Source organism: Nonomuraea sp. NPDC050022, assembly GCF_044460705.1.
Taxonomy (GTDB): Bacteria; Actinomycetota; Actinomycetes; order Streptosporangiales; family Streptosporangiaceae; genus Nonomuraea.
This window is the reverse complement of the sequence record NZ_JBITKE010000006.1, coordinates 453,437-509,861: the sequence shown is the minus strand read 5'-3', so window position 1 is coordinate 509,861 and position 56,425 is coordinate 453,437. Positions and strand designations below refer to the sequence as shown.

At 70.1% G+C, this 56,425-nt stretch carries 52 protein-coding genes (2 of these 52 cut by a window edge); 28 read left to right on the top strand and 24 right to left on the bottom strand.

The window, feature by feature from the left end; translation table 11 throughout:
- Positions 1-543: the 3' portion of a carbohydrate ABC transporter permease gene (locus ACIBO2_RS28140; RefSeq protein WP_225294860.1), read on the top strand. The gene continues 270 nt to the left of window position 1, outside the view; only the last 543 of its 813 coding nucleotides appear in the window; its start codon lies off the left edge, out of view; the stop codon is at positions 541-543.
- A 7-nt stretch (positions 544-550) separates the two neighbouring features.
- Here ACIBO2_RS28140 and ACIBO2_RS28135 read toward each other — a convergent pair whose 3' ends face one another.
- The 3 genes from ACIBO2_RS28135 to ACIBO2_RS28125 are packed head-to-tail and all read right to left on the bottom strand — an operon-like array spanning position 551 to position 3,638.
- A complete protein-coding gene (locus ACIBO2_RS28135; RefSeq protein ID WP_397300824.1) occupies positions 551-1,735 on the bottom strand; it encodes an amidohydrolase family protein in 1,185 nt (394 codons plus the stop codon).
- Between the two features lie 59 nt (positions 1,736-1,794).
- Positions 1,795-2,250, bottom strand: a complete 456-nt coding sequence (locus ACIBO2_RS28130) for a GAF domain-containing protein (RefSeq protein ID WP_358553576.1) — start codon at positions 2,248-2,250, stop codon at positions 1,795-1,797.
- On the bottom strand, positions 2,247-3,638 hold the full coding sequence (locus ACIBO2_RS28125) for an MFS transporter (protein WP_358553574.1): 1,392 nt from the start codon (positions 3,636-3,638) through the stop codon (positions 2,247-2,249). Before ACIBO2_RS28125 ends, ACIBO2_RS28130 begins: the two co-directional genes overlap by 4 nt.
- Before the next feature lie 145 nt (positions 3,639-3,783).
- Here ACIBO2_RS28125 and ACIBO2_RS28120 point away from each other — a divergent pair, with 145 nt between their 5' ends.
- Positions 3,784-4,713: a MurR/RpiR family transcriptional regulator gene (locus ACIBO2_RS28120; protein ID WP_358553572.1), complete on the top strand. Its 930-nt coding sequence runs from the start codon at positions 3,784-3,786 to the stop codon at positions 4,711-4,713.
- A 15-nt stretch (positions 4,714-4,728) separates the two neighbouring features.
- On the opposite strand, the gene ACIBO2_RS28115 is transcribed toward ACIBO2_RS28120, so the two are convergent.
- Positions 4,729-6,768 (bottom strand): spermidine synthase, encoded by a 2,040-nt coding sequence (locus ACIBO2_RS28115; protein WP_358553570.1) that lies wholly within the window; start codon positions 6,766-6,768, stop codon positions 4,729-4,731.
- 182 nt (positions 6,769-6,950) lie between these two features.
- Here ACIBO2_RS28115 and ACIBO2_RS28110 point away from each other — a divergent pair, with 182 nt between their 5' ends.
- Complete coding sequence (locus ACIBO2_RS28110) at positions 6,951-8,309, top strand: S8 family serine peptidase (protein ID WP_358553568.1); 1,359 nt, start codon at positions 6,951-6,953, stop codon at positions 8,307-8,309.
- 49 nt (positions 8,310-8,358) lie between these two features.
- Here ACIBO2_RS28110 and ACIBO2_RS28105 read toward each other — a convergent pair whose 3' ends face one another.
- Together ACIBO2_RS28105 and ACIBO2_RS28100 are read right to left on the bottom strand one after the other, a co-directional pair.
- Positions 8,359-9,084, bottom strand: coding sequence for an ABC transporter permease (locus tag ACIBO2_RS28105; RefSeq protein WP_358553566.1), 726 nt, complete (start codon positions 9,082-9,084; stop codon positions 8,359-8,361).
- Complete coding sequence (locus ACIBO2_RS28100) at positions 9,084-9,824, bottom strand: ATP-binding cassette domain-containing protein (protein WP_358553564.1); 741 nt, start codon at positions 9,822-9,824, stop codon at positions 9,084-9,086. Before ACIBO2_RS28100 ends, ACIBO2_RS28105 begins: the two co-directional genes overlap by 1 nt.
- A 67-nt stretch (positions 9,825-9,891) precedes the next feature.
- Between ACIBO2_RS28100 and ACIBO2_RS28095 the strand changes: the two genes are divergently transcribed.
- Complete coding sequence (locus ACIBO2_RS28095; RefSeq protein ID WP_358553562.1) at positions 9,892-10,602, top strand: TetR/AcrR family transcriptional regulator; 711 nt, start codon at positions 9,892-9,894, stop codon at positions 10,600-10,602.
- Here the strand turns inward: ACIBO2_RS28095 and ACIBO2_RS28090 are convergent.
- A complete protein-coding gene (locus tag ACIBO2_RS28090; protein ID WP_358553560.1) occupies positions 10,525-10,842 on the bottom strand; it encodes a DUF4190 domain-containing protein in 318 nt (105 codons plus the stop codon). The two genes, ACIBO2_RS28095 and ACIBO2_RS28090, sit on opposite strands and share 78 nt — an antisense overlap.
- Before the next feature lie 91 nt (positions 10,843-10,933).
- On the opposite strand from ACIBO2_RS28090, the gene ACIBO2_RS28085 reads away from it, so the two are divergent.
- The gene (locus ACIBO2_RS28085; protein WP_358553558.1) at positions 10,934-11,407 is read left to right on the top strand and encodes a nitroreductase family deazaflavin-dependent oxidoreductase; all 474 of its coding nucleotides are present in this window, start codon (positions 10,934-10,936) and stop codon (positions 11,405-11,407) included.
- A gap of 56 nt (positions 11,408-11,463) precedes the next feature.
- Positions 11,464-12,390, top strand: coding sequence for an ion transporter (locus tag ACIBO2_RS28080; RefSeq protein WP_397300564.1), 927 nt, complete (start codon positions 11,464-11,466; stop codon positions 12,388-12,390).
- Here the strand turns inward: ACIBO2_RS28080 and ACIBO2_RS28075 are convergent.
- Together ACIBO2_RS28075 and rpsD are read right to left on the bottom strand one after the other, a co-directional pair.
- A complete protein-coding gene (locus ACIBO2_RS28075) occupies positions 12,371-13,627 on the bottom strand; it encodes a low temperature requirement protein A (RefSeq protein WP_358553554.1) in 1,257 nt (418 codons plus the stop codon). The two genes, ACIBO2_RS28080 and ACIBO2_RS28075, sit on opposite strands and share 20 nt — an antisense overlap.
- A gap of 2 nt (positions 13,628-13,629) precedes the next feature.
- The gene (gene rpsD / locus ACIBO2_RS28070) at positions 13,630-14,244 is read right to left on the bottom strand and encodes a 30S ribosomal protein S4 (protein WP_358184842.1); all 615 of its coding nucleotides are present in this window, start codon (positions 14,242-14,244) and stop codon (positions 13,630-13,632) included.
- A gap of 76 nt (positions 14,245-14,320) precedes the next feature.
- Between rpsD and ACIBO2_RS28065 the strand changes: the two genes are divergently transcribed.
- Together ACIBO2_RS28065 and ACIBO2_RS28060 are read left to right on the top strand one after the other, a co-directional pair.
- Positions 14,321-15,022 (top strand): DUF2470 domain-containing protein, encoded by a 702-nt coding sequence (locus tag ACIBO2_RS28065; RefSeq protein ID WP_358553552.1) that lies wholly within the window; start codon positions 14,321-14,323, stop codon positions 15,020-15,022.
- A gap of 73 nt (positions 15,023-15,095) precedes the next feature.
- Positions 15,096-15,614 (top strand): hypothetical protein, encoded by a 519-nt coding sequence (locus ACIBO2_RS28060; protein WP_358553550.1) that lies wholly within the window; start codon positions 15,096-15,098, stop codon positions 15,612-15,614.
- Between the two features lie 84 nt (positions 15,615-15,698).
- Here ACIBO2_RS28060 and ACIBO2_RS28055 read toward each other — a convergent pair whose 3' ends face one another.
- Entirely contained in the window at positions 15,699-16,889 is a 1,191-nt protein-coding gene (locus tag ACIBO2_RS28055) for an ROK family transcriptional regulator (RefSeq protein ID WP_358553548.1), read from the bottom strand.
- Between the two features lie 142 nt (positions 16,890-17,031).
- Between ACIBO2_RS28055 and zwf the strand changes: the two genes are divergently transcribed.
- The 7 genes from zwf to ACIBO2_RS28020 all read left to right on the top strand — a co-directional run bounded on the left by zwf (position 17,032) and on the right by ACIBO2_RS28020 (position 26,075).
- Positions 17,032-18,507, top strand: a complete 1,476-nt coding sequence (gene zwf / locus ACIBO2_RS28050) for a glucose-6-phosphate dehydrogenase (RefSeq protein WP_358553546.1) — start codon at positions 17,032-17,034, stop codon at positions 18,505-18,507.
- Between the two features lie 41 nt (positions 18,508-18,548).
- Positions 18,549-20,489, top strand: coding sequence for a phosphogluconate dehydratase (gene edd, locus ACIBO2_RS28045; RefSeq protein ID WP_358553544.1), 1,941 nt, complete (start codon positions 18,549-18,551; stop codon positions 20,487-20,489).
- 93 nt (positions 20,490-20,582) lie between these two features.
- Entirely contained in the window at positions 20,583-21,587 is a 1,005-nt protein-coding gene (gene glk, locus ACIBO2_RS28040) for a glucokinase (RefSeq protein ID WP_358553542.1), read from the top strand.
- Positions 21,584-22,195, top strand: coding sequence for a bifunctional 4-hydroxy-2-oxoglutarate aldolase/2-dehydro-3-deoxy-phosphogluconate aldolase (eda, locus tag ACIBO2_RS28035; RefSeq protein WP_358553540.1), 612 nt, complete (start codon positions 21,584-21,586; stop codon positions 22,193-22,195). Before glk ends, eda begins: the two co-directional genes overlap by 4 nt.
- Before the next feature lie 93 nt (positions 22,196-22,288).
- Positions 22,289-22,411 (top strand): hypothetical protein, encoded by a 123-nt coding sequence (locus ACIBO2_RS28030; RefSeq protein ID WP_358553538.1) that lies wholly within the window; start codon positions 22,289-22,291, stop codon positions 22,409-22,411.
- A gap of 212 nt (positions 22,412-22,623) precedes the next feature.
- Positions 22,624-25,614: an AfsR/SARP family transcriptional regulator gene (locus ACIBO2_RS28025; RefSeq protein ID WP_397300556.1), complete on the top strand. Its 2,991-nt coding sequence runs from the start codon at positions 22,624-22,626 to the stop codon at positions 25,612-25,614.
- An 80-nt stretch (positions 25,615-25,694) separates the two neighbouring features.
- The gene (locus tag ACIBO2_RS28020) at positions 25,695-26,075 is read left to right on the top strand and encodes a hypothetical protein (RefSeq protein ID WP_397300554.1); all 381 of its coding nucleotides are present in this window, start codon (positions 25,695-25,697) and stop codon (positions 26,073-26,075) included.
- A gap of 1 nt (position 26,076) precedes the next feature.
- Here the strand turns inward: ACIBO2_RS28020 and ACIBO2_RS28015 are convergent, their stop codons facing one another.
- From ACIBO2_RS28015 to ACIBO2_RS28005, 3 genes are all read right to left on the bottom strand, one after another.
- On the bottom strand, positions 26,077-27,231 hold the full coding sequence (locus ACIBO2_RS28015; RefSeq protein WP_358553532.1) for an RtcB family protein: 1,155 nt from the start codon (positions 27,229-27,231) through the stop codon (positions 26,077-26,079).
- A gap of 146 nt (positions 27,232-27,377) precedes the next feature.
- On the bottom strand, positions 27,378-29,096 hold the full coding sequence (locus tag ACIBO2_RS28010) for a beta-galactosidase (protein ID WP_358553530.1): 1,719 nt from the start codon (positions 29,094-29,096) through the stop codon (positions 27,378-27,380).
- A 33-nt stretch (positions 29,097-29,129) separates the two neighbouring features.
- Positions 29,130-30,272: an ROK family protein gene (locus tag ACIBO2_RS28005; protein ID WP_397300551.1), complete on the bottom strand. Its 1,143-nt coding sequence runs from the start codon at positions 30,270-30,272 to the stop codon at positions 29,130-29,132.
- 201 nt (positions 30,273-30,473) lie between these two features.
- On the opposite strand from ACIBO2_RS28005, the gene ACIBO2_RS28000 reads away from it, so the two are divergent.
- The 6 genes from ACIBO2_RS28000 to ACIBO2_RS27975 all read left to right on the top strand — a co-directional run bounded on the left by ACIBO2_RS28000 (position 30,474) and on the right by ACIBO2_RS27975 (position 39,956).
- A complete protein-coding gene (locus ACIBO2_RS28000) occupies positions 30,474-31,784 on the top strand; it encodes a sugar ABC transporter substrate-binding protein (protein WP_358553526.1) in 1,311 nt (436 codons plus the stop codon).
- Entirely contained in the window at positions 31,781-32,695 is a 915-nt protein-coding gene (locus ACIBO2_RS27995; protein WP_358553524.1) for a sugar ABC transporter permease, read from the top strand. Before ACIBO2_RS28000 ends, ACIBO2_RS27995 begins: the two co-directional genes overlap by 4 nt.
- Positions 32,692-33,543 (top strand): carbohydrate ABC transporter permease, encoded by an 852-nt coding sequence (locus tag ACIBO2_RS27990; RefSeq protein ID WP_397300546.1) that lies wholly within the window; start codon positions 32,692-32,694, stop codon positions 33,541-33,543. Before ACIBO2_RS27995 ends, ACIBO2_RS27990 begins: the two co-directional genes overlap by 4 nt.
- Before the next feature lie 11 nt (positions 33,544-33,554).
- On the top strand, positions 33,555-35,666 hold the full coding sequence (locus ACIBO2_RS27985) for an alpha-galactosidase (protein WP_358553520.1): 2,112 nt from the start codon (positions 33,555-33,557) through the stop codon (positions 35,664-35,666).
- A gap of 182 nt (positions 35,667-35,848) precedes the next feature.
- Positions 35,849-37,678 (top strand): protein kinase, encoded by a 1,830-nt coding sequence (locus tag ACIBO2_RS27980; RefSeq protein ID WP_358553518.1) that lies wholly within the window; start codon positions 35,849-35,851, stop codon positions 37,676-37,678.
- 289 nt (positions 37,679-37,967) lie between these two features.
- A complete protein-coding gene (locus tag ACIBO2_RS27975) occupies positions 37,968-39,956 on the top strand; it encodes a zinc ribbon domain-containing protein (RefSeq protein ID WP_358556957.1) in 1,989 nt (662 codons plus the stop codon).
- A 24-nt stretch (positions 39,957-39,980) separates the two neighbouring features.
- Here ACIBO2_RS27975 and ACIBO2_RS27970 read toward each other — a convergent pair whose 3' ends face one another.
- The 5 genes from ACIBO2_RS27970 to ACIBO2_RS27950 form a co-directional block, all read right to left on the bottom strand.
- The gene (locus ACIBO2_RS27970; RefSeq protein ID WP_358556954.1) at positions 39,981-41,267 is read right to left on the bottom strand and encodes an MFS transporter; all 1,287 of its coding nucleotides are present in this window, start codon (positions 41,265-41,267) and stop codon (positions 39,981-39,983) included.
- 455 nt (positions 41,268-41,722) lie between these two features.
- Positions 41,723-42,346, bottom strand: coding sequence for a response regulator (locus ACIBO2_RS27965; RefSeq protein ID WP_397300540.1), 624 nt, complete (start codon positions 42,344-42,346; stop codon positions 41,723-41,725).
- A gap of 301 nt (positions 42,347-42,647) precedes the next feature.
- Positions 42,648-43,223: a histidine kinase dimerization/phosphoacceptor domain-containing protein gene (locus ACIBO2_RS27960; RefSeq protein WP_397300537.1), complete on the bottom strand. Its 576-nt coding sequence runs from the start codon at positions 43,221-43,223 to the stop codon at positions 42,648-42,650.
- Between the two features lie 47 nt (positions 43,224-43,270).
- Complete coding sequence (locus tag ACIBO2_RS27955; RefSeq protein ID WP_397300534.1) at positions 43,271-43,939, bottom strand: histidine phosphatase family protein; 669 nt, start codon at positions 43,937-43,939, stop codon at positions 43,271-43,273.
- A 143-nt stretch (positions 43,940-44,082) separates the two neighbouring features.
- The gene (locus ACIBO2_RS27950; protein ID WP_358556942.1) at positions 44,083-45,399 is read right to left on the bottom strand and encodes a PEP/pyruvate-binding domain-containing protein; all 1,317 of its coding nucleotides are present in this window, start codon (positions 45,397-45,399) and stop codon (positions 44,083-44,085) included.
- Positions 45,400-45,458: 59 nt separating this feature from the next.
- Here ACIBO2_RS27950 and ACIBO2_RS27945 point away from each other — a divergent pair, with 59 nt between their 5' ends.
- From ACIBO2_RS27945 to ACIBO2_RS27935, 3 genes are all read left to right on the top strand, one after another.
- Positions 45,459-45,854, top strand: coding sequence for a DNA-binding protein (locus tag ACIBO2_RS27945; protein ID WP_397300531.1), 396 nt, complete (start codon positions 45,459-45,461; stop codon positions 45,852-45,854).
- Positions 45,851-46,486, top strand: a complete 636-nt coding sequence (locus ACIBO2_RS27940) for a transcriptional regulator (RefSeq protein ID WP_358556937.1) — start codon at positions 45,851-45,853, stop codon at positions 46,484-46,486. The genes ACIBO2_RS27945 and ACIBO2_RS27940 overlap by 4 nt, the downstream gene beginning before the upstream one ends.
- Before the next feature lie 320 nt (positions 46,487-46,806).
- Positions 46,807-47,802, top strand: a complete 996-nt coding sequence (locus ACIBO2_RS27935; protein ID WP_397300528.1) for a hypothetical protein — start codon at positions 46,807-46,809, stop codon at positions 47,800-47,802.
- Here the strand turns inward: ACIBO2_RS27935 and ACIBO2_RS27930 are convergent.
- Together ACIBO2_RS27930 and ACIBO2_RS27925 are read right to left on the bottom strand one after the other, a co-directional pair.
- On the bottom strand, positions 47,786-48,718 hold the full coding sequence (locus ACIBO2_RS27930; RefSeq protein ID WP_397300526.1) for a PfkB family carbohydrate kinase: 933 nt from the start codon (positions 48,716-48,718) through the stop codon (positions 47,786-47,788). The two genes, ACIBO2_RS27935 and ACIBO2_RS27930, sit on opposite strands and share 17 nt — an antisense overlap.
- A 14-nt stretch (positions 48,719-48,732) precedes the next feature.
- Positions 48,733-49,758, bottom strand: a complete 1,026-nt coding sequence (locus ACIBO2_RS27925; protein ID WP_358556928.1) for a LacI family DNA-binding transcriptional regulator — start codon at positions 49,756-49,758, stop codon at positions 48,733-48,735.
- Positions 49,759-50,110: 352 nt separating this feature from the next.
- Between ACIBO2_RS27925 and ACIBO2_RS27920 the strand changes: the two genes are divergently transcribed.
- Together ACIBO2_RS27920 and ACIBO2_RS27915 are read left to right on the top strand one after the other, a co-directional pair.
- The gene (locus ACIBO2_RS27920; RefSeq protein WP_358556925.1) at positions 50,111-51,391 is read left to right on the top strand and encodes an ATP-binding cassette domain-containing protein; all 1,281 of its coding nucleotides are present in this window, start codon (positions 50,111-50,113) and stop codon (positions 51,389-51,391) included.
- A 352-nt stretch (positions 51,392-51,743) separates the two neighbouring features.
- The gene (locus ACIBO2_RS27915) at positions 51,744-51,881 is read left to right on the top strand and encodes a hypothetical protein (RefSeq protein WP_358556922.1); all 138 of its coding nucleotides are present in this window, start codon (positions 51,744-51,746) and stop codon (positions 51,879-51,881) included.
- Positions 51,882-51,947: 66 nt separating this feature from the next.
- Here ACIBO2_RS27915 and ACIBO2_RS27910 read toward each other — a convergent pair whose 3' ends face one another.
- The 3 genes from ACIBO2_RS27910 to ACIBO2_RS27900 all read right to left on the bottom strand — a co-directional run bounded on the left by ACIBO2_RS27910 (position 51,948) and on the right by ACIBO2_RS27900 (position 53,872).
- Positions 51,948-52,448, bottom strand: a complete 501-nt coding sequence (locus ACIBO2_RS27910) for a hypothetical protein (protein ID WP_358556920.1) — start codon at positions 52,446-52,448, stop codon at positions 51,948-51,950.
- A 585-nt stretch (positions 52,449-53,033) separates the two neighbouring features.
- Positions 53,034-53,534: a hypothetical protein gene (locus ACIBO2_RS27905; RefSeq protein ID WP_358556917.1), complete on the bottom strand. Its 501-nt coding sequence runs from the start codon at positions 53,532-53,534 to the stop codon at positions 53,034-53,036.
- 65 nt (positions 53,535-53,599) lie between these two features.
- Entirely contained in the window at positions 53,600-53,872 is a 273-nt protein-coding gene (locus ACIBO2_RS27900; RefSeq protein ID WP_358556914.1) for a hypothetical protein, read from the bottom strand.
- A gap of 235 nt (positions 53,873-54,107) precedes the next feature.
- Here ACIBO2_RS27900 and ACIBO2_RS27895 point away from each other — a divergent pair, with 235 nt between their 5' ends.
- Both ACIBO2_RS27895 and ACIBO2_RS27890 read left to right on the top strand, forming a co-directional pair.
- Positions 54,108-54,731 carry an FMN-dependent NADH-azoreductase gene (locus ACIBO2_RS27895; RefSeq protein WP_397300520.1) on the top strand — a complete coding sequence of 208 codons (624 nt, stop codon included), beginning with the start codon at positions 54,108-54,110 and terminating at the stop codon, positions 54,729-54,731.
- 436 nt (positions 54,732-55,167) lie between these two features.
- Positions 55,168-55,698 (top strand): NTF2-like N-terminal transpeptidase domain-containing protein, encoded by a 531-nt coding sequence (locus ACIBO2_RS27890; protein WP_397300517.1) that lies wholly within the window; start codon positions 55,168-55,170, stop codon positions 55,696-55,698.
- 203 nt (positions 55,699-55,901) lie between these two features.
- Here ACIBO2_RS27890 and ACIBO2_RS27885 read toward each other — a convergent pair whose 3' ends face one another.
- A protein-coding gene (locus ACIBO2_RS27885) for a sulfatase-like hydrolase/transferase (RefSeq protein WP_397300515.1) crosses the window boundary here: on the bottom strand, positions 55,902-56,425 show its end. The gene runs 1,018 nt beyond the window's last position; the window shows 524 of its 1,542 coding nt (coding positions 1,019-1,542); its start codon lies beyond the right edge, outside the window; it ends in the stop codon at positions 55,902-55,904.

Sequence of the window (56,425 nt, the reverse complement as noted above, 5' to 3'; positions counted from 1 at the left end):
GCCAGGGCCAAGAGCCACCTGGGCTACGGGCTGTACGTGCTGTTCCTGCTGGGCATCGTGCTGCCCTTCCAGCTCGGGATGATCCCGCTCTACCAACTGGTGACCGACCTGGGGCTGATCGGCACGCACGCGGGAATGATCCTGTTCTACACGGGGATCCAGTTGCCGTTCACGGTGTTCCTCTACACCGGGTTCATCCGCGCGCTGCCCCGCGAGTACGCCAGCGCCGCCCAGATCGACGGCGCCTCGCATCTGACCGCGTTCACCAGGGTCGTCTTCCCGCTGCTGCGGCCGATCACCGGCACGGTGCTGATCCTCAACGCCGTCTTCATCTGGAACGACTTCTTCACTCCCCTGCTCTACCTGGGCGGCTCGGGGTTCGAGACGGTGCCGGTGAGCGTCTTCGCCTTCGTCGGCCAGTACGTCTCCGACCACGGCCTCGTCTTCGCCGGGCTGGTGCTCGGGGCGCTGCCGATCGTGGTGATCTTCCTCCTCCTGCAGCGCTACGTGATCAAGGGCTTCTCCAGCGGGCTCAAGGGCTGAGGCAAGCTCACCCGGAGACCACCTGACCGCCCTGCACGACGTGGCGGATGTGCTTGGGCTCGGCGAGCACCCCGAGGTCCCGCAGGGGGTCGCCGTCGAGCACGAGCAGGTCCGCCCGCGCGCCCACCGCGAGCGTGCCGATCTCGCCGGCCAGCCCGACGAGGTCGGCCGCGTTGACCGTGGCGGCGCGCAGCACGTCGATCGGCTGCTGCACCTCGCCACGCAGCCGGAACTCGTGGTTCTGGTGCCGGTGCATGCCGCCCAGCAGGTCGCTGCCGTAGGCCAGCCGCACGCCCGCGCGGGCGGCGCGCTCCAGCGCCCGGAGCCCGGCGCCGAGCACCTCGTCGACCTTGCGCCAGCTGGACTCCGGCAGGCCGAAGGCCATGCCCTCCTCCTTGAGCGCCCAGTACGTCACGAGCGTGGGCACCAGGTAGGCGTCGTGCCGCAGGAACAGCTCCACGCTGTGGTCGTCGAGCAGGTTGCCGTGCTCGATCGAGCGCACCCCCGCCTCCAGGGCGCGGTTGACCGCGCGGGCCGTGTAGGCGTGCGCGGCGACATAGCGGTTGGCGGCCTCGGCCTCCTCGACGATCGCGCGCAGCTCGTCCATGGAGTACTGGGTCGAGTCGATGCGGTCGGTGGGCGAGGCGACACCGCCGGAGGCCATGACCTTGATGTGGTGGGCGCCCTTGCGCAGCTCGTCGCGCGCGGCGGTGCGCACGGCGTCCACCCCGTCGGCGACCCGGCCGAGACCGGCGCAGCAGGACTGGTCGACGCCCCCGTTCTGGCCCCGGCCGCGCTGGTCGCCGTGGCCGCCGGTCTGGCTCAGCCCCTTGCCGCAGAACAGCAGCCGCGGCCCGCGGATCAGGCCCTCCTCCTGGGCGTCGCACAGCCCGTAGTCGGCTCCCGAGGCGTCCCGGACCGTGGTGAAGCCGCGGTCGAGCATCTGCCCCATCAGGCGGGCGCTGTGCGCGGCGACGTAGGAGGGCGACATGGCGGGCAGCCCGCCCAGGTCGGCGGTCGCGGCGGTCACGTGCACGTGCGCGTCGATCAGCCCGGGTACGACCACACCGCCGGCCACGTCGATCACCCGCGTGCCCGCGGTGCCGACCAGTCCCGGGCCCGCCTCGACGATGCGGCCCTCCTCCAGGCGCAGGTCACCTTCGGCGTAGTCACCGGCGACCACGTCGAGCATGAGGGCGTTACGCAGCAGCAGACTCACTTCATACCTCTCAGATTCTCTCGGTTGCAGCCTCACTCGGCGGTTCCATGCACGGCGGCGCGCAGGGCGGGCACCGCGAGCGGCGCCAGGGACGCGGCCACGGCGACCGACTCCTCGTCGTAGCTGCCCTCGGCGTCCAGGATGTTCAGCACCCCGAGCACCTCGTCGCCGTCCATCACGGGCACGTTGACGATGGCCCCGCAGCCCAGGCTCTCGATCAGCTCGTGGTCGGCGAACACCTCCCGCACGGCGGCCCGGTCCGGGCCGAAGTACGGCTCCCCCGCCTCGATGCACCGGGCCAGCCAGCCCCGGGCCACCTCGCCGGTCTTTTCCCTGACGGTCTTCTCCCCGCCCACGGGATAGCGCTCGGGGTCGCTGCTGTGGACGCGCCGCAGCGCCTGCCGTTCGGGGATCCAGGCCAGGACCGTGAACAGCCGCACCCCCACTGACTCCCGGACTTTGTCCTCCACATCCCTCAGGTCGGTCATTTCGCCATCTCCCCCGCTGTGTCGGCGGGATCGCCCCGCTCGGTCAGGTCTTCGAGTGACCGTCCGGCCGTGGACAGGCCGAAGACGATCACGCAGATCACCCCGGCCACCAGCACGGCCGTGGTGAGGCCGAACACGCCGGCGAAGCCCAGGCTCGCGGCCGACAGGCCGATGATCGTGGGCGCGAGAATGCTGCCGACGCGGCCGAACGCGCTGGACAAGCCGGTGCCGGTGGCCCGGATCCAGGTCGGGAACACCTCGGGCGTGTAGGAGTAGACGCCCGCGTACGTCCCGTTGAGGAAGAAGGACAGCACCGCGCCCGCGATCGTGATGGCGACCGGCGAGTCCATCTGGGACAGCCAGAACGCGCTGATCGCCGAGCCCGCGAGGTAGAGCGCGATGGTGTTCTTGCGGTCCAGCCGCTCCGAGAGCCAGGCGGCGGAGAAGTAGCCGGGGATCTGCGCCAGATAGATGATGATCGAGAATTCGAAGCTCTTGGTCACCGTGATGCCGCGCCCCACGAGCAGGGTCGGGATCCAGGAGAAGAACCCGTAGTAGGAGAAGGTGATCACGAACCAGATCAGCCAGATGACGGCGGTCCGCTTGGCCATGGCCGGGCTCCACAGGAACCGCAGCGCGCTGATCAGGTTCACCTTCGGCGTCACGGTCGCGACCTGGGCGGTGGTGGCGGGCACGGGCGGGAGAACCTGCCCGGTGGCTCGCTCGACGCGGCGTTCGAGGTCGACGACCACCGCCTCGGCCTCCGCGTGGCGGCCCTGCTGGAGCAGGAAGCGCGGCGATTCGGGCAGCGAGCGCCGCCACCACAGCAGCATCACGATCGGCACCGCGGTGATCAGCTGCGCGACGCGCCAGCCGTCGTCCATCGTGGGGACCACGAAGCGGCCGATCAGCGCGGCCATGACGAAGCCGAAGGAGAAGAACCCGGCCAGCGCGCCGATGAACCAGCCGCGCCGCTTGGCCGGGACGAACTCCGACAGGAACGGCGCGATGATCGCGCTCTCGGCGCCGGCTCCCGCCCCGGCGAGGATCCTGGAGCCCAGGAATGCCTCGTAGTTGGGGGCGAACGCGGCGACCACGGAGAAGACCGCGTAGAACGCCAGCGCGTACATCATGACCTTCTTGCGGCCGATGCGGTCGCCGAGCAGGCCCGCGATGGCCGCTCCGAACAGGAACCCGAACGGGCTCGCGGACCCGATCAGCCCGAGCTGGCCGTCGTCGAGCCCCCATTCCGCGCGGGCGCTGGGCAGCAGGAAGGCGACCACGGCGGAGTCCATGCCGTCGAAGGTGTAGCCGAGTCCGCCTATGAGCAGAAGGAGATAGTGCGGACGGCTCAGTGGGAGCCGGTCCAGACGGGCCAACAAGGTCATGCCAACGCACCTTCCCAAGGTCACAGCCCTGTAGAACGATTGCCTGGCAACGTATAGTGCAAATAGCGGCAATTGCAATGTTCTTTGCGCATTGTCCATGTTGCGAACGCGTAGCATGGCTCCTCACCCCACGGGAGAGGATCAGTTGGCAGAGCACGTCACGGACAGCTTTCAGGACTGGCTGCGCGACCGGGTGCCCGAGCGCGGGCTGCGCCCCAAGGCGGCCGCGCTGCTGGAGGTGCTCCTCTCGCAGCCGCGCCGGGCCTCCTTCGGCGCGGCCGTCGAGCTGGCCCAGCTCGCGGGCGTGAACGTGGCGACCGTGACCCGCACCGCGCAGGCGCTCGGCTTCGCCGGATGGCCCGCGCTCCAGCAGGAGTTGCGTGCCCGCTACCTGTCCTCGCTCAGCGCGCCCCAGGTCGCGGCCGAGCACAGCGGCGCCGGCTCGCCCAGCTCCCGCTCACTCCGGCGCGACCTGGACAGCCTCGCGCTGCTCAACAGGCGCCTGGACGAAGGCGTGCTGCGTACCATCGCCGAGGCCGTCGCCGCCGCGGGCCGCACGGTGATCGTCGCGGACGGCAGCTACGCGGCGGTCGGCATGGCGCTCGCGCACAACGCCCGGCTGGCCGGCTACCCGGTCGCGGCTGTGACGAGCGGGGACGCCGAGCTGGCCAACTCCGTCGCTGCTATCGGCCCGGGTGACGTGCTGATCGCCATCAGCTTCTGGCGGCTGTACGAGAGCACCGTGCTGGCCGCCAACGAGGCGCGCGCCCGTGGCGTCCGCGTCTTCGCCTTGACGGACGCGGCCAGCCCCGCCCTGGCCAACGCCGCCGAGGAGGTGGTGATGGTCCCGGCCGAGGGGGTGGCGTTCTTCCCGTCGCTGACCGCGGGTATGGCCGTCGCGCAGGCGCTGGTCACGCAGCTGGCCACCGTGGACCCGGCCCGGACGGCCGCCTCGATCGAGACGGCCGAGGGCATGTGGTCGAAGTTCGGCCTCCTGCACCGACGCCCTGCACCACCCGCCCCCGTCGACCAGCACAACGACGAACCCGGCGACCAGCCTGGCGCGGGCCCGTAGCGGGCCCGGCCCGTACTAAGAGGCCGCCACCGACTTGCGCGGCAGCAGGATGAAGGCGCCCAGGTAGAGGACGGCGGCCACGATGAGCAGGCCCTTGTAGCCGATCACCAGCGCCAGGTATTCCAGGCAGCCGCCCACCATGGCCCCCAGGAGGTTCGCGCCGAAGGACGTCGTGGCGTCCGCCGAGTCGGAGAAGCGCTTGGCGAAGACCACGTTCGCCGCGAAGATCGGCAGGAACGCCACCGTCACCGCCGCCACCGCCCGCAGGGGCAGTGGCAGCGACAGCAGCCACGTGTTCGGCACCAGCCAGGCCAGTAGCAGGCCGCCGAACAGCACCCCGTACATGACCGGCAGTGGCGGTGTGCGGAAGCGGCGGGTGATCTCCACGGCGGCCAGCACGGCGACGAGCACCCCGGCGAACACGATCGCGTTGACCACCCACGTCGTGCCGAACAGCAGCGCGAAGCCCGTCACGCTCTTGGTCTCCAGCAGCAGGAACGCCACTCCGAGCAGGAACAGGTCGGCGTAGGGGCGCATCCGCCGGTAGGGCCCGGCGACGACGCGGACGGCGATCAGGCTGACCGCGAGGATCAGGCCGAGCGTGATGAGGTAGAGGGACGGGATGTCGCCGTCCTTCAGGTAGAGGAACGGCCGGTCGTCACCGGTGGGCGGCGGGGTGCCCGCGGCGGCGCCCGCCCACTCCCCCGCGCACCGCTGCGCCGACGCCGTCGCGCCCGCCGTGATCACGGCCTGCTGGCCCGCCGTGCTGACCACGTCGACGCACGGCTTGTGGCCGAAGGCGTTCTGCACGGTCGAGGCGAGCCGGTCGACGAGCCAGCTCTCGCGGTAGTAGTTGTACATCGAGAAGGTCCCGGTGGGCTTGAGGTGCGCCCGGGCGGCCTGCATGGCCTCCTCGGTGAACAGGTAGCTCTCCAGCCGCAGCGAGCTGGCCCCCGACACGAGCGTGAGCGAGTCGGGCAGGGCGAACAGGATCAGGTCGTACTTGTCGCCGGTCCGCTCCAGGAAGGCGCGGCCGTCGGTGACGTGGGTGGTCACCCGGGGATCGTCGTAGGGCTTGTCGGGGTGCAGGGAACCGCCGAGTTCGCGAAGCTTGGGGTCGATCTCGACGGCGTCGACGTGGGTGGCGCCCTTGGCCAGGGCGATCGCCACGTCCGTGCCGCTGCCCGCGCCGACGATGAGCACGTTCTTGGGCGGGGTGCTCGCCCGCTCGTACGGCAGGCCGTACTGGCGCTCCCACTGCAGCCGGGCGGCGGCGGGCACCGCCTGCTGGTGCGGGATGCCGTTCACGGAGATGTCGGTGACGGGCACGCCGAGCTGCTGGAACTGCTTGTAGGTGACCTTGTAGTACGGCGACCAGAACGCCCCGGCCGTCAGCGTCTCGGCCAGCAGCAGCCCCACGACCGCCAGCGACGGCACGGTGACGAGCCCCAGGTAGATGATCCGCGGCCGGGGCACCAGCAGCACGCCGTAGGCGGCGGCCGCGATCAGTCCCCAGAACACCGGCGGCGCGCTCAGGAACGACAACGCGGTGAAGACCGCGATCCCCGACAGGCTGCCGATCAGGTCGTAGCGGTAGGCCTCCAGGCGGGGCAGCTCGGGAAAGCAGCGCCCGACCAGCTCGGCCGGGCCCATCAGCACGAGCGCCGCCGCGCAGAAGATCACCGGCAGGATCAGCCACGCGGGCGGCCCCGTGGTCTGCAGGCTGGTCCAGTAGAGGACGCCCTCGGTGTTGCGGTCGACGGTCACCGGAAAGGTCAGCACGACGAAGACCAGGCCGAACAGGATGACCGGCGAATAGTACGGCTGCCGCCGCGCCCGCCCAACGCGCAGGAACCCCAGCCCGATGCCGAGGAACGACCCGAGAAGCACGAAATTGGTGAAATAGCTGAGATGCACGATGTTCGATCCGGTCCACCGGATCAGCGCCAGCTCCAGGAAGAGCATGAACGCACTGGCGAGAATGAGCCTCGGCCGCACCGCCAGCCAGTGATCGCCGTCCTCGCCCGCAACCGTCTTTTGTGCCTGGAGCGTCATGCCGCCTCACGCTAGTGAACGGACCGAGAACAAGGAAGCCTGACAGCGGGAATGAATATCGTCCCCTTGGCGGCTTTTACGGCATTTCAGCAGGTCAAAGCCCATGAGATGTGCTGGACACGCCCGAACAGATGAAGGAATCTTGGGAGGTTCATTTCCCTCCGAACATTCCGGTGGTGCCCATGCGCGTTCTGATCCAGCTGCGCCCCTCCCTCGATCTGGTCGCGGCGGTCGCCGATCCCGGCCAGACCGCCACCACGGCCGATGTCGCGGACGGTCTGCCCGGAGTCGAGCTCGACAACGCCTTCACGCCCGTGCCCCTCCCCCGGCCCGTCCCGCCGCCCGGCGGCGACCCGCTGTCACTCAACCAGCCGCTGGACTTCTCCCTGGCGGCCGAGGACGCCTCGGTGCTGGTTCGCGGCACGATCTCCGACGACGAACTCCTGACCCGCGTGACCCTCCTGCCCACCCTCCGGCCCGACGTCGTGGGCGTCTACGCCGATCCGGTCGTCGAGTCCTCGCTCACCTGCGGCGGCGACGCGCCGTTCGGCGACTGGCACGACGTCGAACGACTGCTCAACGTCCCCGGACTGCACGCCGAGGGGCTGGACGGCTCCGGGGTGACCCTGGCCGTGCTCGACACCGGCATCAACGCCGCCCACGTCGCCAGGCAGCTCGGCCGGGGCGTCACGCTCGACGCCCAGCGGAGCTGGAACCCCACGGGCGTCGACGGCCGGGCGGGCGAGTTCGAGGTCGCTCATGGCACGATGTGCGCCTTCGACACGCTCATCGGCGCGCCGCAGGCGTCGCTGATCGACATCCCGGTGCTTCGCTCCACCCGTCCGGGCGGCTCGGCGCTCGACGGGCTGCTGTCGGACGCCGTGGCCGCGTTCGCGCACCTGCGCATGGTGCTCGAGGCGCAGCCCGAGGCGTCGAGGGCGCTGGTGATCAGCAACTCGTGGGGGTCGTTCTCCCCTGAGTGGGATTTCCCCGTCGGCCATCCGGGCAACTACTCCGACAACGCGGCGCATCCGTTCAACCTGATGATCTCCAGCCTCGACAGCGCGGGCGCCGACGTGCTGTTCGCGGCCGGCAACTGCGGGCGCGAGTGCCGCGACGGCCGGTGCGCCTACCCGAACCGGCCGATCACCGGCGCGAACTCCCATCCCAGGGCCCTGTCGATCGGCGGCGTCGACGTGAGCGGCACCCGGGTCGGCTACTCCTCGCAGGGGCCGGGGCGGCTGACCGCCCGCAAGCCCGACATCTGCGCTTACACCCATTTCTCCGGGTCCAAGGCGTTCGGCGATGCCGAGCCCGATTCGGGTACCTCGGCCGCGACTCCGGTCGCCGCCGGGCTGGTCGCGGCGATCCGTACGCGCTGGCCTGCCTCGCGGCTGCGGCCCGCGCAGTTGCGCGCGCTGCTCCGCCGTACGGGCGAGGACCGCAGCGAGGTGGGCTTCGACTACGACTACGGCTACGGGATCGTCGACACCGCCGGGATCATCGCCGCGCTCCAGCGCCGGGCCAGAAGCATGTCCTGACGGGTGCCGTGATGGCGGCGACCGCGCCCGCCGCCAGCTCAGGCTCGGCTCAGGCGTTCTCCTGGTTGAACACCCGCGTCCCGATCGTGACGCTGACCAGGGCGAAGACCACGGTCACCGCCACCCCGACGCCGACCGTGCCGGTGGCGTAATGTCCGGCGAACAGCTCACGCAGCGCCTCCAGGACATACCGGAACGGGCTGATGTGCGAGAGCGCGTCCAGCCAGCCGGGCGCCATCGACATGGGCAGGAACGCGCCCGACAGCAGGACCAGCGGCAGCACCGCGGTGCTCATCACCGGCGCGAAGAGCTGGTCATTGAGCGTCAGCGCGACCGCGTACGACAGCGCGGCCAGGCTGAGCCCGAGCACGACCACCAGCACGAGCCCGGCCACCACTCCCGCGGCCGGGGCGCGCAGGCCGAAGGCGTAGCCGACCGCGACCAGCAGCACGGCCTGGATGATGAGTGTGACCGCGTTGTTGAGCACCCGGCCGAGCAGCAGGGCCAGGCGGCTGGCCGGGGTGACGCGCATGCGCTCCAGCACGCCCGAACGTTTCTCGAAGACCACGCCGAACCCGGCCATGCCGGTGCTCATCAGGCCGAGCTGGATGATCAGGCCCGGCACCAGCGTCTCCCAGGTGCCGATCGTGGCGAAGATGGGCCCGAACAGCACGAGGAAGACCAGCGGTTGGATGACGCCGAAGACGATGGCGATCTTCTGCCGCAGCGTGGCGCGCAGGTTGTGACGGAACAGCAGATAGGTCTCGCGCAGCATCAGACGCCCGCCTCCTCGCGCAGGGACCTGCCGGTGATGTCCAGGAACACGTCGTCGAGCGTGCGCCCGCCGGTCTTGAGCTCGGCCGGCGCGCCCTCGGCCACGATGCGGCCGTGGTCGATGATCAGCAGCCGGTCGCACAGGGCGTCGGCCTCGTCGAGGTAGTGCGTGGTCAGGAAGACCGTCACGCCCTGCTCGGCGCGCAGCGCCCGGATGTGCTCCCACAGGTTGGCCCGGCTCTGCGGGTCGAGCCCGGTCGTCGGCTCGTCCAGGAACAGCAGCACGGGCCGGTGCAGCAGGCCGAACGCTATGTCGAAGCGGCGCCGCTGGCCGCCGGACAGGGCGCCGCCGGGTCTGGACTCCAGGCCGGTCAGGTCGAGCCGGGCCAGCACCTCGCGCACCCGGGGCCCGGCTTCGTCGCGGGACAGGCCGTACAGCATGGCCTGGAGTTCGAGCTCCTCCCCGAGCGGGGCGGCCGGGTTGACCCCTCCGCCCTGCGACACGTAACCGATGCGGCGGCGCACCTCGCGGGCGTCGCCCAGCAGGTCGTGGCCCGCCACCGTGGCGGTGCCCGACGTGGGCTGGAGCAGCGTGGTCAGCATGCGCATGGTCGTGGTCTTTCCGGCGCCGTTGGGCCCGAGGAAGCCGACGATCTCGCCTGGCTCCACCGATATGTCCACACCCTTGACGGCTTCGACGCCGCCTTTGAAGGTCTTGCGCAGACCTACGGTCTTGATCATTTTCATCGCCTCCAAAAATAGAGTAGCCACAAGTTTGGTGTGACTGCAATATTGGTAGCATGGAGGCATGGATGAGGGGCTGCGCGAGCGGAAGAAGCGGGAGACCAGGCAGCGCATCGCCGACATGGCGATGGGGCTGTTCATGGTCCACGGGTTCGACAACGTCACCGTCGCGCAGGTGGCGAAGGCCGCCGACGTGTCGGTCAACACGGTGTTCAACTACTTCGGCACGAAGGAGGACCTGTTCGCCGACCGGCAGAGCGAGGTGGTGGACCTGTCGAGCAAGGTGGTCCGCGAGCGGCGGCCCGGCGAGAGCGTCGTGGCGGCCTTCCGGCGCGACTTCCTCGACGCGCTCGACACCGGCGACTGGCGCTACGGGATGAGCGAGGGCTCGGAGGTGTTCGGCCGGCTGGTCAGCGAGAGCGCGGCGCTGGTCGCCAGGATGCGCGAGGTGGAGCACCTCGCGGCCGTCAACCTGTCGGCCACCATCGCCGAGGAGACCGGGGCCGGGCCCGATGACCTCACCCCGCAGCTCGTAGCCGACCAGATCCTGGCCGTGACGCGGCTGCTGTCCCGGCACGCGACACGGCGCAAGGCGGCGGGCGAGGACTGGCCCGAGATCCGGGCGGACGTGCGCGCGCAGGCCGTGAAGGCGTTCGACCTGCTGGAGACGGGGATCGGCGGCTACGGCCGCCGATCGCTAGTCGTCGAGGCCGCCGAGGATGGCGGCGCCACCGAAGACCACCAACATGATCGCGTAGAGGCCGAACACCGCTAGCATCAGGCAGGTGCTGACGATGCCGCAGACGCGGCCGGCCGACACCATGCCCCGGTTCTCATAGATGTAGCCGCTCTGGTCGATCTCCCGGAGCGCCTTGGTGCCCATCGACCAGGCGAAGGGGCCGATGAACGTACAGACGACCAGGCTCAGGATGCCCAGGACCAGGATCGTGGTGCCGTTCGGGTGCGTCTGAGGCGGTGGCCCGTAGTAGGAGGGGCCATAGTTGGGATAGGACATCTGCACTCGCCCCCGTTGTCGATTAGGCGGTTTTTTATACCACAGGCGCTCTGCCGTCCGCAGTTGACCAAACGCTTGCTACACTCGCCGCATGCTCCGGGTTCTGAGGCTCTTCCTCCATCGGCTGGCGGCGGCCAAGTGGTTCATGAAGGCCGGTCCCAAGTTCATGCCGCAGCTCGACCGGACCGTGCACCGGCTGACCCGGGGGCGGCTGCTCAGCAACAATCCGGTGATTCCGACGCTGATCCTGGTCACCACGGGAGCCAAGTCCGGCCTGCCGCGCAGCTCGCCGCTCGCCTGCCTGCCCGAACCCGAGGGCACCCTCCTCGTGGTGGGCAGCAACTTCGGCCAGGACCACCACCCGGCGTGGAGCGGCAACCTGCTGAAGACCCCCACGGCCACGGCCAGCTTCCGAGGGAAGGACTTCCCCGTCACCGCCACGCTGCTGACCGGCGCCGACCGCGAGGCGGCGTGGCCGTGGCTGATCGAGCGGTGGCCGCTGTTCGACCGCTACACCGAGGTGTCCGGGCGGGAGCTGCGGGTCTTTCGCCTGACACCGACATAGTGATCTCCTGCGTCATCATGGTGGGGCAACTTATCCGTCTTTAGGAGCCCCTTCCCGTGCGTGAACGCACCCGAGCCTTCGTCGAGCACCAGCGATTCCAGCGGTTCATCGTCGGCGTCATCCTGCTCAACGCGGCCACCCTTGGCCTCGAAACCGTGCCCGCCGTGGTCGAGAGCTACGGTCACCTGCTGACCGTGGTCGATCACGCGGCGCTCTACATCTTCGTGGCCGAACTGCTCGCCAAGATCTATGTCGAGCGCTCGCGCTTCCCGCGCGATCCGTGGAACATCTTCGACACCGTGATCGTGGCGATCGCCCTGGCCCCCTTCACGAGCGGCCTGTCGGTGCTGCGGTCCCTGCGTATCCTGCGGGCGCTGCGCCTGCTGTCGGTGGTGCCCAGCCTGCGCCGGGTCGTCTCGGCCCTGCTGCGCGCGATGCCCGGCATGAGCTCGATCGTGCTGCTGCTCTCCCTGGTCCTGTACGTGGCCGCCGTCATGGCCACCAAGTTGTACGGCGACACGGCGCCGAACCGCTTTGGCAGCCTGCCCACCTCGCTGTTCACCCTCTACCAGACGATGACGGGCGACGACTGGGGCAACATCGCCAGAGAGGTGATGAACACCCACCCCACCGCCTGGATCTTCTTCACGATCTTCATCCTGGTGTGCACGTTCGTCGTGCTCAACCTGTTCATGGCCGTCGTGGTGAGCGCCATGGAGGAGGAGTCGGCCGCCGAGCGCGCGGAGCAGGAGGTCGACACCGCGGCCTCGCTCCAGCTGGTCCTGGCCGAGCTGACGGCACTGCGCAAAGAGGTCACCGAGCTGCGCGAAGAGCAGAACGTGCTACTCGACCGGGCGGAGGCCGCAGTGGCCGCTCAGCCGGGCGGGAGCGGAAACGGAAGCCGGAACGGGAACGGGAGCCGGATAGGGAACGGGGGCCGGAACGGGAACGGGGGCCGCTCGGTCAAGCGGGGGCGGCGGTAGGCGCGGCGGGCTTGTAGACCACCCGCCAGAGGGCGACCACCAGCAGCAGCGCCACCACGCTCCACGCCGGCACCAGCCCCGCGATCGCGGCGACCAGCAGCGGCACCACGATCGAGGGCACGGCCCAGCCCCAGATCCACCGGCGCCCGGCGCGGCTGGCGACACCGAGCACGGTGGAGGCGGCGAAGTAGACGGCCAGGCCGCCACACAGCACCCAAGAGATCCCGCCGTGCAGATGCTCGGCGGGCGCGGACGCCACCACCCCGAGCCCCGCCGCGGTCGCGGTGATGCCCGCCGTCATGGCGTAGTGCGCGGGCAGCGCGATGTACGGCTTGAGCCCCCGCTCGTGGATCTCGGGCACGGCGCTCAGGCCGTACTGGAGGGTGAGCCACCACAGCGACACGACCAGCCCGAACCCGGCCACGGCGGCCAGGCCGAGCGGCCAGTCCCAGTTGAGCCCGGAGGAGGCGATCACGACCTGCATGACCGCCTCGCCCAGCACGATGATGACGAACAGCCCGAGCCGCTCGCCCAGGTGCGCGGGGTCGAGTACGGCGACCTTCGGCGCCTCCAGGTAGCGCGCCTCAAGGATCTTCCCGCCCCTGGCCGCCCGGCGCAGCTCACGCGCCCTGAGCCGGTCGGCCTGTGCCGTCATCTCCTTGACCAACCGCTCCGGCCGGCGGCTCTGCAGGATGGAGAAGGTCACGTCCAGCGCGATGCCGAGGCCCCACAGGTAGTAGCGCCACTCGCCCTCCACCCCGAGCGAGGCGAACCACGGTGTGAGGCCCGCGCCGAGCTGGGCCGCGGGCCAGGCGGTCATCACCGTGCTGGCCGCCTGGAGCGAGCGGGAGGCGCTGACCCGGCAGGTGATGTAGGCGGCGATGAACCACTTGTCGTGCGTGCCCACACCGGGGATGGCGTGGGCGACGTCGGGGGCCGCCGCCGCCATGACCGCGATGCCGAACATGCCGATCAGCATGCTGCGCAGGTGCGTCTTCTCGGCGCGGACGTTGGAGTAGAGCGTCAGGGACGTCCAGATGCTCCACACCGCGTAGTAGAGGATGACGAACAGCGCCACATCGCCCCAGGTCGGGTGCTGCAGGCGGTGCGCCAGCTGGGCGACCGCCACCACCACGACGAGGTCGAAGAACAATTCCAGCCAGCTGGCATGCCGCTCACCCACGCCGCTCGCGGCTTCCGCGACTTCCGCGCCACTCGCGGCACCTACATCACTCACGGCTAACGAGAATAGAACTCCACGACGAGTTGCTCGTCCACCGGTACGCTGATCTGCTCGCGCTCGGGCCTGCTGACCAGCGTGAACCGCAGGTCGGAATGATCGACGGACAGGTAGGCCGCGATCCGCTCATCGGCGTACACACCCTCGGCGGCGGCCACGAACGGCTGCATCCGGCGTGAGCGCTCCCGCACGGTGATGACCTGGCCGGGCTTGACCAGGTAGCTGGGGATGTCCACCTTGCGGCCGTCGACGGCGATGTGGCCGTGGTTGACGTACTGCCTGGCCGCGTAGATCGACGGGGCCAGGCCGGCCCGCAGCACCAGCGAGGCCAGGCGGGTCTCCAGCAGCGTGACCAGCTCGGCGCCCGAGGCGCTCGGCTTGCGCACGGCGAGGTCCCAGTAGCGGCGCAGCTGCCGCTCCGACACGTCGTAGTACCAGCGCAGCTTCTGCTTCTCCAGCAGCCGCAGCCCGTAGTCGCCGGAGTTGCGGCGGTTGGTCTTGCGGCCGTGCTCGCCCGGCGGGTAGGGGCGCTGCTCGAAGTAGCGGACGGCCTTCTTGGTCAGCGGGACGCCCGCGCGACGTGACAGTCGCACCTTCGGACCGGTGTAGCGCACGTTCACCTCATGTGGTTAGGTAGTCCTTACTTAGGTAAGGCTAACCTATAGCTGAGTGAGATCTCAAGGAGGCGCCATGCTCACGATCCCCGAGCGGATCCGCACTCTTGCCGCGTCGGCGAGCGTCGGCCGGCTGTCCGTCGACGGCGCCCCCGCGCCCGCCCGCGGCGGGGTCGACGAGCGGGGCCGCCCGGTGCTGCTGGTGCGGCCGGGCGAGATGCTGCACGGCCTGCGCGACGACGCCGTCGTGGCGGTGAACCTGACCGCCATGCGCGTGCTCGGCCAGGTCTCGCATCCCCGTGGGCTGCTCGAGGTGCAGGGATGGGCGCAGGCGGTGCCCGAGAGCGAGGCGCGCGGGGCCGCCGTCGCGGTCGCGGCGCACACGGCCGACGAGGCCCTGTTCGAGGCGCTGGAGAGGTACGGCCGGCCGGACGCGCCCCGGCTGCTGCGGCTCGACGTCGGCCAGGTGGTGTACCTGACCGGGCACGACTCCGGGGTGCTGGACGCCGACGACTACCTCGACGCCACCCCCGACCCGCTGGCCACCACCGCCGAGCGCGTGCTGGCCCACATCAACGAATCGCATAGGGCCCAGCTCGCGGGCGGGGTGGCCAAGCAACTGGGCGGGGACGCCGGGGACGTGTGGCTGTGGGAGCTGGACCGCTACGGCGCGACGGTCCGGGCGGACGAGCAGCTCGTACGCTTCGCGTGGCCGACGCCCGCGCACACCGCCCTCTGCCTGGAGACCGCGCTGCGCGGCCTGCTGTGCGCGTGCTGACCGCCGGGGAACTTGATCACGATTCGCCGGGAGTCACCCGAGATGGGGTTCCGAGTTACTATCATCGGCGCCTGTGGATCACAGAGAGCGGCGCAGGCGGATTCTGATGGTCGCCGGACTGATGGCCGGTTGCCTGATGCTGGCCACCGCGGCGATCCTCGTCGGCGGCGTCTTCACCGGGACACAGCTCACTATGGCCAGCCTGCCCGACCGTGGCCACCACCCGGGCCCGGCGCGGCGCGAGCCGGGAGTGATCGAGTCGAAGCTCGCCCGCTATCGCGTCCCGGTCACGCGTCCGGTCCAGTCCACGCCGCCCCCCGCGGACCCCGTGCCCACCCGCCGCGCCAAGAGGACCGCCCCGGCCACCCCTGACGCGACCCGGGCGACCGGCACCCCGCGCCCCCAGGCGAGCCCCACCCGGAGCACGTCACCGACTCCGCGGACCACCGGCACGGCCATCGCCACGCTGCAGCCCGCGCTGCCCGAGGCGGCCATGGGCCGCACGCAGCCACCGAGGAGCATCCCCTCGGACCGGATCACGCCACCGCGCAAGACGAAGAAGCCCTGGCCGAACCGGCATCCTCACCGGTGAGAGCCTGACCGAACCGCATCCCCAGCGGTGCGGGCCTGACCGCCGCCGACCGCCAGGAAGCGGCCCTGAGGCTGAGGCCGACCGTCAGGAAGTGACCTTGAGGCGGGCGATCATGCTCTCGTCGACGGCGTCCGGCGAGAGCACGTGGTCGAGGACCATGACCGCGCACCCGCTGATGCCCGCCCCGGCGCCCAGCCTGCTGGGCTCGATGCGCAGCCGGCGGGTGGCCAGCGCGGTGGAGCGGCGGTAGACGACCTCGCGGATGCTCGACACCAGCGGCCCGAACGCCTCGGCCACGTCGCCGCCGAGCACCACGACCGACGGGTTGAGGATGTTGACGGCGATGGCCAGAACCTCGCCGATCTGACGGCCCGCCTCGCGGACGATCGCCATCGTCTCGGCGTCCCCGGCGCGCACCAGCGCGGTCACGTCGGCGATGGTCTTGACGTCCTTGCCCGCGGCCCGCAGGTCGCGCAGCAGCGCGGTGCCGCTGGCGACCGAGTCGACGCAGTCGATGTTGCCGCAGCGGCAGAGCACGCCGCCGCCGTCGCGCACGGGGATGTGGCCGATCTCGCCCGCCGCGCCGAGCGCGCCGCGCAGGATCTCGCCGCCCGCGATGACGCCCGCGCCGATCCGGGTGGACACCTTGACGAACATCAGGTCGTCCAGGTCGGGATAGGCGCCCCGGTGCTCGCCGATGGCCAGCAGGTTCACGTCGTTGTCGATGAGTACGGGCACCGGGAAGCGCTCGCGGACCACCGGCGGGATCACCACGCCCGTCCACGAGGCCATCACCCTGGCGCTCTCGGTGCGGCCCTGCGCGAACTCGACCGTGGCGGGCATGCCCATGCCCACGCCCCGCAGCATCGAGCGCGGCCGGTCCCCGAGGAGTTCGTCCCAGGTGTCCATGACGAGCGGCAGCACCACGTCGGGGCCCTGCTCGACGTCGATGGCGAAGTCGCGCCCCTCGAGCTCGCGGCCCGCCAGGTCGCAGACCGCCACCCGCGTACGGGTGGCGCCCAGGGCGGCCACCAGCACCACGCCGCCGACGGCGTTGAACTCCAGGCGGACCGGCGGCCGGCCGCCGGTGGACGGCGCGTCGGCCCGCTCCACGACCAGACCGCGGTCGAGCAGCTCACCGACCCGCAGTTGCACCGCGGGGCGGGACAGGCCGGTCACCCGGCCCAGATCCGCTCGCGTCACGGCCTCACCGGTGCGGATGAGGCGGAGCACCTCGCCACTCGTGGCGAGCGTCGCGGCGGTACGTCGAGGCATCCGCCAAGTGAATCACAGGAGGTTAGGTAATGAAAAGTCTCGACTTTTTTATCTCAAATAGCAAAACTCTGCTTGTGTAGTTACCCAACTCTTACTAGTGTCCGTTCTGTCCCTGCTTGGTAGATCATCGGAGTTCCCAGCCGTGTCCCCCTCTCCCACCCCCGCCACCGCGCACGCCGCCGACCTTGTCGTCTTCGGCGGTACCGGCGACCTGTCCATGCGCAAGCTGCTCCCGGCGCTGTACCACAGCGACGTGGAGGGCCGGCTCTCGCCCGAGACGCGGATCATCGCCATGTCCCGGGGCGGGCTGACCGACGAGGACTTCCGCGGCAAGGTGGACGCCGAGGTACGGGACCAGGTCCCGGCCGACCTCGGCGCGTGGCAGCGCTTCCTCGGCCGCCTGCACCACGTGTCCGTCGACGTGGGCGGCACGAACCGGTCCGGCTGGCGCGCGCTGGCCGCCCTGCTGGGCGGGCACGAGCAGCGCGACCGGGTGTTCTACCTGGCCAGCCCGCCGATGACGTTCGGCCCGTTCTGCCGCGAGCTGGACCAGGCGGGCCTGGTGACGCCGCGCTCGCGGGTGGTGCTGGAGAAGCCGCTCGGCCGCGACCTGGCCAGCGCCCAGCGGATCAACGAGGAGGTCGGCGCCATCTTCGACGAGGCGCAGATCTTCCGCATCGACCACTACCTGGGCAAGGAGACCGTGCAGAACCTGCTCGTGCTCCGCTTCGCCAACGCCTTCCTGGAGCCGATCTGGAACTCCCTCTGGATCGACCACGTGCAGATCACCGCCGCCGAGACCGTGGGCACGCCCGGCCGGCGCGGCTACTACGACCAGGCCGGCGCGCTGCGCGACATGGTGCAGAACCACCTGCTCCAGCTGCTGTGCATGACCGCCATGGAGCCGCCAGCCCGCAACGACCGCGAGGCGATCCGCGACGAGAAGGTGAAGGTGCTCCAGGCGCTGCGGCCCATCACCGGCACCGAGGTCGACCGCTTCACCGTGCGCGGCCAGTACACCGAGGCCGACGGCATGCCCGGCTACCTGGACGAGCCCGCCTCCACTCCGACCACCGAGGCCTCGCGCCGGGTGGAGACGTTCACCGCGATCCGCGCCGAGGTCAAGAACTGGCGGTGGGCCGGGGTGCCGTTCTACCTGCGCACCGGCAAGCGCCTGCCGCGCCGGACGTCGGAGATCGTGGTGCAGTTCAAGGACGTGCCGCACTCCATCTACCCCGGCGGCTCGCCGAACCGCCTCGTCCTGCGGCTGCAGCCGGAAGAGGGCATCGAGCTGCACATCATGGCCAAGGAGCCGGGAGCGGGCGAGGTGGCGCTCAAGCCGGTGCCGCTGAGCCTCAGCTTCGGCAAGACCTTCACCGCGCGGGTACCCGAGGCGTACGAGCGGCTGCTCATGGACGTGCTGGCGGGCAACCCGACGCTGTTCATGCGCCGTGACGAGGTGGCCGCGGCCTGGCAGTGGATCGACCCGATCCTGGCCGCCTGGGAGTCGTCCGCCGAACTGCCCGAGCCCTACCCCGCCGGGTCCACCGGACCGGCGGGCGCCCACGAGCTGCTCGCCCGCAGCGGTCGCGAGTGGCACGAAGAGGACCAAGCGTGAACAAGCCGACTTGGGGTCGAGGACCCACTGAAGGAGGGTCGATGCACCCCATCGTCCAGGAAATCACCGACAGGATCACCGAACGCAGCCGAGCCAGCCGCACCGTCTACTTGGAGCGGATCCGGCGTGAAGGTGAAGCCGCCCGCGCCAAGGGCCCGGCCCGCGCGCACCTCGGCTGCGCCAACCTGGCACACGGCTTCGCCGCCGCGCCGGCCGCCGACAAGCCCCTTCTGATGGGTACGGCCAAGCCCGGCGTGGCGATCGTGACCAGCTACAACGACATGCTCTCGGCCCACCAGCCGTACGAGACGTACCCGGCCGAGTTGAAGGCGGCGGTGCGCGCGGCCGGTGGCGTGGCGCAGGTGGCGGGCGGCGTGCCCGCGATGTGCGACGGCATCACTCAGGGCCGCGCCGGTATGGAGCTGTCGCTCTACAGCCGGGACGTGATCGCCATGTCGGCCGCGATCGCGCTGTCGCACGACATGTTCGACGCGTCGCTGCTGCTGGGCGTCTGCGACAAGATCGTGCCGGGCCTGCTGATCGGGGCGCTGCACTTCGGGCACCTGCCCGCGATCTTCGTGCCGGCCGGCCCGATGACCTCGGGGCTGCCGAACAAGGTCAAGGCCCGCACCCGGCAGCTGTTCGCCGAGGGCAAGGTGGGCCGGGAGGAGCTGCTCGACGCCGAGGCCAAGTCGTACCACTCCCCCGGCACCTGCACCTTCTACGGCACCGCCAACTCCAACCAGGCGCTGATGGAGGTCATGGGCCTGCACCTGCCGGGCTCGACGTTCGTCAACCCGCACACCGAGCTGCGGCACGCGCTGACCGAGGCGGCCGGGCGCCGGGCCGTGGAGATCACCGCGCACGGCCCCGAGTACACCCCGGTCGGCGAGCTGGTCGACGAGAAGTCGATCGTGAACGCCTGCGTGGCGCTGCTGGCCACCGGCGGCTCCACCAACCACACGCTGCACCTGGTCGCCATGGCCGCCGCCGCGGGCATCGTCCTGACCTGGGACGACCTGGCCTGCCTGTCGGCCGCCGTGCCCTCGCTGACCAAGATCTACCCGAACGGCCAGGCGGACGTGAACCACTTCCGCGACGCCGGCGGCATGCAGGTGCTCATCGGCGACCTGCTGGACGAGGGCCTGCTGCACGCCGACGTGCTGACCGTGGCGGGGCACGGGCTGGACCACTACCGGTCGGCTCCGACGCTGTCCGACGGGAAGCTGACCTGGTCGGAGGTGACCGGCGGCAGCGCCGACCTCGACGTGCTGCGGCCGGTGGCCGCGCCGTTCTCCGCCGATGGCGGCATCCACATGGTCGAGGGCAACCTGGGCCGGGCCGTCAGCAAGGTGTCGGCGGTCAAGGCCGAGCACCTGGTGATCGAGGCGCCGGCCAAGGTGTTCGACGACCAGCTCGAACTGCTGCGCGCCTTCGAGGCGGGCGAGCTGGACGGGCAGGACTTCGTCGCGGTCATCCGCTACCAGGGGCCGAGCGCGAACGGCATGCCCGAGCTGCACAAGCTCACGCCGCCACTGGCCGTACTGCTCGATCGGGGGCAGCGGGTGGCGATCGTGACCGACGGCCGCATGTCGGGCGCCTCCGGCAAGGTGCCTGCGGCCATCCACCTGTCGCCCGAGGCGGCGGACGGCGGGCCGATCGCGCTGGTCCGCGAGGGCGACGTGATCAGGCTCGACTCGGCGGCGGGGACGCTGGAGGTGCTGGTCCCGGCCGAGGAGCTGGCCCGGCGCACGCCCGGCGGCCGGCCGCTGAGCGACGCGCAGTGGGTGGGGACCGGGCGCGAGCTGTTCGCGACGTTCCGCCGCATGGCGGGGCACGCGGAGCAGGGGGCGGGGATCTTCGGGATCAGCGGCGCCGAGTCGCCGGACCACGGCCCCGGGCTGGGCTTCCCCGCCGAGGCGGGCGCCTCGCACCTGGAGTCGGGCGCTCCTCGCGGGCGGCACGCGAGCATCGCCAGGTGAACATCGTGTCCTTTGATTGTCCGCGGCGCGTCGGCGAGCTGTCATGAGCACATTCCCTCTGCCGTGGCTCGTCGCCGACATCGGCGAGCCGTCGTGAGCGCGTTCGATCTGCCGTGGCTGGTCGCCGACATCGGCGGCACCAACGCCCGGTTCGGGCTGGTCACCTCGCCGGGAGCGCGGCCGTCGCACGTCGCGGTCCTGGCGGGGGCCGACTACGCCACTCTCCCGGAAGCCGTAGCCGCCTACCTCGCGCAGCACGCGGGCGGAGTGCGGCCGGGAGCGGCGTGCCTGGCCGTGGCCGGACCCGTCGAGGGCGAACGTTACGCGCTGACGAACTCGGCCTGGAGCGGCTCGGCGAACGACCTCGGCCTGCCGTACACGATGATGCTGAACGACTTCGAGGCGCTGGCCGTCTCGCTGCCCCGGCTGGAGCCCGGCGACCTGGCGTCCCTGGGCGGCCCGGAACCCGCCCACGGTGTCAAGGCCGTGCTCGGGCCCGGAACCGGGCTCGGCGTCGCCGGGCTGGTGCCCACCGACGGCGGCTGGACGCCGGTCTCCGGCGAGGGCGGGCACGTCACGGTACCGGTGCGCGACGACCGGGAGCGGGAGATCGTCCGGGTGCTCCGCGCCGGGGGCCTGGACCACGTGGTGGCCGAGCACGTGCTGTCGGGCCCCGGCCTGGTGGTGCTGCACCGGGCGCTGGCCGAGGTCAACGGCGTCGACGCGCCTCGCCTGTCGTCGGCGGACATCGTGGCGCGGCTGGACGACTCGCTGTGCGCGGAGACGGTCGAGGTGTTCTGCGGGATGCTGGGGAGTTTCGCCGGGAACGTGGCGCTGACCCTCGGAGCCCGGGGTGGCGTCTATCTCGGTGGCGGAGTGCTGCCCCGTATCGTGGAGCGCGTGCGTACCAGCGACTTCCGAGCCAGGTTCGCCGACAACCCGGACATGGCCGGCTACCTGTCGGCCATCGCGACCACGCTCATCGTCGCCCCGCAACCGGCGCTGACGGGCGCCGCCGCCTGGCTGGCGCAGCGCGCCGCAGGGGAGCGGCTGCCCCATGTCACTGAGCTGTACCCATTGAGGAGAGAACTTTCATGAGCCTGCTCGATCTCGCCCCCGTCATCCCCGTCGTGGTGATCGACGACGTCGAGACGGCCGTGCCGCTGACGCGGGCGCTCGTCGCGGGCGGCCTGCCGGTCATCGAGGTGACCCTGCGTACGGCGGGCGCGCTGGAGGCCATCGCCAGGATCGCCGCCGAGGTGCCGGAGGCCACGGTCGGCGCCGGAACAATCCGGACTTCTGCTGATATTGCGGCGTCTTTGGCGGCGGGGGCGAAGTTCCTGGTCTCGCCTGGGACGACGCTGACCCTGGCCGACGCGATGGACGCGAGCGGGCTGCCGTACCTGCCGGGCGCGGCGACCGCCTCCGAGGCGATGGCGCTGGCCGAGCGGGGGCTGAAGGAGCTGAAGTTCTTCCCCGCCGAGCCCGCGGGCGGCGTGGCGTACCTGAAGGCGCTGTCGGCGCCGCTGCCGGACGTGCGGTTCTGCCCCACGGGCGGCATCAGGCCGGCCACCGCGCCCGACTACCTCGCGCTGCCGAACGTCGGCTGCGTCGGCGGCACCTGGCTGACCCCGGCCGACGCCCTGGCCGCGGGCGACTGGGGCCGGGTGGAGAAGCTGGCCTCCGAGGCCGCCGCCCTCCGCTGAGGCACCAGCCCCCAACGCGATCTATACGGCACCTATACGGCCGCTGAGCAGCCTTAGCCTGACTGGCTTATCGCGTCGCGGCGGAGGTGGACGGTGTTCAAGAAGCCTTGGGGGCCACCGCTCTCCGTCGCCCCGCCGCTGACGCCCGGTGCCTACTCGGAGAGCATAGTGATCACTCCTCGCTACACCTACGACCCCTTCAGCCGCCGCGGCTGATTTCCGGAAGGGAACCCGCGACTCCATCGCTCTGAACTTCTTCCTCGCCGTGCCCGCCGCCTTCGGCTGACAATCGGGCTTGACATCGGCGGGAGCCGTCATAAAGGCTTCCGTCGATGTTGGCGTTGCATGGGTTGACGGGAAAAGAACCATCGTGCACATTTAAGCGACTTTGATCTTCTTTGTGCACTTTAGTCTTGTCCGGGGGCGCGATGGAGTTCGCCGTTCTGGGGCCGCTTGACATCTCGGCCGATGCCCGGTCCCTACCGCTCGGCGCCGGAAAACAGCGTGCCCTGCTCGCCGAACTCCTCTGCCGTCCGGGGCGCCCCGTCTCCCCCGCCACGCTCATCCAGGCGCTCTGGGGCCAGAGCCCGCCCCGCACCGCGCCGGACAACCTCCGGCTCTACGTGCACCAGCTCCGCAGGACGCTGGGCCATGACCGGATCACCCGCACCGCCGCGGGCTACGTCCTCACCCTCCATCCGGGCGAGCTGGACGCGGACAGCTTCGAGGAGCTGGCCGAGCAGGGCAGGAGCGCCCTGTCCGCCGGCGAGCACGAACGGGCCGCCGAGCTGCTCAAGCAGGCGCTGGACCTGTGGCGCGGTCCCGCGTACGCGGAGCTGAACCTGACCGTCGGGCTCAGCGACCACGCGCATCGCCTGGAGGAGGAGCGCCTGATCGCGCTGGAGAACCGGATCGAGGCGGACCTGGCCCGCGGGGTGCACGCCGCGCTCATCGCCGAGCTGACCGGGCTGGTCGGCGAGCACCCCCTGCGGGAACGGCCGCGCTGGCAGCTCATGCTCGCCCTGGCCAGGTCGGGCCGCCAGGCGGAGGCGCTGGCCACCTACCGCGACGCCCGCCGGGTCTTCGCCGCCGAACTCGGCCTCGATCCCGGCGCCGAGCTCCGGCGCCTGCACCAGGCCATCCTCACGGGCACCCTGCCCGTCGAGTCCGCCACCGTGCCGCCGGACGACCCCTCTCCCCGCTCCCCCGCCCAGTTACCGGCCGACATCTCCGACTTCACCGGACGGAGCGAGCAGCTCGCCGAGCTGACGGACCTCCTCGGCGACGGCCCGCCCCCTGGACCCGGGCCCGTGCGCGTGTACGTCATCGCGGGAATGGGCGGGGTCGGCAAGACGACGCTGGCCGTACACGCGGCCCATCTGATCGCCCAGCACTACCCCGACGGGCAGCTGCACACCAACCTGCACGGCGCCGAGTCCTCCCCCGCCGATCCCGCCCAGGTGCTCGCGGCCTTCCTCACCGCGCTCGGCGTGCCGCGGCCCACCCTGCCGGAGACCCTTGAGGAGCGGGCCGCGGTCTTCAGGAGCCGGCTGGCGGAGCGCCGGATGCTCATCGTGCTCGACAACGCCGCCTCGGAGCAGCAGGTTCGTCCGCTGTTCCCCGGTACGTCCGGCTGCGCCGTCATCATCACCAGCAGAACCCGGCTGACCGGCCTGTCCGGCGCGGCGGTGGTCGAGCTCTCGGTGCTCCACCCCGAACAGGGCGTGCAACTGCTCTCCCGGATCGTCGGCGCCGACCGGGTGGCCGCCGAGCCGGAGGCGGCGGCCGAGCTCGTCCGGCTGTCGGACGGCATACCCCTGGCCGTCCGGGTGGCGGGCGCCCGCCTGGTGGCCCGGCCGCACTGGCCGCTGACCCGCCTGGCCGGGCAGCTCACCGACGAGCGGCGGCGGCTGGACCAGTTCACCACCGGCGACCTGGCCGTCCGGGCCAGCCTGGCGCTCAGCTATGTGGGGCTGGATCCCGACGCGCGCCGGGCGTTCCGGCTGCTCGGCTCGCTGGACGTACCCGACTTCGCGGGCTGGGTGGCCGGGGCGCTGCTCGACCTTCCCGTGGCGGCCGGCGAGGAGCTGGTCGAGACGCTGGTGGACACGCAGCTGGTGCTGTTCAGCGGGATGGACGCGGCGGGCCAGCCGCGCTACCGCTTCCACGACCTCGTCCGCCTGTACGCCCGCGAGCGCGGTGAGCTCGAGGACGAGCCGGAGGCCGTGGCCGTGGCCCTGAGCAGGGCCTTCGGCGCCTGGCTCGCGCTTGCCGAACGCGCCACCGAGCGGGTGCCGGGCACCTCCTCGGCCATCATCCACGGCACCGCCCCGCGCTGGAACTCCCCCGACGGCGCCCCCTGGGACGGGCCGGCCGTACAGGATCCGATGGCCTGGTTCGACACCGAGCGGACGGCGCTGATCGCGGCGATCCGCCAGGCGTGCTCGCTGGGCCTGGCCGAGGTCGCCTGGGACACCGCCTGCTGCGTGGAGCGCTACTTCGACGTGTGCGGGCAGTTCGACGACTGGCGCGGGCTGCACGAGCGCGTCCTGGAGGTCTGCCTCGCGACGGGCAACAGGCTCGGCGAGGCGGTGATCAGGCGCGGGCTCATGCACGCCACCACGTGGATGGAGACCGGCGGCGAGGCCATGGCCGCGCAGTACGAAGGGGCCGAACGGCTGATCACCCTGTTCTCCGAGCTGGGCGAGGAACGCGGGCTGTCCGACGCGTACGTGCTGCGGGCCTGGGGCGAGGCGGCCAGGGGCGACATGGCGGAGGGCCTGCGGTCCGGCCAGATCGCCCTGAGCCTGGCCGAGAGCAGCGGCCACCAGAGTGGGCAGGCCAGGGCGTTGGTGTGCATGGCGGTGGCGTACGGGACGCGCGACATCAAGATGGCCATCGTGCACCTGCTGCGGGGCCTGGAGCTGGCCGAGAAGCTCGGCAATCCGCGCTTCGAGGCGACGACGCTGCAGTTCCTGGGCTTGGCGCACGCTCATGCGCAGGAGTTCGACGCCGGGCTGGAGTACCTGGTCAGAGCCCTGGCCATCTACCGCCAGATCCGCGATCCACTGCTGGAGGCGATGGGCCTGGTCGCCCTGGCCAGGCTGTACGCCGGACACCACGACCCGAGGGCGCGGCCCGCGGCCGAGGCCGCCGAGATGCTGAGCCGCTCACACCGCCTGGCCCACCACCAGGCCGACGCACTCTGGGTGCTCGGCGGGGTGGACCTGGCGGAGGGCAGGATCGACGAGGCGGTCGCCCATCTGGAGGAGTCGGTCAGGCTCTGGCGTACTCGGGGGTGGCAGGAGTTCCTGGCGGGCGCGCTGGCCGACCTCGCGCAGGCCTACACCGCCGCCGGCGACCTCACGGCGGCCGCCGCCGCCAGCAGTGAGGCGACCGCGCTCACGGGAGCTACCTAGGCCGGATGAGTATCACGGCGGATGGTGGGAAGGTCCGTCGCCGATCAGTATGGCCTTCACGCCTCATCTTGGGGAGTCTCATGACCCGTTCCGTCCTTGTGTGGGCCCTGGTCCTCGTCGTCGTGGGAGCCGTCGCCGTGGCGCTCTGCGTCGCCACCTCACCCGTGGCCTCCGCCGAAGCCCCGCGTGAGTTCTTCGACTCGCCCTTCCTGCTGCCCGCGTTCCTCGTCCTGGCGGTGCTGGCCGGTCTGGCCGGGTGGTTCGCCCCTCAGGTGGGCCTCCTGTGGGGCCTGCTCGCCGCCGCTCCGTTCTACGTCTACTTCGCGTCCGGCGTGGTCAGGGAACTGCGCGGCGGTGGCCAGGGTCTCTGGCCGGTCGGCCTGCTGTATCTGGTCGGCCTCACGCTCATCCCACTGATCGCGGCCCTGGCGACCTCGCTGGTCGCCAGGGCGCGCGGGTGACTCACCCCTTGTAGTTGAAGATCTGGCGGAGGGTGTGCTGAACCGCCACCAGATCCTTCTGGTCCGCCATCACCTGGTCGATGGACTTGTACGCCTCAGGATGCTCATCGACCAGCGCGGCGGCGCGGTCCGCGTTCCAGATCCGGCCGCTCATCGCCGCGGTCAGAGAGGCCGCTGACAGCTCCCGCTTCGCCTTCGTACGGGACATGCGGCGGCCCGCGCCATGCGAGCAGGAGTTGTACGACTCGGGATTCCCCCGGCCGCGCACGATGTACGAGCGGGTGCCCATCGAACCGGGGATCACGCCTTCGTCGCCGGTGTCGGCCTTGATGGCTCCCTTACGGGTGATCCACAGGGACTTGCCGTAGTGCGTCTCCTGCTGGGTGAAGTTGTGGTGACAATTGATCGTACGAACCCGCTCACCCTGGCCCGCGACCCGGAACAGGGCGTTGACCAGGACCTTGTCCATCCGGGCACGCGAGGCCATGGCGTAGCGCTGGGCCCACAGCATGTCCTCGATGTAGGCGGTGAACTCCGGCGTGCTCTGCACGAGGTAGGCCAGATCCGGATCCTCCAGGCCGATCTCCTGCTTCTTCATCAGCTTCTTCGCGCCCGTGATGTGCGCCTGGGCGAGCTGGTTGCCGATGCCGCGCGAACCCGAGTGCAGCACCGTCCAGACCCGATCGCGCTCGTCCAGGCAGACCTCGACGAAGTGGTTGCCGGAGCCGAGGGTGCCGAACTGGTCGGACACCTTCTTGGTCTGCTTCGGGTTGAGATCGGTGTGCGGCAGGCCGAGGTCGCTGAGGGCATGGTCCATCGACGGGTCGTCGTGGCCCTTCCCGACACCGGCCGGGATGCGGTGCTCCACCATCGGCATCAGGGCGGCGAGGGTGTCGGGCAGGTCGGCGGCCGTCAGCGTCGTCTCGGTGGCGACCATGCCACAGCCGATGTCCACGCCGACGGCGGCGGGGATGATCGCGTTCTCGGTGGGAATGACCGAACCGACCGTGGCGCCGATGCCGACGTGGGCGTCGGGCATGAGCGCGACGTGTCCGGAGACGAATGGCAGGCGGGCGGCACGAGCGGCCTGCGTGATCGCGCCTTCGTCGATCTCACTGGCCCACGACAACAGGTTCGGTGCGGGCTGGTTCGGCATGGGATAGATCCCCTCGCTGATTCGTGATCAGTTTGGCGTGACCAGAGAGGAGTTCCCACTTATTTTATCGATTTCGTGGTTTTCAAGCGGTGCGGGTCCGTCGTTCGGCACGCGGGCCAAGGTCGACCCGAGCGCGCGAACCGCTGCTAGAGGCCGGCCTGTGCCAGGACGTTCGCGAGTCCGGACGCGTCCAGCTTGGTCGAGACGTACCAGGCGGTGCCCGCGCCTACCTGGTGCCGGGTGACCGCCGGGCCGCCGTCGGCGTAGGTCACGGTCGCCGTGGCGCCGGTCAACTGGACGCTCTCGCTCCAGAAGGCGCCGGCCGTCCCGTCGGACAGTGCGACGGGGCCGGTCAGGGGGCGGAACTCCTCGACACGGACGCCGAGCAAGTCGCGCAGCGCGCCAGGGTAGCCGCCCAGCCGGACGCGGGTGTCGGGGTCGGCGATGCCGCTGAAGTACGACACGATCAAGGTGCCCCCGCCCTCGACGTACGCGGTGAGGTTGGCGACGGCCTCGTCAGAGATCAGATACAGGGACGGCATCAGCACCACCCGATAGCGCGAAATATCGTGTGAAGGGTGGACGAAGTCGGTGGCGAGGCCCCGCTGCCACAGCGCCCGGTGCGTCTGCTCCACCGACGCGCGGAAGTCCAGCCCGGTCACGGGCAGGGCCGGGTTCCGCAGCGCCCAGGCGGCCTCGTCGTCCCAGAGAATGGCCACCTCCGCCTCGGCGGGCTCCGCGGGCGGAAGGGCGCTGAGCGTCCGGCCCAGGTCAGCGATCTCGCGGAAGACCCGGCTGTCGGCGCCCGCGTGCGGGACCATGCCCTGGTGCCACTGCTCCGCCCCGCCCTGGGAGGCGCGCCACTGGAAGTGCAGCACTCCGCCGGCCCCGCGGGCCGCGTACTCGAGGCTGCGCCGCGTGTGCTCTCCCGGCTCCAGCGGGAGCGTCCCATCGGGGGTGTACATGGCCGCGACGCCCTGCTCCATCAGCAGCCACGGCTTCCCGCGCGCCCAGGAGCGGGCCAGGTCGGCGGCGAAGGCGACCTGGGCGAGCCCGCCGTCGCCGGGCTCGTCGGTGTAGTGGTCGATGCCCACGAGATCGACCTCGGCCGACCATTTCCAGTGGTCCAGTGGCGTCCACCCCGCCATGACGTAATTGGTGGTCACCGGCTGCCGTCCATGAACGCGCAGGATGTCACGCTGCTCGCGGTAGTGGGCGAGCAGCGCGTCGGAGCAGAAGCGGCGGTAGTCCAGCAGGTGGGCGGGGTTCGACCGGTACTGGGTGGTCCGCGGTGGCATGATCTGCTCCCACGCCGAGTAGTGCTGGCTCCAGAAGGCCGTGGTCCACGCGTCGTTGAGCGCGTCGAGGGACTTGTGCCGCTCACGCAGCCAGGCGCGGAAGGCCGTCGCGCAGTGATCGCAGTAGCAGGTCGTGCCGTACTCGTTGTGCACGTGCCACATGGCCGTCGCTGGATGGGCACCGTACCGCTCGGCGAGCGCCGTCGCGATGCGGCGCGAGGCCACCCGGTAGGCGGGCGCGTTGACGCAGTACGTGTCACGACTGCCATGTGTGAGCCGAGTCCCGTCGGCCCGCACCGGCATCGCGTCCGGATGGGCCAGGCCGAACCAGGGCGGCGGACAGGCCGTCGGGGTCGCCAGGTTGACCTGGATGTCGTTGTCGTGCAGCAGGTCCATGACGCGATCGAGCCAGCCGAAGTCGTAGACGCCCGCCGACGGCTCAAGCCGAGCCCAGGAGAAGACCCCCACGGTGGCGAGGTTGACCTTCGCCTCCCGCATCAGCCGGACGTCCTCCAGCCAGACGTCCTCTGGCCACTGTTCGGGGTTGTAGTCTCCGCCGAAGTACATGCTCTCTCCAACTGGGGGTGTCACGGCCGCTGATCAGTCGCTGCCGGTTACGAAACTCTGGATGGCCACGACCGCGCCGCCACGGGCCCATTCGCGAAAGTCGTCCACTTCGATCAGCACGTCGACCGAGTTCGCCTGGCCGCGCCGGTTCGCGCTGAGCGCCCGGTCGAGACCATCCTTGGCGACGCGGGCCAGCTCCACGCCCTCACCGGCCACGATCACCGTCTTGACCATGGAGAACGTCGCGACGTGGGCGATGAGCCTGCCGAGCGCGTCCGCGGCTTCGGTGACGACGCCGAGGCAGGCCTTGTCCCCTTCCGCGGCCAGGCGCATCACCTCCTCGTAGGTCACCGGCCGCCGCAGCCCCTGCCCGGCGGCGGTCACGATGGACCCGCTGGCCAGGTAGGCGGAGGCGCAGCCGCGGTGGCCGTCCCCGCACATCGGCCCGCCCGCGTTCAGCACCAGGTGGGCGAACATGCCGAGGTCCGACTCGGCCGCCGTCACCAAATGATCGTGTACGACCAAGGCGTAGCCGATTCCCGCCCCGATCGAGACGAGCGCGAAGTCGCGCAGCCCGCGGGCCGCCCCGAACCAGTGATGCTGGTGGCCCAGCGCCGCCACGTCGTTCTTGACCACGCACGGGACGCCCAGCGCCTGCTCCAGCAGCGACTTGAGCGGCACCTGCCGCCAGCCGAGATACGAGGAGTCGACCAGCCGCTCACCGCCGAGCTGGACCGCCGAGCGGGCGTCGCCGCCGAGCGTGACACCGGCCCCGACAGGCGTCCGCTCGCCGTCGGACAGCTCATCGAGCAGCTCCCGGACCTGGCGGCACACGGCCTGGGGGCGGTGGTCGGAGATCGGCTCGTCGCGAGCCGCGACGATCTGGGCGCGCAGGTCGGTGACGACCGCGTGGACGCGGTCCGCGGTCAGCTTGACGCCGAAGAAGCTGTGCTCGCCCGCGGCCACGTCCAGCGGGCGAGTCGGGCGGCCGTTGACCGGGTCGTGGACCACGTCGCCTTCGACAAGGAGCCCGGCGTCGACCATGGGCTTGGTCAGCCGCGTCAGGCTGCCGGTGGACAGGCGCAGGATCCTGGCCAGCGCGGTCCTGGACTGCGGACCGTGGATGATGAGCTCCTTGACGATGGAGCGTGCCGCGTCGGGCAAGACGTCCCACATGCCGCACCATCCTTGAGGCTCCACCCGCATCAGCGCCAGCCTCTCTCACTTGATTTCGTAGCAAAGCTAGCATGTCCGATACGTAACCGCACGTTCACATAACACGCAGGAAATCTGTGCACAAGTAGTGACATGCCTCTCACCTTCTCCCTAGGTTAGCTCTGTTACAAAGCCACCTGCTTTGCAACAGAGGAGGCACGAATGCGTATCACGAGGCTCGCCGGCTCGATCGCGGTGCTCGGCACGGCCGCCGTCCTTGCGGCCTGCTCGTCGGGCGCGCCTGGGAGCACCAGCACGCCGACAGCGGCCAGTGGGCCGGTCACGCTGGAGTTCTGGTGCTGGGGCACCACTCAGAAGCCCAAGGTCGAAGCGTTCAACAAGTCCCACCCGGACATCCAGGTCAAGCACACCGATGTGGGAGGCGGCACGGACACCGCCGCCAAGCTGCTCACGGCGACCCGGGCGGGCAATGGCCCCGACGCCGCCTGCCTGGAATACGAGACCCTGCCTTCCATGATCGTGGCCGGTGCGCTGGCCGACATCTCCGCCCACACCGGCGACGTCAAGAGCGCCTTCAGCCCGGAAGTGTGGGACCTGACCAGCTTCGACGGCGCCGTGTACGGCGTGCCGCAGGACGTCGGCCCGATGGTCCTGGTCTACAACAAGAAACGCTTCCAGGAGCTGAAGATCGAGCCGCCGGCCACGTGGCAGGACTTCGCGAAGGTCGCGGCGGACGTACGCAAGAAGGATCCGGACACCTACCTCGCGACCTTCGCACCCGCGGAGTTCGGCAACTTCGCCGGGCTGGCCCAGCAGGCCGGCGCGTCCTGGTGGAAGGTCCAGGACCAGACCTGGACCGTGGGGATCGCCGACCAGGCCTCCCTCACGGTGGCCGACTTCTGGCAGGGGCTCATCGACAAGGACCTCGTCAAGGCCGAGCCGCTGCTCACCCCGGAGTGGAACAACAAGCTGAACCAGGGCAAGATCCTCACCTGGCCGAGCGCGTTGTGGGCGCCGGGCGTGCTGTATGGCATCGCGGAGAAGCAGGCGGGCGACTGGGCCATCGCGCCCCTGCCCCAGTGGAAGGAGGGCGACGACCGAGTGGCCTTCCAGGGCGGCTCCGCGCTGACCGTCACGAAGTCCTCCAAGCACGCCGAGGCCGCGGCCACGTTCGCCAAGTGGATGAACACCGACAAGGCGGCCAACGACATCCAGATCAAGCTGGGCGAGTACCCGGCGTCGCTGGCCGGTCAGCGGGCCGCGAGCAGCAGTTCGCCGCCCAAGCTGACGGCGAACCAGAAGGACTACTGGGACATCGCCACGAAGGCGGCTCAGCGCACGATTCCGCACATCAGCTGGGGCCCGAACGTCAGCACCGCCAGCAGCGCCTACCAGGACGCCGTCGCCGCCGCGGTCCGTGACCACACCCCGCTGCGGGACGCGCTGACGAAGACGCGCGACCTCGTGGTGGAGGACATGAAGACCACCGGCTTCAAGGTCGCCGGCCCGTGACCGCCCCGCCCAGGGCGGAGCGCAGATCCCGGGCTCCATATCTCTTCGTGGCGCCCGCCGTGCTGCTCTTCGTCGCCTTCCTGGCGGTCCCCATCGGCTACGCGATCTACCTCAGCGCGCGCGGCCTGAGGCTAACCGGCAAGGGCATCTTCGGCACGCGCGAAGAGGTTTTCGTCGGGCTCGACAACTACGTCAAGACGCTCACCGACCCCGAGTTCTTCGCCGGCTTCGGCAGGCTCGCGCTCTACGGCCTGATCAGCGTGCCGCTCACGCTCGGGCTGGCACTGCTCTTCGCGCTGCTCCTCGACCACGCCGGTTCGCGGGCCAAGAGGTTCTCGCGCACGGCGATCTTCATCCCGTACGCCGTACCCGGCGTGACGGCTTCGCTGCTGTGGGGCTTCATGTACCTGCCCTCGACCAGCCCGTTCAGCTACCTGACCCGGGAGCTGGGGCTGGGCGAGATCCCGTTTCTCGGGGCGGGCGGCATCTACCCGTCGCTGGCCAACATCGCGGTGTGGGGCGGCGTCGGCTTCAACATGATCATCATCTTCACGTCGCTGCGCGGCATCCCCTCAGAGTTGTACGAGGCGGCGCGCATCGACGGAGCCTCCGATTGGCAGATCGCCTGGCGGATCAAGATCCCGTTGGTGGCGCCCGCCCTCGTGCTCACCGGGTTGTTCTCGCTGATCGGAACGCTACAGGTGTACGGCGAGCCGACCACCTTGAAACCGATGACGCCGGAGATCTCCGGGGACTGGGTGCCCTTGATGCACATCTATCGCGACGCCTTCTTCCGCGACGACCTACCGCTGGCCTCGGCCGCCTCCGTCCTGCTGGCGGTGGGCACGCTCGTGGTCTCGGTCGTGCTGCTGAAGGTCACCCAGAAGCGCGCGTTCGGGGGCATGCAGTGAGCGCCGTCGATCGCACGCACCGGCGCGCCCAGATCCTGCCCACCATCGTCCTGCTCCTCGGCGCGATCTACTGCCTGGTGCCGGTCGCCTGGGTGCTCGTGGCCTCGACCAAGTCGAGCGGAGAGCTGTTCTCGACGTTCACCTTCGCGCCGGGGACGGGCCTGCTGGACAACCTGCGCGACCTGTTCACCTACGGGAACGGCCTCTACCTGCGGTGGACGGCCAACAGCGCCCTGTACGCGATCGCCGGCGCCGCGGCCTCGACCCTGATCTCGGCGCTGGCCGGGTATGCCATGGCCAAGTACGAGTTTCGCGGCCAGAACCTGCTGTTCTACGCCATTCTGGCCGGCGTCCTCGTGCCCGGCATGACGCTGGCCATCCCGCAATATCTGATCATGTCCGAGCTCGACCTGGTAGGCGGCTACTGGTCGGTTCTGTTGCCCAGCCTCATCTCCCCGTTCGGCATCTACCTGGCCAGGGTCTACGCGATGGCCTCCGTCCCGGACTCGACGATGGAGGCGGCCAGGATCGACGGAGCGAGCGAGTATCGCATCTTCGGCTCGATCGGGCTGCCCATGATGGTGCCCGGCATGGTGACGATCTTCCTGCTGCAGTTCGTCGGGATCTGGAACAACTTCCTGCTGCCCTACATCATGCTGTCGGATGACAGCAAATTCCCGATCACGGTGGGCCTGTACACCGTGCTCAGCAAGGGCTCGGGCCAGCCCGCCCTGTACGGCATCGCCATCGTGGGCGCCGCCGTGTCGGTGATCCCGCTCATCGTCCTGCTGCTGAGCCTGCAGCGCTTCTGGCGGCTGGACCTGCTCAGCGGAGGACTGAAAGGATGAAACCGCTGTCCATGGAGACTCTGCACTTCAGAGCCGCCGGCGTGTCCGTGGTGATCGAATGCCCGCCCGATGCCCTGCCCGCGATCCTGCACTGGGGTCCGGACCTGGGCCCGCTCGACGGTGCGGCGCTGGCCCACCTGGCGGCCGATCTCCGTCCGCGGCTCGACGTCAGCGTGGACGTGCCCGTACGGATCCCGCTGGTGCCCGAAGCGCGTACCGGCTGGATGGGCGTGCCCGGCCTGTCCGGGCATCACCTGGGACAGAACTGGTCCCCCGCCTTCACCAGCGTCGCCTACCAGCGGACCGGGCAGACCCTCACCGCCACCGCCAGGGACGAGCACGCCCGCCTCGGCCTCACGATCACGATCGAGCTCGGCGACTCAGGCCTGCTGAAGGCGCGGGCGGACCTGCGCAACCAGGCCGAGTCCCCCTACACCCTGGACGCGCTCAACCTCGCCTTCCCCGTGCCCGGCACCCCCACGGATCTGCTCGACCAGGCCGGACGGTGGGCCAAGGAACGCATCCCGCAGCGCCGCCCCCTCACCACCGGCATCCACCTGCGCGAGAACCGCCGCGGCAGGACCGGCCCCGACGCCGCCACCGTCCTTTTCGCGGGCACCTCCGACCTCGGCTTCCGGCGCGGCGAGGCATGGGGCCTGCACGTCGGCTTCAGCGGCAACCACCGCCACTACGCCGAGCGCACCTCCAGCGGCCGGACCATGTTGGGCGGCGGCGAGCTGCTGCTGCCCGGCGAGATCATCCTGGCGCCGGGTGAGAGCTATCGGAGCCCCTGGCTCTACGCCACCTACGGGCGCGGCCTGGACGCCGCGGCCCGCCGCTTCCACGAGCACCTGCGGGCCAGGCCCGCGCACCCGTCCGGGCCCCGGCCCGTGATGCTCAACACGTGGGAGGCCGTCTATTTCGACCACGACCTCGACCGCCTGCTGGAGCTGGCCGTCCGGGCCGCCAGGATCGGGGTGGAGCGGTTCGTGCTGGACGACGGCTGGTTTCACGGCCGCCGCGACGCCCGGGCCGGGCTCGGTGACTGGACCGTGGACGCCACTGTCTGGCCGGACGGGCTGACGCCGCTGGTCAAGCAGGTCAGAGAGCTCGGCATGCAGTTCGGGCTCTGGTTCGAGCCGGAGATGATCAACCCGGACTCCGACCTGGCCCGCGCCCACCCCGGCTGGATCATGCAGACCGGCGACCGTCTGCCGCCGCTCGCCCGCGATCAGCAGGTGTTGGACCTGACCAACCCCGAGGCCTACGCCTACGTCAGGACGCGGCTGCTCGCCCTGATCCGCGAGTACGACCTCGACTTCATCAAGTGGGACCACAACCGCGACCTCGTGGACGCGGGCTCCACGGCGAGAGGCGGCCGGGCCTCCGTTCACGCCCAGACCCACGCCGTCTACCGGCTGCTCGACGAGATCAGGGCCGAGCACCCGCGCCTGGAGATCGAGTCCTGCTCGGGCGGCGGCGGCCGGGTGGACCTCGGCATCCTGGAGCGTACCGACCGTATCTGGGCCAGCGACTGCATCGACCCGGCGGAACGCCAGCAGATCATGCGCTGGACCGGGCAACTGCTGCCGCCCGAGCTGATCGGCAGCCACATCGGCGCCGGCCGCTCCCACCTCACCGGCCGCCGCCACGATCTCGCCTTCCGTGCCGCCACCGCGTTCTTCGGCCACTTCGGGGTCGAATGGGACCTCACCACGCTCACCGACGGCGAGCTGGACGAGCTGGCCTCGTGGGTCGCCCTGCACAAACGGCACCGCCACCTGCTGCACACGGGCGTGGTGGTCCGCGTGGACGACGCTCCGGAGAGCGTGCGGGCCCATGGCGTCGTCGCCACCGACGCCTCCGAGGCCGTCTATGAGATCGCCATGCTGGACCGCCCGTCCACCTGGCCGCCGGGCCGGCTCCGGCTGCCCGGGCTCGACCCGGCGACCCTCTACTCGGTTCGCCCGCTCATGCCCGTGACCTCGCACGGGACCGCCCCGGCCTGGACGACCGGCGACTTCACCCTGCCCGGCTCCGCGCTGGCCGGCTCGGGCATCGCCGTACCGCCGCTGTTCCCCGACGAATCCGTGCTGGTCCACCTCCTCGCCAGGAGCCGCTGAGAAGGTCGCGGGCAATCCCGAGCCGCTGCCCCACGCGTTCCAGGAAGCGAGCCCCAAACCCGTCCAAACTCAGTGGCCACCGGGTGACCCGTTCCTCCGTTAGAGTCTTGGGGAACGGGCATGCCGGGCGGAGGATCGGTCGGTTGAGGCAACACGGCAACGAAGGCGAGAGGAAAGCGACGTTGGGGCAGCAGGGGCGCTCCGCAGGCACTCCGCTGACGCCGGAAGACCCGTCGGCGATCGGCCCCTATGAGCTGATCAGCCGCCTCGGCTCGGGCGGCATGGGCACCGTCTACCTGGCCAAGGCCGCCGACGGCGTACAGGTCGCGCTCAAGGCGATCCGCCGCGACTACACCACGGACCCGGTCTACCGGGCGCGCTTCCACGAAGAGGTGTCCAACGCCCGCAAGGTCGCCTCGTTCTGCACGGCCCGCGTCCTCGACCACGGCGAGCATGACGGGGTCCTCTACCTCGTCACCGAGTACATCGAGGGCGTCTCCCTCGAGAACCACCTGATCGAGCACGGCCCGCTGACACCGTCCGTGCTGCACTCGGCGGCCGTGGGCGTGGCGGCGGCGCTGACCGCGATCCACGCCGTCGGCCTGGTGCACCGCGACCTCAAGCCCGCCAACGTGATGCTGACACTGGGCGGCCCACGGGTGATCGACTTCGGGCTGGCCCGCTCGTCCCACGTCTCCACCCGCCACACCAACGCGGGCATGGTGATGGGCACGCCCGGCTGGATCGCTCCCGAGCAGGTCTTCGAGGGCCGCACCAGCCCGGCGGGCGACGTGTTCGCCTGGGGATCGCTGATCGCCTACGCCGGTCTTGGCGGCCACCCGTTCGGCGAGGGCGACGCCTACGTCATGGCGGCGCGCGCCCGCACCGCCCCGCCGGACCTGCGCGGCCTGCCCGCGCCGCTCGACCGGCTGGTGGCCGCGGCCATCCACCCGGACCCCGCGCGCCGCCCGGCGGCCAAGCAGCTCCTGCTCGAACTCGTGGGCGCTGCCGACGAGCCGGCCGCCCAGCTCGCCGCGACCCGCCACCTCACCAGCTCGTGGAACCCGTCGGAGTTCCCGCCGCTGGCCGAGTTCCCGAACAATCCGCAGGTACGCCAGGCACCGCCGGGCTGGACCCCGCCGCCACAGCCCCACCAGCCGTCGGCCCACCAGCCCCAGAGCCACCAGCCGTCGCCTCACCAACCATCGTCTCACCAGCCTCAGGGGCACCAGCAGACCGGTGTGGGGCCGCTGCCGGGACGCGGGCCGGCACCACACCCGCCCGCCCAGGCGCCGCCCCCGCCGCCCCGCCAGTCACCTCCTCGCCAGGCGCCACCCCGCCAGGCATCGCCACCTCCTGGTCCGGCGAGCCAGGTGCCACCGTCCCTCCAGACGGGACAGGTGCCACTCTCCGCTCGTCAGACGGGACAGGCGCCACTCTCCGCTCGTCAGACGGGACAGGCGCCGCTTTCCGCCCATCAGACAGGGCAGGGGCCGCTGCCGCCTGGGCCGAGGGGCCCGGTGGCGTTCCCGGTCAAGCGGAAGAGGAGCGTGTTCACCGGCTGCGTGACCGCCATCGTGGTGGCCATCGTGCTGTTGGTGCTGCTGCTGGCCGTACTGGCGTGGGCGCTCAGGTCCCCCGACCCGGTCGGCGCGGACAGCCCGGTGCAGGACGGGAAGCTGAAGTTCGCGGTGACGGGCACCAAGTGCCCCAAACCGGCCAAGGGCGCCAAAGAGCGCACCTGCCAGGTGAGCCTCAAGGTCAACAACGTCGGCCAGGAGGCCAGGGTCCTCTACCCCGGTCAGCAGAAACTGCTGGACGCGGACGACGCGTTACACGGCGGCACCAAGCTGCTCGACAAGGCGGGCGCCGAGGTCACGCCGGTCCGCATCGGGCCGGGTCAGTCCTTCAGCGGCGCGCTGCTGTTCGAGCTGCCGAAGGAGGCCCAGCCCGCGGGACTGGAACTGCATGACTCCGGCCTGAGCACCGGAGTGCGGGTCAGGCTCGATTAGACGGGATGCGGGTCAGGGTATGAACCGTTCTTCATATTCGCTAGGAAAACCTGGGATTCTGCTCTGGGGTCGTGGTCCGTGCTGTGCCGGTGGAAGGTGATCCGCGGGATGGATTGGTGTCCGGCGGGCGTGTATCGCTCACGTGTTCTACCCAAAGCCGTCAACTCTTGGTAGCGTTACGATCACACATCGTTGTTGGGGGGGGGTGGGCGGGTGCAGGTTGGGCTCCAGGTCGTGCGGTGCACGCGTCGATGCCGCCTGGTCACCCGTGAGCTGAGGGGGGCGGTGGGTGAGTAAGCTCACCGCGACGGCCTCCTGCACCGCTTACGCGGCGGTGGTGGAGGCGACTGGTGAGGTCGTCGCGCAGGCGCTGCTGGTGCGGCGGGTGGCCTGGCTGAGCGGCCTGGCGCGCGATGTGACCGCCCGTTTGGTGGTGGCCCGGTGGAATCTGGCTGATCTGGATGGGCTGACCGGCGGGGTTGGGTTGGACGGGCGGGTGTTGCCGTCGAAGGGCTGGATGGCGCTGCGCAGGCTCGGCTGGGGTGTGAGCCCGCCCTCGGGCGTGTACGTCTGTGATCGGGTGCTGCGGTGCGCCCAGGAGCAGGCCGCCCGCCTGTTGCGGCTGGCCTTGCACCGGCGCCGTCTGGTGGCGGCGATCGTGGCCACCTGGCCGCAGGATACGGGTGCACGCACCGGCGCCGAGTGGGAGGCGCTGCGTGCGCTGCTGCCGGACGGGGTGACGGCGGCCGACATCCGCAACCGCACCCGGCAGGTTCGCGCCTACCTCGACGCGCATGGCGCGTTCCCGGCCGATCTGACCGAACTGGAGGAGCCGCCGAACGTTGCGGCGCAGGTCGTGCTGGCGGCGGCCGACCGGCAACTGCTCACCCTGGAGCGCACCGGCCACCACAGTGCCCGGCTGCGGGTGCGGCTTCCCCTGGTCGAATTCCCCGCGTCCGCCAGGGACTGGGCGTGGCATGTGCTGCCAGTCGCGCTGCCGCCGACGGTGCCGGCTGAGGCGGCGTTGTGCGCCCCTACCGTGCGGGTGGTCAAGGGGCGGGTGCGCGTCGATCTGCCGTTCCAGATCCCGGTCGGCTTCGCGCCCGCTACCGGCCATCGGGTCGGGTGCGGGTTCGACTGGGGCCTCAACGGGCTACTGACCGGCGTGGCAGCGGAGTTGGCCGATGACCGGGTGATCAGTGATGGGCGGCCGTTCGTCTACGACGCGAGCGGTGTGTCGGCCAAGCTGCACCGGCTGCGGGCCGAGCGTGAACACCTGGCCGCCAAGATAAAGCATCAACAACGACTCCTGGCCTGGATGACCGTCGCCGATCCCCGCCGCGCCACGTTGAGCGCGGCCTGCCGGGCTCTCGGGGTCGAGCATGAGCGGCTGTGCGCCCGTATCCGCAACCTGAACAAGGCACTGACCTGGTCGGCGGCGCGGTGGGCGGTCGACCAGGCCACCGCCGCAGGGGCGACGGTCATCTATCTGGAGGACCTGGCCACCCTGGAGGCGCGCGGACGCCGGGCCAGGGCGAACGCGCGCCTGTCGGGGCAGGTGCGCGGCCGGATCGTGCAGGCGATCCGACATCTGGCGGCCAAGGACGCCATCGCGGTGGTCACGGTCGCGGCGCGTGGGACTTCCCGGTACTGCCCCCGGTGCGGGGATGGCACGTCGGTGCTCCAGCATTGCCCGGCCCCGGATCGGCTCGGCGAGCGGGGCTGGAGGTGGGCCTACTGCCCGGCCTGCGGCCTGTCCTGTGATCGGGACTGGGCAGCGGCCGAGCGGATCGTCTCCCGCGGCCTGCTCGGCCAACACACCACCCGCACCCACCGTTCCGCCGGGGCGCGCACCATCCACGCCATCGTGGAAGGCAACGTCGCCCGCGCCCGATCAACACGCAGGCCCACCCGGGCGGCCCGCCGCGCCCGCCGCACCCGAACAGACCTGCACCCCCGCCCGGCAGCACGCGACAGAGCCAAAAACCGTCCCACCCCGAAACGGCCCACCCGCACCCAGGCCAGCCCACGCAACAACCCGATGACCTCCAGCCGTGTGCCCGACCGGCGCACGGTGCCCGCCCCACCGCCCACCGGCGGTGGACAGCGTCCGGCGGGCCATGCACCCCAGCCGGGACGGCACCAGCCGTACCGGACAGGGCATGCCAGGAATTCTCACCATCGGACCGGCTTCCACCACGCCAAAGCCACCCCCGTGCTCACGCTCATCGAGCACGGGAACAGCCCAGGCCAGGCCACGCCCGTCCGAGTTGCCTGATTCCTTCAGGGAACCACAGAGAATTCAAGACGCTCGATTAGTGCTGTACGAGGCGGGATCGGAGATATCGACCTTTGACCGATCGGGCAGCGCGTACGTCGCGATCAAGCCGATCACCGCACCGATGATCATGAACACGGAGATGGCCTGCCAGCCGTAGTCGTGCAGCAGCCAGGTGGCGATCAGCGGTGCCGGTCCACCCGCGATGACGGAGGCCAGCTGGTATCCCAGCCCGGCGCCCCCGTACCGCAGACTGGTCGGGAAGCTCTCCGCGATGAGCGCCGCCTGCGGACCGTACTCCATCGAGTGCTGGAGCTGCGTGACCATCATCGTGACCAGGATGACGACGGCGATGCCGGTGTTGAGCAGCGCGTAGTAGGGGAAGGCGATCACCGCCAGCAGCGCGGCCCCGATGAGGTAGAGCCTGCGGCGGCCTATTCGATCGCTGAGATGTCCGAAGTACGGGATCGCGAAGAGCTCGACGGCCGCCGCGGCGCTGACGGCGGCGAAGGCGAACGTTCGCGACATCCCGATGGTCGGGGACGTGATGTAGGTGATCACGAATGTCGTATAGAGGTAGAACGGCATCTGCTCCGGGATGCGCAGGAGCGCGCTGAGCACGACCTCCTTCGGGTGCCTCTTGAGCACCTCGACCACCGGCAGCTTGGCCACCTGCCTGGTCTCGAGGAGCTTGGCGAACAGCGGCGTCTCCATGACCCGCAACCGCACCCAGAGGCCGATGGCGACCAGCACCAGGCTCGCCAGGAACGGAATCCGCCAGCCCCAGTCCTTGAACGAGTCGCCGGCCGCGAGAGCCACCAGCGACATCGCGCCGGTGCCGAGTATGAGGCCGATGGGCACGCCGACCTGCGGCCAGCTGGCCATCAGGCCGCGCCTGCGCTGATTGCCCCACTCCATCGACAGCAGCACCGAGCCACTCCACTCGCCGCCGACCGCGATCCCTTGCAGGATGCGCAGGGTGACGAGCAGGATCGGCGCGATCACGCCGATCGTGGCGGTGCCGGGCAGCACGCCGATGAGCGCGCTGGAGACGCCCATCATGACAAGGGTGATGATGAGCGTGGCCTTACGCCCGATGCGGTCGCCCCAGTGCCCGAAGATCGCCGCGCCGACCGGCCGGGCGGCGAACCCGACCGCGTACGTGGCGAAGGACGCCAGAACACCCGCATAGGGGGTGGACTTGGGGAAGAAGACGTCGGCGAACACGGTCGCCGCGGCCGTGCCATAGAGAAAGAAGTCATACCACTCGATGGCCGTACCGACGACGCTCGCCGTCGCCGCTCTTCTCACCTGGGATTGGTGCTCCGCCGCTGGTAACCCGTGATCGTGCGTCACCCGCGCCTCCTCAGCCCGGACCGGGACTCCCAGTGTGATCCGGCTCACACGTCACCCGGTTTGCGCCATGCGTACCCGGCTTGCGGGGGGCGAACACTGGATTTGTCAGATCGTTAGCGACAAATGGTGTCTTTCTGAAGTCGGACGCCGTCTGTTACGGTCTCGTCGCCGCCGCTCCAGACCCTCATGGCGGCGACGACCGAGTGCCACGCGTACCTGGAATGGACTGGTCCCGCTCGATCCCCGGCATGGGGTGGACCGTGGCGCACATGGCCGACACGCTCCTGTGGTACGCCACGGACCTGGCCGCCGGAGCGCGGGAACTGAGCACCATGGACCTCGCGGTACGCCCGTGGCTCCGGGAGCGAGCCGGGGCCTGGGAGACCCTGCTGTGGGCCAACGGCCGAGCCTCAGGCGATCCCCGAGTTCCAAGCCCAGGCCGCGATCCCGACCCGGTTGGCCGCTCCCACCTTGCGCTGGATGTTGGCCACATGCGTCTTCGCCGTGCCGGCGCTGATGGACAACTCGGCGGCGATCTCACCATTCGTACGCCCATGCGCGACCAGGCGCGCGACCTCCACCTCGCGCTCCGTGAGCGGCTCCCCCGGCGGCTCCGGCCGGGCGGCGCGGAGGTGGCGCAACAGCCGCACGGTGACCTGCGGGCTGATGAGCGTGTCCCCGGCCATGGCGGCACGGATCGCCTCGACGAGCAGCGTCGGTCCCGACCGTTTCAGCAGAAACCCGCAAGCGCCGTTGCGTAGTGCGGTGTGCACGTAGTCATCGAGGTCGAACGTGGTCACCACGATCACCCGCGTCTCCCGCGCGAGCACCCTGGTGACCTCAAGCCCGTCGAGCTTGGGCATGCGGATGTCGGCCAGCACGACGTCGGGCTTGAGATGCCGGGCGAGCCCCACCGCCGCCTGCCCGTCAGCCGCCTCCCCCACGACCGTCATATCGGGCTGGGAGTCGAGAATGAGCCGGAACCCGATCCGTACGTCATCTTGATCGTCCGCGACGAGAACCCGAGTCGTCACGCCACCGCCCCCACCAGCCGAGCGCCCTCAGACCGCCCACCCATCACGCGCATGTCCCCCCACCTTCCAGCCGGACGCACGTCACCCCAGCTACCGGCTGGCCGTACGTCATCCCAAGCTTCCACCCTCGTCATGTGTCATCTCACCCTTCCACCCGTGGCACGCTCACGTGTACCGCACCTCTGCGCGGGATCGGGTCGTCCACCAGCGCGTTCTCGGCGATCTCGACTGACCCGGTGCCGGTGTGCCCTGGGAAGTGTCGCCTCAGGGAGTGATCCGGCACATGACCGGCGTCAGGTTTCTAACACGTCAGGGCCCGCTGGCCGCCCTCCTCGATGCGCCGCAGGGCGTCCTCGATCCGCGGCGGCAGCTCTGGAGCGAGCCGGGCGGCCTGGGCCTGTACGAGCATGCCGCTGACATCGTGCGCCACGAAATCGTGCAGGTCACGCGCCAGAGCGAGCCGCTGATCCCGTACGGCCTGCGCCACCGCCCGACGCCGGTTGCCGTCGAGCGAACGCAGGTAGAGCCCGGCCGTGGCGACCCCGACCGCCCCCAGCGACCAGCCCGCGCAACCGGCCAGGATCAGCGAGGGCGGGCCGGGCCAGACCATTCTCAGCAAGATGGTCGAAACCGCGAGACCGGGTACGAGGGCTGCGAGAGGCGCGCGGCGGGCCGCGAGCATCGTCAGCACGAGCAGTGCCGGCACCTCGATCAGCAGCCAGAACGTGCCGTCTCCACGGGTACCGGTCAGCGGATGGTAGGCGGTGATCGCCAGGGAGACCGCTCCCCCGCCCACGGCCGAGTACGCGGGAGGGACGCGCGGCCTGAACGCCACCACCAGCGCACACAACTGGACCACCGCACCGATGAGGTTCACGTTCTCGACCCTAGAGCGCCTCGGCCGTACGGACAGCAGGAGCTACCTCACGGCCTGATGCTTTCGGGGAACCCGGTCCAGCGCAGGCCGGTCGGGAGGTGACTCATGTCGTTGAACATCACGAGCGTGGGCGGCAGGCGGTCGCGGTACTCGATGACCGTCAGCGCGGTGTTGGCGCTGTTCAGTCCGAGCCACCGGGATGGCGGCGCGTCCAGCGCGTGTCGCACCAGCCACGCGATCGGATAGGCGTGCGTCACCAGGACCTCGTGTGTGTCGCGCTGGGTCCCTTCGGGGGTCGTCTCAGTGCCTTTGGCGGTCGTCTCAGTGGCTTTGGCGGTCGTCTCAGTGGCCCTCTCGGGGACCTTCGCGAACCGGGCGACCAGGGCCTCGGCCAGCCTCTGGCCCGAGGCTGCCTCTGCTTCGTCGTAGCCGTCGAAGAAGCCGACCCAGGACGGAGGCGTTTCGGCCGGACTGGGGACGTAGGGCACGTGGTCGATGAGTTCGGCGGCCTCGGCCACGGGCACGTTCGGTAGATGCCGGGCGAGTTCGTGGGCGCTCGCCACGGCGCGTGGCAGCGGAGAATGCCACACGGCGTCGACCGGTACGCCGGCGAGCCGCTCGCCCAGCAGGCCCGCCTGCTGGTGCCCGATGCCGGTGAGCTCCCCGAACGCGTTGGCCGCGCCGTGGCGCGCCAGGTAGAGGTGTCGCGTTGCCATGAGTAGTCAGGGGCGCGGTGCCCGTGCGGGCCCGCTTCCCATCTCCTTCGATTTCGATCCGTAGGTGTGGGTTCGGTGACGGGATGCCTGGGTGGGGTCGGCTCTTGGTCTGACAGAGACCGGCCAGGGACAGAAGTGATCAGTCACGCGGGTGCCGCCGTGACGGTGCCGTTGGTGCCATCGAGGGTGATGACGGTGTCGTCGTGGAGCGTGCTCGTCGCGTTCGGGATGCCGAGGACGGCGGGGATGGCGTGCTCACGAGCGACGATCGCGGCGTGGGAGAGCACGCCTCCGGTCTCGGTGATGACACCGGCGGCGACGCGCAGCAGCGGTGTCCAAGCGGGGTCGGTGAAGGGGCAGACGAGGATGTCGCCCGGGCGCACGCGGGCGAAGTCGCCGGGGCCGCGAACGATTCTCGCGGCGCCGGTTACGATCCCGTGGCTGCCCGGTGTTCCGGTGAGCGTGCCAGATACGGTCCCGTGGCCGCCGGGGGCTCCGGGGGGCGTGGCGGCTGGGGCTCCGGTGAGTGCGGTCGTTGGGGTTCCGGTGAGTGCGGTGGCTGGGGTGTGCGAGGCGCTGGAAGGCGAGGTCGGCGGTGGGGGTGCGGCCGTGACCGGGCGTGCTTGCAGGATCCAGACGCGGCCGTCGACGATCGCCCACTCGATGTCCTGTGGCCCACCCCGTACGGCGGCAATGTCTTCGCCCAGCTTGGCCAGTTGCGTGGCGGTCGCGTCGTCGATCGTCGGCTGGTTCCGGGTACCAGCAGGCACGTCGCTCATGACGAGCCGTGTGCCGTACCGGTCAAGGCGGGTCCGTTTGTCCGCGACGGTACGGGTGACCGACGCGTCCTCGGCGACGCGGTAGGCGTCAGGGGTGACCGTGCCTCCGACGACGCTGGGGCCGAGCCCCCAGGACGCCTCGATCTGGGTCGCGTCGTCCGGGCCCGCGGGCGTGAACATGACCCCGGAGACCTCGGCATCCACATGGCGTTGGACGAGGACGGCCATCACAAGATCGTCGGACGGCTGGTCGTCGCGCCGGTAGTCGATGGCCCGGGGAGAGAACAACGAGGCCCAGCAGGCGCGTACGGCATCGGCGACCTCACCGGCTCCACGCACGGCGAGAAAGCTCTCGTACTGACCGGCCGCCGATGCCTGGCCGGTGTCCTCATTCGCCGCCGACGATCTGACCGCCACGGGCGGGTCGCCGAGCTCGTCGAGCGCGCGGCGCAGCGCATCGACCACGGTGGCGTGGACCGGGCGGGACTCAAGCATCTGCCGCGCCACGTCCGGCTCGCCGGCGAGCCGCCCGAGGTCCAGGTCGCGGATGGCGGCGTGGTACGCGGCGTAGGAGACGACGAAGCCGTCAGGAACCGGCAGACCCGCGCGGAGCAACGTGCCGAGTGCGCCGGCCTTACCTCCGCAGGTATCGGCGGCAGCCTCCATGAGGGGTACGATCATCCATCCTTACCCTTCAACAAATGATTGACAACGTTTTGTTGATTGTGCAGGATAAGTGCATGCCACGCAAGCAGGACATCGCTCACAACACGCAGACCGATCACGTACAGGCCCGCCGCGAGGCGGACGCGCGTGAGCGTCTCCTGGACCTGGGCGCGGATGAGCTCGACGCCCGTCCATGGCGACCCTCACCCGCCCCGCTGTCGGCGGTCGACCTCGTGCAGTTCGCCGTCTGGCGCAACGCCGATTTGGACCCGGAGGACATCCTGAGCGCGCTCGCCCTCCTGCCCGCCGCACGCGCCGAGGTCGAAGGACTCGAAGCCGGGCTGCTGTTCACGGCCCGGAGCGCGGGACTGACCTGGGCACAGATGGCACAGGCGATGGGGTTCAACTCGCCGCAGGCGTGCCAGCAGCATTACACCCGCCTGGCAGGACGATCGGACGCCGACTCATGACACGGGACTCCGCGACCGACCTCCTGGTCCTGCACTCCGTACGCATCACCGGGTTCGCGGACACCCCGGTGATCGCTTATCGGTACGGGCTCGACGCGGCCGAGACGAAAGAGGTGCTGCACGACGCCGAGGCACGTGGGTGGGTCGAGCACACCGCCTTCGCCGGAAGCGGGGGTTGGTCGTTGACCGAAACGGGCCGAGCCGAGAACGAGCGCCTGCTCGCGGCCGAGCTCGCCCGCGTCGGCGGTGCCGACGAGGTCCGTGGCGCCTACCGCGAGTTCCTCCCACTGAACGCCCTCCTGCTACGAGCCTGTACCGACTGGCAGCTCCGGCCCACCGCCGGCGATCGGCTCGCCGTCAACGACCACTCCGATCCCGTCTGGGACGCCCGGATCCTCGACGAGCTCACCGGCATCGACCGCGCGCTCCTGCCACTCGCGGACCGGCTCCGGGGCGTACTCACCCGGTTCCGCGGATACGACACGCGATTCGGCGCGGCCCTGGCGCGCGCCCGAGCCGGGCAGGGCGCCTGGGTCGACCGCACCGATGTCGACTCCTGCCATCGTGTCTGGTTCGAGCTCCATGAAGACCTCATCGCCACGCTCGGCATCGACCGCCACGCGGAAGCCTGAAGCGCCCCGAGTTGGAGAAGGAGACCGCGGCGTGCGGGTGTACCACTGCGACGGTAGTGTGAGCGCCGCTCCTTTTGGCCCGTGCCCACGGAGATCACCCAGGACGGACGCGCACAGGAGGCATGGTGGGTCTGCGACTGGCAGCTGTCACCCTGGCGATGGTGGCATTGGCCGGATGTTCGGTCGTTTCGGCTAACGGCCGCGACCCCGGCCCGACGGATCGCGTTGCCTCCAAACCCAGCCCGAGTGATCGCGTCACATCCAGCCCCGGCTCCAGCGGCAGTACCCCGGTTGCGACGCGCCCCGAGGGTCGCTGGCGGGTGGTCTACCGGCAGAAGGGGCTGGACTACGGTGCCGACTTCCTGGACATCGCGGCCACGGGCGCGGCCGACGCGTGGGCGGTCGGTGAGCGGACGTTCGGCACCGACGGCCACGAGGCGTTGCTGGTCCGCTGGGATGGCGAGCGCTGGCGACGGCTGACGAAGGAACTGCCGAAGGCAGCCCGATACGTCACGCTCACCAAGGTAGACGCCTCAGACCCCGGCAACGTGTGGGTGATCGCCGAGGACAAGGAGGGCGGTGAGTCCGGGCTGCTGCACTTCGACGGGCGGCGCTGGTCGTTCATCCCCGATCCGGTGATCACCTCTGAGGGGGATACCGCGGGCCCGTCCGAGGTGGTCGCGCTGGGTGGGGGGCAGGTGTGGGCGCTCGGTGACGGGTGGGCGCGGCACTTCGACGGGCAGCGCTGGACCAGCCAGGCGATCCCCATCACGACGTACGCGGCCGTCGCCGTGTCGCCGCAGGACATCTGGGCGGTCGGCGAGGTGGACCCGCTGCCGGACGACGGCTACGTGCAGTCGGAGCCGGCCGTCGCGCGCTTCGTCGGGCGCGCCTGGCGACGCGTACCACTGCCCTCACCGTCGGAGCCCTCGCCGTCGCCGTCCGGCTCGGTCGACTCGCGGGTCTCGGCGGTGCTGGCCGTGGCCGCCGATGACGTGTGGGCCGTGGGCGGCTACGAGACGTCGGACGGCGCGTTCCGGCCTCTGTCCTACCGGTGGAACGGCACGGCCTGGCGGGCGGTCGCCATCGACGGCGGGCAGTTGACCGGGATCGCCCGCGACAGCGGTGGCGTGGTGTGGGTCGCCTCCCGGAGGTCCGTCGCCGAGGATGCGAAGGACGCGTACCGACTGCTGGCCGAAGCGGGCGGACGGTGGTCGCGGGTCACGCCTCCCGCCCCGGTGACCGCGATGACCGCGCTCCCCGGCGGGAAGCCGCTGTGGGCGATCGGCCAGGACGCGATCACGGAGTATCGCTAGGGCTCGGCTCCTTCGCGCGGCTCGGTGGAGTGGGCTCGGTGACCCCGTCCTGGCTGATCACCCGGCTCAGCAGGGTGGGCTCGGTGATCGGGGACTCGTGGGTGCCGAGGACGGTGCAGGCGTGGGCTCCGGCGGTGGCGCCGAGCCGTACGCGCTGCTCCAGGGGTAGTCCGCGCAGAGTGCCGTACAGGAAGCCAGAGACGAACGCGTCGCCCGCGCCGTTGCTGTCGGCGACCGGACCGGGCAGAGGCGCGGCCGGGAAGGCGCGCAGCGGCGCGTCGCGGGTGAGGACCAGGCAGCCGTCGGCGCCGCGCGTGCAGACGACCGTGTGGGCACGGCCGCGTTCGATGATGGCGGCCATGGTGGCGGCCGGGTCGGCGAGCGCGGCCGCCGAGAGGAAGACGAGGTCGGAGCGGTAGGCGAAGTCCTCGTGGTAGTCGTCGACGCCGTTCCAGTCGTGCAGGTCCGTGGAGACGGGCATGTCCAGGTCCGGGAACACATGGCGGCAGAAGTCGGTGATCGACACGTGCGCGTGCCGCGCGCGGACGCCCTTGTAGAGGTGGCTCGGGAGCCGCTCGCCGGGCGTGGCCCTGGGGTCGAACAGCGAGGTGCGGCGGCCGTCCGGATCGACCAGCAGGACGCTGCGCCGGGTGCCCGCCCGCGCCGGCGCCCAGATGAAGTCGAGGCCGCGCAGCGCGTGGCGGATCAGCGCGCCCTGCGGGTCGTCGCCGATCAGGTCGGCGAACGTGACGTCGAGCCCGAGCGCCGCGCAGCCGAGCGCGACACCGGCGCCGGTGTTGCCGATCCGGTCGAGGACGGGCGGTACGGAGTAGGTGTCCTCGTACGGGAGGGGCAGCGCGGGCACGTACACGGTGGTGTCGACCCCGGCGCCGCCGAGAACCAGAACATCGCGCATGGGCACGGACGGTGTCATCGGTTCACCAGCGGGCCGGAGCCCGTGGAGCCGCGGACCACCAGCTCGGGCTGGAAGACGAGCTCCACGTGCTTGGCGGGCGCCCCGTTGACCTCTTCGAGCAAAGTCTGTACCGCGGCCGTGGCCATCGCGCCGATCGGCTTGCGTACGGTGGTCAGTGGCGGATCCGTGAACGCGATCAGCGGCGAGTCGTCGAAGCCGACCACCGACACCTCGCCCGGCACGGCCAGCCCCTTCTCGCGGCAGGCGCGGATCGCGCCCAGCGCCATCAGGTCGCTGGCGCACACGATGCCGGTGCAGCCGCGCGACAGGAGCTGCATGGCCGCCGCCTGCCCGCCCTCGACGGAGAACAGCGAGTGCGCGATCAGCTCGTCGACGGCGCTGGTGCCGAGGAGCTGGGCCATGGCCTGCCGGTAGCCCTCGATCTTCCTGATCACGGGTACGAACCTGCGCGGCCCCAGCGCCAGCCCGATCCGCTCGTGTCCGAGGTCCACGAGATGCTGTACGGCCAGCCGCGCGGCGAGCCGGTCGTCGGGCGAGATGAACGGCGCGTCGATGTGCTCGCTGTAGCCGTCGACCAGCACGATCGGCAGCCCGCGGTCGGTGAGCCTGGTGTAACGGTCCATCCGCGCGGTGGTGTCGGCGTGCAGCCCCGACACGAACACGATGCCGCTCACCCCACGGTCGACCAGCAGTTCGGTGAACTCGTCCTCGGGCGCGCCGCCCGGCAGCTGCGTGCAGAGCACGGGCGTGTAGCCGTGCTGCGTCAGCGCCTTCTCGATGGACTGGGCGAACGCCGGGAAGATCGGATTGTCCAGCTCAGGGGTGACCAGGCCGACGAGCCCGTTGCTGCGCTGCCGCAGCCGGGGCGGCCGTTCGTAGCCCATGAGGTCGAGCGCGGTCATCACGGCCTGGCGGGTGGCGGCGGAGACGCCGGGCTTGCCGTTGAGTACCCGGCTGACCGTGGCCTCGCTCACCCCGGCCTGGGCGGCGATGTCGGCGAGGCGCGCGTGACCGGTCATGCGCGCCACTGTACTTTCCCCCGGGCCGCCGGATGTGACGCGCGCGGGGCGTAGGAGGCGGCGAAGCCGCGCCTGTACACGGAGTACGTCACAGCCTCGCGCCACCCCTGATCATGCTCCGCAGCCCCTAAGACGGTCCCGACAATGAAAGCTCTTGCCGCAATTTCCCGCAAGCCTTTCCAAGTCACGATTTTTCCGGATGATTCCGCCATCGGATGCCCAAAACCCCTAGCCGAAACCCGATTGGGCAGAGATCTTTTATGACAAGGGTGGACATGTAGCGTTAAGGCGCGATGTACTACCCCTTCAATCAGCCCCGTCACAGGTGACACGTGCGCAAGGTGTTGGGCCCATGAGCTCGGTCGTTCTCGACAAAGTGACCAAGGTGTACCCGGGTGGCTACCTGGCGGTAGACCGACTGAGCCTGAAGGCCGAAAATGGCGAGTTCCTCGTTCTGCTCGGCCCCTCCGGCTGTGGCAAGTCCACGCTGCTGCGGATGATCGCGGGCCTCGAGGAGATCACCGAGGGGGACCTCTGGCTGGACGGCCAGCTGGCCAACCACCTGGCGCCACGTGATCGCGATGTCGCCATGGTGTTCCAGAACGGCGCCCTCTACCCGCACAGGACCGTACGCGGCAACATCGCCTTCCCCCTGGAGATCGCCAAGTCGGACCCGGCACAGGTACGCGAGCGCGTCACCGAGCTGAGCAAGGCGCTGCACATCGACGACACGCTGGAGCGCCGCCCTGGCACCCTATCCGGCGGCCAGCGCCAGCGCGTCGCGATGGGACGGGCGATCGTCCGCCAGCCCAAGCTGTTCCTCATGGACGAGCCGCTGTCCAACCTCGACGCCGGCATGCGCACCGAGCTGCGCATGGAGATCTCCGCCCTGGTCAGATCGCTGAACGTCACCACCATCTACGTGACGCACGACCAGGTCGAGGCGCTCACGCTGGCCGACCGGATCGCCATACTCAACCGTGGCGTCCTGCAGGATGTCGGCACTCCGGCGCAGATCTACAACGACCCGGCGACGGCGTTCGTGGCGGCCTTCCTCAACTCCCAGCAGCTGAACCTCCTGGCCGCGACCGTGCGCACGCCGCAGAACCAGTACGTCATGCTCGACTTCGGCCCGCACCGGCTGACGCTCCCGTGGAGCGATCCCCGCGCCTACGCCATCTCCCAGCACACCGGCGGCCAGGTGCTGGTCGGCCTGCGCCCCGACGGGCTGGCGCCGGTGCCCGAGTCGTACGAGGGGCCGTCGTTCTTCGGCCGGGTGCGGGCGCTGGAGTACCACGGCCACGAGTGGCTGGCCTACATCGAGTGCGGCGTCCCTGCCGTACCGGTGCCCGAGCCGCCGGACCGGCGTGTCCAGGTCAACGGTCGCAAGGACCGCTCCGCCGGACTCGGCGGGCTGGTCCGCCGGATGTTCTCCCAACCCGAGGAGCGGGAGGAACAGGAAAAAGTCGGACAGAACGCTGGCAGCGGCATCCACCGCCGCTCCGACATCATCGTCCGGCTGGGCGGCCGCCCGGTCTGGCGCGCCGGCGAGCCCGCCAAGGTGGCCATCGACCAGAACCGCCTCATGATCTTCACCCCGGACGGCGCCCGCATCGACCCACCCCGCCGTTGACCGCGGCGGCGCGATCTTCGGCGGCTACTGCGCCATCTGGGCCGCCTTCATCGTGATCACCGCTTTCGGGTTCCAGCACCGCACCAGACCGTCGGGGGATCGAACACGACGCCCAAGCCTGGCTTACCCAACTTGGTGACCCCGAGGAGGGGCGGCGCCCTCCTCCGTGCGGTGGAGATCGTCCACGGTCGGCAGGATCCCGGCCACCAGCACGCGGAGCGCGGCCGGCGCCTGCTCGGGCGCCGGCAGCCCCTGCTATCGAATCTCGTCTCCCCCTCCCCTGACACCTCGGCGAGGCTGTCGCGGACCATCGCCACCGAACGTTCGAGCACGGCCGGCGGCAGGCGACGCGGTGATCTCGATCGTGCAGTGGGAGTCGGACGAGGCGTTCGCCGCGTCGCTGGCCGCGATACAGGAGGTGGCACTCGATCTGGCCTATGACCAGCGTGAGACACGGCCTCGCGAGATCGTCCAGGTCGTGGCCGCCTGATCGGGAGGAGCAAACAGCGGAGGGCCGACCCATGGGCCGGCCCTCCGTGTTCGAGCCCTTGGCTTCCTAGCAGGCGCCCTTCACGTCAGGCAACAGGCACCCGGTGTCGAACGTGCCCGGGATCGACGCCGTGACGCCATTCGTGTCATCGGTGATCTTAACGCTCGTGTAGGTCACCTGCGCGATCTCCAGGCTCTGTCCAGGCGGACAGGAGAAGGTCCCCGCCGACGGCGGGAGGATCGCGAGCGAGGCCGTCACCTGACCGTTCCTGCCAGAGCTGAACGTGCCGGTCGCGGTCACCTCGCCGGAATTGACTTGCTTGTTCTGGGCGCTGGGATTCTTCCCGCCCCGGTTGACGCAGACGTACGTGGCCGTCGAGGTCGCACTCGCGACGTAGTCGATGCTCTGGTTGGTGCCGAGTCCGGCTTCCTTGAACGAGACGATCAAGTTCGTACCGCCCAGCTGGGCGCTGGCTGAAACGAAGTGCGGGCTTACAGCCTGCGCGGGCAGTGCCGCCGCGACAAGCAGGGCCAGCGGCGTAGAAACGAGGATCGAGAGTCGCTTCATGAGAACTCCTCAGGCGTTGCTCTACACTGAATTCGGGATTTTGGCATTTGCTGACATGAGGTGCAGGGAAGAGTCGCTGTTCGGCAGAAGCGCGAATTGCGTGCCGATCAGACCGAAACGCCAACAATGTCGTTCGACCTGAGCAAGTTCAGTTTCCTTTCGGGGGTATCAATTCCGACGTGTTGGAAATTGTCCACTTCGATCAGAAACGCTCGTTCCGGTCACCCATTGCGGACGTTCGACATCGCCTTGATTTCCTCGCCACCAGGACTGCAAACGGAGATGATGCACACTTGCCACTCCGCTTGTCATTTAATTGAAATGCTCACCCAGCCGCCCTACTTCGGCCACTAATATACTCTCTGCGCCGCTAAATATAATAATGTAAGCCATATTGTCCTATATAACCGGCGCGTCCACTGCGCCGCCCTCTATCCCGGCTGGTACGCCTAGGCCTGAACCCGCTCGACGTGAGCGACTACGCAAGGGTCGCGGGGCTCGACACCTATCTCGGATAGTTGTCCGCTATCAAGCAGCGGAGGACCGGCCCACAGGCCGGTCCTCCGCGTTCGAACCCTTGGCTCCCTAGCAGGCACCCTTCACTTCAGGCAACAGGCACCCAGCGCCGAACGTGCCTGGGATCGACGCCGTGACACCATTCGTGTCATCGGCGATCTCCACCTCCTTATAGGTCACCCGCGCGATCTCCAGGCTCTGTCCAGGCGGACAGGAGAAGCCCTCCGGCGACGGCGGGAGGATCGCGAGCGAGGCCGTCACCTGGCCGTTCCTGCCAGAGCTGAATGTGCCGGTCGCGGTCACCTCGCCGGAATTGACTTGCTTGTTCTGGGCGCTGGGATTCCTCGCGCCCCGGTTGACGCAGACGTACGTGGCCGCCGCGCTCGCCCTCGCGGCATAGTCGATGCTCTCGTTGGTGCCGAGTCCGGCTTCCTTGAACGAGACGATCAAGTTCGTACCGCCCAGCTGGGCGACGGCTGAAACGAAGTGCGGGCTTACAGCCTGCGCGGGCAGTGCCGCCGCGACAAGCAGGGCCAGCGGCGTAGAAACGAGGATCGAGAGTCGCTTCATGAGAACTCCTCAGGCGGGCCGGTAGGGCTATGGACGCTGCAGAGGGCGCGCTGCGTACGCGCCGATCAGGAAATGCCACGAAGGGGCGGCAAGAGAGGAGTGCGGGTTCCGAAAGTGCGGCGGATCAGGCGCGAATGAGCACCGCTGTGTACGCGCTCGGGACATGTGCAACCCCCGCCGTTGTCGCGTTCATTGGTACTCAGCATCGCGCTGGTTTCCGGATTGTCCACTTCGATCGGAAACGCCCACTCCGGCCACCCATTGCCAATGCGCGGCATCGCCTTGATTTCCTCGCCATCAGAACTGCAAACGGAGATGATCCACTCTTGCCATTCCACTTATCACTTAATTGAAATGCCCAGCGCGCCGGGCTCATTCCGCCACGCGATGGCCGGGAAAGCCGACGGTGGTTGCCGAATCGTTTCCGAGCCGACCCCATGGGGGCCCCTCCAAGATCTACGGTTCCAGGGAGGCCGCCCTAGCCCACACGGACCGAGCGCCCGCAGTTGACCAACCGGACCGTGGTCCGTATTGTCTTCCCATAAGCGGACCACAGTCCGGAAGGGGACAACCATGAGCCGTTTGCTGCACATTTCCGCCTCCCCCAGAGGAGCGGAGTCGATCTCGCTCGCCATCGCCTCGACCTTCGCCGAGGAGTACCTCGCCACACATCCCGGAGGGCGGGTCGACCACTTCGATCTGTGGGACGGGAGTTTGCCGGAGTTCGGGCCCCCTGCGGCGAAGGCCAAGATGACCGTGTTCGGAGGGGGTGTGCCGGTAGGAGAGGAGGCGGTGGCCTGGGAGGCGGCTGTGCGGACGTTCGAGCGGTTCGATGCCTATGATCGGTATCTGTTCAGCGTGCCCATGTGGAACATGGGCGTGCCGTACAAGCTCAAACAGTTCATCGACGTGGTCAGCCAGCCGGGCATGGTGTTCGGGGTGGATCCGGAGACCGGCTACCAGCACCTGCTGAGCGGGAAGCGGGCCGCTGTCGTCTACACCAGCTCGGTCTGGGGACCGGGGATCGGGGCCGAGTTCGGGAGTGACTTCCAGTCGACGTTCTTCGACGGGTGGTTGCGCTGGGCCGGGATCGACGACGTCCAGGAGATCCGCCACCATCCGACGTTGACCGGGTCTTATGAGGATGAGCGGAAGCAGGCCGACGAGCGGGCCCGCGAGGTCGCCAGGCGCTTCTAGCGAATCCGCTGTTGTTACGGCCTAAGGGCGGCAGGAACCCGTGGAGTAGGCCGCGTCGGCGAAGACCTCCACGGGGTTGTCATCACCTGCCAGCAGGGCACTGGCAACGACACCCTCATGATGGACGGCAGCGGAGCTGGGCCGCAGGCTCACCGTGGCTAACAGTGTGGCGGGCCTTCCCCGACTCCAGCTGCCGCGCGCCTTCCGCCGCGAAACCGGCGTCACTCCGCGCGGCATCTGGCCAGGAGCCTTGAAGCCGTCTGGCGATAAGTGCGGGTCTCGTGCACATGCTGCGACTCGGGCGGCCACAGCCGTATCTCGCCAGTACAGTTGACCAACAATGTCCGCATTTTCTCGATATTGGCGCCGGCCAAGGATCACCATCGCTCTAGCCCTGGCTACCGTCCTCGGTCTAGGCGCCGCCGTCTACCTGTCGATGCGCACCGAAGGCTCGCCCCAGCAGACGGTGACCGCGTTCCTGACGGCCTGGCAACGCGGCGACCTGCGCGCCATGAAAGCCCAGGTACTGGAACCGCCTCGCGACTTCGACGGCATCTATGACGCCTTCACCAGGGGCTCCCAGGCCAAGAAGATCACCATCCGGCAGACCCGCGTCCGTCCCGAGTCCAACCGGAATTTCGGACAGGCCGCCGCCTATGACGCCACGTTCTCCGTCACTCTCGACGGGCCGGTCCCCTACTCCTACGACGGGCACCTCGAAGTCATCGATTTCGACCGCGCGTGGAAAATTCACTGGACCCCGACGGCGATCCACCCCGACCTGCAGGAGGTCGGTTCCAGCGAGATACGGCAGGTCCGCGTCGTCCCCCAGCCCGATGGTTCCTCCCACCTGGTCCTGCTAGAGACGCGAGCCGAGGGAGCACAGGGAGGATCCCTCTTCGCCGACGAAGGCCTCATACTGGTCGCAACCCTGGCCGACTCGGCCCAACCAGGGGTCACCGGCTAGAAGACCACTGAGATCAGGCGGTTCGGCTCCGCTGCTTGCGCGGTGGGGGTCGGTGGCGCGCTTGGGTCTGGGACTAGCGGTTGGAGTCGGTGCTGGTCTCGATGGTGTTGCCACTACGGGCAAGCCCACTCCAATCAGCCGACCCGGCGAAGCGTGTTCGGGAAGTCAGCCCGAGCGCAGCGAGGCCCTAGAGGGGGCGGGCGTCAGCCCGCCTGGGAGGACGTCCGGAGCGACGCGGAGGTCCTTGGGGCCGATCGCGGGCTTCCCGCCTGGCCGGGCGCCGGTAGGTTGACCGCCGGCCGGCGGGGGTCGCGGTTCGGGGGCAGGACGTCCGTGGTGGCGGCGAGCCAGGACAGGATGGCGGTGCGCATCCTGTCCTCCACGGCCGCATGGCGCGGGGAGCCGCTGAGGTTCCGGGTCTCGTCCGGGTCGGCGCGGCGGTCGTACAGTTCAGGTCCTTCGTAGAGCCGCCACACGTAGGTCCAGTCGCGGTCACGGGCGGCGAACGCCTTGCCGGCCAGGCGCGGGTTCTCGTGCTGGAGCTCGCCCTTGAGGTCGTACGGGAAGGCCCCGCGCTCCATCCGCGGCTCCTCCTCGGCCAGGAACCCGCCCTCGGTGAAGGCGTACGCCCGGTGCTCGGCGTCCGGATCGTCGAACAGCGGCCGCAGGCTGCGCCCGTAGTGGCTGTGGGTGGCGCGGATCCCGGCGAGGTCGAGCAGGGAGGGGA

Bases quoted from the DNA above. Each gene is read 5' to 3' on its own strand.
- ACIBO2_RS28000 (WP_358553526.1), top strand. From the start codon at position 30,474: ATGCGTATCACGAGGCTCGCCGGCTCGATCGCGGTGCTCGGCACGGCC.
- ACIBO2_RS28010 (WP_358553530.1), bottom strand. From the start codon at position 29,096: ATGTACTTCGGCGGAGACTACAACCCCGAACAGTGGCCAGAGGACGTC.
- ACIBO2_RS28100 (WP_358553564.1), bottom strand. From the start codon at position 9,824: ATGATCAAGACCGTAGGTCTGCGCAAGACCTTCAAAGGCGGCGTCGAA.
- ACIBO2_RS28065 (WP_358553552.1), top strand. From the start codon at position 14,321: ATGCTCACGATCCCCGAGCGGATCCGCACTCTTGCCGCGTCGGCGAGC.
- ACIBO2_RS28005 (WP_397300551.1), bottom strand. From the start codon at position 30,272: ATGTGGGACGTCTTGCCCGACGCGGCACGCTCCATCGTCAAGGAGCTC.
- ACIBO2_RS27925 (WP_358556928.1), bottom strand. From the start codon at position 49,758: ATGACCGGTCACGCGCGCCTCGCCGACATCGCCGCCCAGGCCGGGGTG.
- ACIBO2_RS28085 (WP_358553558.1), top strand. From the start codon at position 10,934: ATGCTCCGGGTTCTGAGGCTCTTCCTCCATCGGCTGGCGGCGGCCAAG.
- ACIBO2_RS28055 (WP_358553548.1), bottom strand. From the start codon at position 16,889: ATGCCTCGACGTACCGCCGCGACGCTCGCCACGAGTGGCGAGGTGCTC.
- ACIBO2_RS28110 (WP_358553568.1), top strand. From the start codon at position 6,951: ATGCGCGTTCTGATCCAGCTGCGCCCCTCCCTCGATCTGGTCGCGGCG.
- ACIBO2_RS28125 (WP_358553574.1), bottom strand. From the start codon at position 3,638: ATGACCTTGTTGGCCCGTCTGGACCGGCTCCCACTGAGCCGTCCGCAC.
- ACIBO2_RS28020 (WP_397300554.1), top strand. From the start codon at position 25,695: ATGACCCGTTCCGTCCTTGTGTGGGCCCTGGTCCTCGTCGTCGTGGGA.
- eda (WP_358553540.1), top strand. From the start codon at position 21,584: ATGAGCCTGCTCGATCTCGCCCCCGTCATCCCCGTCGTGGTGATCGAC.
- ACIBO2_RS27905 (WP_358556917.1), bottom strand. From the start codon at position 53,534: ATGAAGCGACTCTCGATCCTCGTTTCTACGCCGCTGGCCCTGCTTGTC.
- ACIBO2_RS28015 (WP_358553532.1), bottom strand. From the start codon at position 27,231: ATGCCGAACCAGCCCGCACCGAACCTGTTGTCGTGGGCCAGTGAGATC.
- ACIBO2_RS28105 (WP_358553566.1), bottom strand. From the start codon at position 9,084: ATGCTGCGCGAGACCTATCTGCTGTTCCGTCACAACCTGCGCGCCACG.
- ACIBO2_RS28130 (WP_358553576.1), bottom strand. From the start codon at position 2,250: ATGACCGACCTGAGGGATGTGGAGGACAAAGTCCGGGAGTCAGTGGGG.
- ACIBO2_RS27930 (WP_397300526.1), bottom strand. From the start codon at position 48,718: ATGCGCGATGTTCTGGTTCTCGGCGGCGCCGGGGTCGACACCACCGTG.
- ACIBO2_RS28090 (WP_358553560.1), bottom strand. From the start codon at position 10,842: ATGTCCTATCCCAACTATGGCCCCTCCTACTACGGGCCACCGCCTCAG.
- ACIBO2_RS28115 (WP_358553570.1), bottom strand. From the start codon at position 6,768: ATGACGCTCCAGGCACAAAAGACGGTTGCGGGCGAGGACGGCGATCAC.
- ACIBO2_RS27910 (WP_358556920.1), bottom strand. From the start codon at position 52,448: ATGAAGCGACTCTCGATCCTCGTTTCTACGCCGCTGGCCCTGCTTGTC.
- ACIBO2_RS28025 (WP_397300556.1), top strand. From the start codon at position 22,624: ATGGAGTTCGCCGTTCTGGGGCCGCTTGACATCTCGGCCGATGCCCGG.
- ACIBO2_RS28135 (WP_397300824.1), bottom strand. From the start codon at position 1,735: ATGCTCGACGTGGTCGCCGGTGACTACGCCGAAGGTGACCTGCGCCTG.
- edd (WP_358553544.1), top strand. From the start codon at position 18,549: ATGCACCCCATCGTCCAGGAAATCACCGACAGGATCACCGAACGCAGC.
- ACIBO2_RS27955 (WP_397300534.1), bottom strand. From the start codon at position 43,939: ATGGCAACGCGACACCTCTACCTGGCGCGCCACGGCGCGGCCAACGCG.
- ACIBO2_RS27890 (WP_397300517.1), top strand. From the start codon at position 55,168: ATGCGCACCGAAGGCTCGCCCCAGCAGACGGTGACCGCGTTCCTGACG.
- ACIBO2_RS27920 (WP_358556925.1), top strand. From the start codon at position 50,111: ATGAGCTCGGTCGTTCTCGACAAAGTGACCAAGGTGTACCCGGGTGGC.
- ACIBO2_RS27985 (WP_358553520.1), top strand. From the start codon at position 33,555: ATGGAGACTCTGCACTTCAGAGCCGCCGGCGTGTCCGTGGTGATCGAA.
- ACIBO2_RS27940 (WP_358556937.1), top strand. From the start codon at position 45,851: ATGACACGGGACTCCGCGACCGACCTCCTGGTCCTGCACTCCGTACGC.
- ACIBO2_RS28095 (WP_358553562.1), top strand. From the start codon at position 9,892: ATGGATGAGGGGCTGCGCGAGCGGAAGAAGCGGGAGACCAGGCAGCGC.
- ACIBO2_RS27950 (WP_358556942.1), bottom strand. From the start codon at position 45,399: ATGATCGTACCCCTCATGGAGGCTGCCGCCGATACCTGCGGAGGTAAG.
- ACIBO2_RS27945 (WP_397300531.1), top strand. From the start codon at position 45,459: ATGCCACGCAAGCAGGACATCGCTCACAACACGCAGACCGATCACGTA.
- ACIBO2_RS27895 (WP_397300520.1), top strand. From the start codon at position 54,108: ATGAGCCGTTTGCTGCACATTTCCGCCTCCCCCAGAGGAGCGGAGTCG.